The sequence below is a fragment of the Paraburkholderia sp. genome (assembly GCF_028283785.1).
Lineage (GTDB): Bacteria > Pseudomonadota > Gammaproteobacteria > Burkholderiales > Burkholderiaceae > Paraburkholderia.
In genome coordinates, this window is sequence record NZ_JAPWKB010000005.1 from 519044 (window position 1) to 576714 (window position 57671).

General features: G+C 63.8%; 40 protein-coding genes and 1 pseudogene (1 of these 41 cut by a window edge). 15 read left to right on the top strand and 26 right to left on the bottom strand.

The genetic code is table 11. The annotated features are described in order from the left end of the window. The first annotated feature begins 11 nt into the window (after positions 1-11). Positions 12-1238 carry an IS256 family transposase gene (locus PW947_RS06380; RefSeq protein WP_299630214.1) on the top strand — a complete coding sequence of 409 codons (1227 nt, stop codon included), beginning with the start codon at positions 12-14 and terminating at the stop codon, positions 1236-1238. A gap of 488 nt (positions 1239-1726) precedes the next feature. Here the strand turns inward: PW947_RS06380 and PW947_RS06385 are convergent, their stop codons facing one another. The 12 genes from PW947_RS06385 to PW947_RS06440 all read right to left on the bottom strand — a co-directional run bounded on the left by PW947_RS06385 (position 1727) and on the right by PW947_RS06440 (position 18810). Further along, positions 1727-3202 (bottom strand): oligopeptide:H+ symporter, encoded by a 1476-nt coding sequence (locus tag PW947_RS06385; protein ID WP_299630215.1) that lies wholly within the window; start codon positions 3200-3202, stop codon positions 1727-1729. Positions 3203-3515: 313 nt separating this feature from the next. Beyond that, positions 3516-3815: a hypothetical protein gene (locus tag PW947_RS06390; RefSeq protein WP_299630216.1), complete on the bottom strand. Its 300-nt coding sequence runs from the start codon at positions 3813-3815 to the stop codon at positions 3516-3518. 100 nt (positions 3816-3915) lie between these two features. Continuing rightward, entirely contained in the window at positions 3916-4857 is a 942-nt protein-coding gene (panE, locus tag PW947_RS06395) for a 2-dehydropantoate 2-reductase (RefSeq protein ID WP_299630218.1), read from the bottom strand. 196 nt (positions 4858-5053) lie between these two features. Further along, the gene (locus tag PW947_RS06400; protein ID WP_299630219.1) at positions 5054-6238 is read right to left on the bottom strand and encodes a thiolase family protein; all 1185 of its coding nucleotides are present in this window, start codon (positions 6236-6238) and stop codon (positions 5054-5056) included. A gap of 2 nt (positions 6239-6240) precedes the next feature. Beyond that, a complete protein-coding gene (locus PW947_RS06405) occupies positions 6241-7680 on the bottom strand; it encodes an efflux transporter outer membrane subunit (RefSeq protein WP_299630220.1) in 1440 nt (479 codons plus the stop codon). A gap of 70 nt (positions 7681-7750) precedes the next feature. Next, complete coding sequence (locus PW947_RS06410; protein ID WP_299630221.1) at positions 7751-9331, bottom strand: DHA2 family efflux MFS transporter permease subunit; 1581 nt, start codon at positions 9329-9331, stop codon at positions 7751-7753. Positions 9332-9349: 18 nt separating this feature from the next. After that, on the bottom strand, positions 9350-10450 hold the full coding sequence (locus PW947_RS06415) for an HlyD family secretion protein (RefSeq protein WP_299630222.1): 1101 nt from the start codon (positions 10448-10450) through the stop codon (positions 9350-9352). An 83-nt stretch (positions 10451-10533) separates the two neighbouring features. After that, positions 10534-11022: a MarR family winged helix-turn-helix transcriptional regulator gene (locus tag PW947_RS06420; protein WP_366146097.1), complete on the bottom strand. Its 489-nt coding sequence runs from the start codon at positions 11020-11022 to the stop codon at positions 10534-10536. A 59-nt stretch (positions 11023-11081) separates the two neighbouring features. After that, a complete protein-coding gene (locus PW947_RS06425; RefSeq protein WP_299630223.1) occupies positions 11082-11507 on the bottom strand; it encodes a MarR family transcriptional regulator in 426 nt (141 codons plus the stop codon). Positions 11508-11592: 85 nt separating this feature from the next. After that, on the bottom strand, positions 11593-12510 hold the full coding sequence (locus PW947_RS06430) for a transglutaminase family protein (protein ID WP_299630225.1): 918 nt from the start codon (positions 12508-12510) through the stop codon (positions 11593-11595). Then, a complete protein-coding gene (locus PW947_RS06435; RefSeq protein ID WP_299630226.1) occupies positions 12507-15248 on the bottom strand; it encodes a circularly permuted type 2 ATP-grasp protein in 2742 nt (913 codons plus the stop codon). Before PW947_RS06435 ends, PW947_RS06430 begins: the two co-directional genes overlap by 4 nt. Before the next feature lie 28 nt (positions 15249-15276). Next, on the bottom strand, positions 15277-18810 hold the full coding sequence (locus PW947_RS06440; protein WP_299630227.1) for a transglutaminase family protein: 3534 nt from the start codon (positions 18808-18810) through the stop codon (positions 15277-15279). Positions 18811-19357: 547 nt separating this feature from the next. Between PW947_RS06440 and PW947_RS06445 the strand changes: the two are divergent. Then, positions 19358-20419: pseudogene (locus PW947_RS06445) on the top strand (putative zinc-binding metallopeptidase); the annotation flags it as partial. A 374-nt stretch (positions 20420-20793) separates the two neighbouring features. Here PW947_RS06445 and PW947_RS06450 read toward each other — a convergent pair. From PW947_RS06450 to PW947_RS06460, 3 genes are all read right to left on the bottom strand, one after another. Further along, on the bottom strand, positions 20794-22074 hold the full coding sequence (locus PW947_RS06450; protein WP_299630229.1) for a DUF3443 domain-containing protein: 1281 nt from the start codon (positions 22072-22074) through the stop codon (positions 20794-20796). 9 nt (positions 22075-22083) lie between these two features. Beyond that, complete coding sequence (locus tag PW947_RS06455) at positions 22084-22530, bottom strand: DUF2844 domain-containing protein (protein WP_299630609.1); 447 nt, start codon at positions 22528-22530, stop codon at positions 22084-22086. Positions 22531-23153: 623 nt separating this feature from the next. Then, positions 23154-23579 carry a phasin family protein gene (locus PW947_RS06460; protein ID WP_299630231.1) on the bottom strand — a complete coding sequence of 142 codons (426 nt, stop codon included), beginning with the start codon at positions 23577-23579 and terminating at the stop codon, positions 23154-23156. A 390-nt stretch (positions 23580-23969) separates the two neighbouring features. Here PW947_RS06460 and PW947_RS06465 point away from each other — a divergent pair, with 390 nt between their 5' ends. From PW947_RS06465 to PW947_RS06480, 4 genes are all read left to right on the top strand, one after another. Continuing rightward, complete coding sequence (locus PW947_RS06465; RefSeq protein ID WP_299630232.1) at positions 23970-24425, top strand: hypothetical protein; 456 nt, start codon at positions 23970-23972, stop codon at positions 24423-24425. A 164-nt stretch (positions 24426-24589) separates the two neighbouring features. Then, positions 24590-26212 carry an SH3 domain-containing C40 family peptidase gene (locus PW947_RS06470; protein ID WP_299630234.1) on the top strand — a complete coding sequence of 541 codons (1623 nt, stop codon included), beginning with the start codon at positions 24590-24592 and terminating at the stop codon, positions 26210-26212. A 479-nt stretch (positions 26213-26691) separates the two neighbouring features. Further along, a complete protein-coding gene (locus tag PW947_RS06475) occupies positions 26692-28077 on the top strand; it encodes a sigma-54 dependent transcriptional regulator (protein WP_299630235.1) in 1386 nt (461 codons plus the stop codon). 1337 nt (positions 28078-29414) lie between these two features. After that, positions 29415-32813 (top strand): hypothetical protein, encoded by a 3399-nt coding sequence (locus tag PW947_RS06480; RefSeq protein WP_299630236.1) that lies wholly within the window; start codon positions 29415-29417, stop codon positions 32811-32813. 278 nt (positions 32814-33091) lie between these two features. Here PW947_RS06480 and PW947_RS06485 read toward each other — a convergent pair whose 3' ends face one another. The 7 genes from PW947_RS06485 to PW947_RS06515 all read right to left on the bottom strand — a co-directional run bounded on the left by PW947_RS06485 (position 33092) and on the right by PW947_RS06515 (position 43284). Beyond that, on the bottom strand, positions 33092-35209 hold the full coding sequence (locus tag PW947_RS06485) for an AI-2E family transporter (protein WP_299630237.1): 2118 nt from the start codon (positions 35207-35209) through the stop codon (positions 33092-33094). Between the two features lie 238 nt (positions 35210-35447). Further along, the gene (locus PW947_RS06490) at positions 35448-36908 is read right to left on the bottom strand and encodes an amino acid permease (RefSeq protein ID WP_299630611.1); all 1461 of its coding nucleotides are present in this window, start codon (positions 36906-36908) and stop codon (positions 35448-35450) included. Positions 36909-37073: 165 nt separating this feature from the next. After that, a complete protein-coding gene (locus PW947_RS06495; RefSeq protein ID WP_299630613.1) occupies positions 37074-38489 on the bottom strand; it encodes a gamma-aminobutyraldehyde dehydrogenase in 1416 nt (471 codons plus the stop codon). 291 nt (positions 38490-38780) lie between these two features. After that, positions 38781-39698 carry a LysR family transcriptional regulator gene (locus PW947_RS06500; protein ID WP_299630238.1) on the bottom strand — a complete coding sequence of 306 codons (918 nt, stop codon included), beginning with the start codon at positions 39696-39698 and terminating at the stop codon, positions 38781-38783. 51 nt (positions 39699-39749) lie between these two features. Next, a complete protein-coding gene (locus tag PW947_RS06505) occupies positions 39750-40889 on the bottom strand; it encodes an MBL fold metallo-hydrolase (protein WP_299630240.1) in 1140 nt (379 codons plus the stop codon). Between the two features lie 88 nt (positions 40890-40977). Beyond that, positions 40978-41298 (bottom strand): hypothetical protein, encoded by a 321-nt coding sequence (locus PW947_RS06510; RefSeq protein WP_299630241.1) that lies wholly within the window; start codon positions 41296-41298, stop codon positions 40978-40980. Between the two features lie 1038 nt (positions 41299-42336). Then, positions 42337-43284, bottom strand: coding sequence for an IS110 family transposase (locus PW947_RS06515; RefSeq protein WP_299630243.1), 948 nt, complete (start codon positions 43282-43284; stop codon positions 42337-42339). Positions 43285-43622: 338 nt separating this feature from the next. Between PW947_RS06515 and PW947_RS06520 the strand changes: the two genes are divergently transcribed. From PW947_RS06520 to PW947_RS06560, 9 genes are all read left to right on the top strand, one after another. Continuing rightward, a complete protein-coding gene (locus PW947_RS06520; protein ID WP_299630244.1) occupies positions 43623-45095 on the top strand; it encodes a SulP family inorganic anion transporter in 1473 nt (490 codons plus the stop codon). Positions 45096-45343: 248 nt separating this feature from the next. Next, complete coding sequence (locus tag PW947_RS06525; protein WP_299630246.1) at positions 45344-46090, top strand: glucose 1-dehydrogenase; 747 nt, start codon at positions 45344-45346, stop codon at positions 46088-46090. 175 nt (positions 46091-46265) lie between these two features. Further along, positions 46266-47759, top strand: a complete 1494-nt coding sequence (locus PW947_RS06530; protein ID WP_299630247.1) for a dihydrolipoyl dehydrogenase — start codon at positions 46266-46268, stop codon at positions 47757-47759. Between the two features lie 144 nt (positions 47760-47903). Beyond that, entirely contained in the window at positions 47904-48329 is a 426-nt protein-coding gene (locus tag PW947_RS06535; RefSeq protein ID WP_299630248.1) for a CopG family transcriptional regulator, read from the top strand. Between the two features lie 101 nt (positions 48330-48430). Continuing rightward, entirely contained in the window at positions 48431-49567 is a 1137-nt protein-coding gene (locus PW947_RS06540) for a PHB depolymerase family esterase (protein ID WP_299630250.1), read from the top strand. A 151-nt stretch (positions 49568-49718) separates the two neighbouring features. Then, the gene (locus tag PW947_RS06545; protein WP_299630251.1) at positions 49719-50375 is read left to right on the top strand and encodes a TetR/AcrR family transcriptional regulator; all 657 of its coding nucleotides are present in this window, start codon (positions 49719-49721) and stop codon (positions 50373-50375) included. A 132-nt stretch (positions 50376-50507) separates the two neighbouring features. Beyond that, entirely contained in the window at positions 50508-51809 is a 1302-nt protein-coding gene (locus PW947_RS06550; RefSeq protein WP_299630253.1) for a YbfB/YjiJ family MFS transporter, read from the top strand. 111 nt (positions 51810-51920) lie between these two features. Beyond that, entirely contained in the window at positions 51921-52358 is a 438-nt protein-coding gene (locus tag PW947_RS06555; RefSeq protein ID WP_299630254.1) for a carboxymuconolactone decarboxylase family protein, read from the top strand. A gap of 639 nt (positions 52359-52997) precedes the next feature. Further along, positions 52998-53375 carry a hypothetical protein gene (locus PW947_RS06560; protein ID WP_299630256.1) on the top strand — a complete coding sequence of 126 codons (378 nt, stop codon included), beginning with the start codon at positions 52998-53000 and terminating at the stop codon, positions 53373-53375. A 64-nt stretch (positions 53376-53439) separates the two neighbouring features. Here PW947_RS06560 and PW947_RS06565 read toward each other — a convergent pair whose 3' ends face one another. The 4 genes from PW947_RS06565 to PW947_RS06580 all read right to left on the bottom strand — a co-directional run. Then, positions 53440-54141 (bottom strand): 4'-phosphopantetheinyl transferase superfamily protein, encoded by a 702-nt coding sequence (locus PW947_RS06565; RefSeq protein ID WP_299630258.1) that lies wholly within the window; start codon positions 54139-54141, stop codon positions 53440-53442. A gap of 119 nt (positions 54142-54260) precedes the next feature. Next, positions 54261-55622: an MFS transporter gene (locus PW947_RS06570; RefSeq protein ID WP_299630260.1), complete on the bottom strand. Its 1362-nt coding sequence runs from the start codon at positions 55620-55622 to the stop codon at positions 54261-54263. 154 nt (positions 55623-55776) lie between these two features. Beyond that, the gene (locus PW947_RS06575) at positions 55777-56031 is read right to left on the bottom strand and encodes a DUF2783 domain-containing protein (RefSeq protein ID WP_299630261.1); all 255 of its coding nucleotides are present in this window, start codon (positions 56029-56031) and stop codon (positions 55777-55779) included. 46 nt (positions 56032-56077) lie between these two features. Then, positions 56078-57671 carry the 3' portion of an FAD-dependent oxidoreductase gene (locus PW947_RS06580; RefSeq protein WP_299630262.1) on the bottom strand. It continues 113 nt past the right edge of the window, so 1594 of the gene's 1707 nt are visible here — the last part of the coding sequence; its start codon lies off the right edge, out of view — the gene reads right to left on this strand; the stop codon is at positions 56078-56080.

Consider the following 57671-nt stretch of genomic DNA (forward strand, 5'->3'; position numbering starts at 1 on the left):
AGGAGAGTCATATGGCAACGCGCAAGACGAGGAGCCGGTTCGATCCGGCGGTGCTGGACGAACTGCTCAAGGGGCAGGATCCGCAGACGGTCCTGCGTTCGCAGGGCCTGCTCGGCGAACTCAAGAAGGCGCTGGCCGAGCGCATGCTCAACGCCGAGATGGACGTGCATCTGGACCAGCCGCTCGAGCACGACGCGGGCAACCACCGCAACGGATCGAGCGCGAAGACCGTGCTCAGCGAGGACGGCCCGCTGGAGCTGGCGATTCCCCGCGATCGCCACGGCCGCTTTGATCCGGCGCTCATCGGCAAATACCAGCGCCGCTTTCCCGGCTTCGACCAGAAGATCATCGCGCTGTACGCGCGCGGCATGAGTACGCGCGATATCCAGGCCCACGTGGCCGAACTCTACGGCCTGGAGATCTCGCCCGAGCTGGTGTCGGCGGTCACCGACGCGGTGCTCGACGAGGTCCGGGCCTGGCAGGAGCGCCCGCTCGATCCGGTGTATGCGCTGGTCTATTTCGATGCGCTGCGCGTGAAGATCCGCGATGAGGGGCTGGTGCGCAACAAGGCCGTGTATCTGGCCATCGGCGTGAACTGTGAGGGCTACCGCGACGTGCTGGGCATCTGGATCGAGCACACCGAGGGCGCCCGGTTCTGGCTCAGGGTGATGAGCGAGCTGAAGGCGCGCGGCACGCGCGACATCCTGATCGCGGTGGTCGACGGGCTCAAGGGGTTTCCGGAGGCGATCGTGTCGGTGTTCCCGCAGACGGTGGTCCAGACCTGCATCGTGCACCTGCTGCGCAACTCGATGCAGTTCGCCACCTGGAAGGAGCGCGCCGCGCTGGCCGCCGCGCTCAGGCCGGTCTACACCGCAACGGGCGCCGAGGCGGCCGAACAGGAACTGGCGCGCTTCGAGGCCGGCGAGTGGGGCCAGCGCTACCGGGCGATCGTGCCGATGTGGCGACGGCAGTGGGAAGAGGTCGTGCCGTTCTTTGCGTTCACCGCGCCGGTGCGCACGCTGATCTACACGACCAACGCGATCGAGAGCCTGCACAGCCAGGTGCGCAAATCGATCCGCAACAAGGGCCACTTTCCATCCGACGAAGCCGCGCTCAAACTCATCTGGCTGAGCCTGCGCTACATCGTCGGCAAGTGGACCAACCGGCCCCTGTGCTGGAGCGCGGCGCGAACGGAGTTCGCCATCCAGTTTGAAGACCGCTTTACTGTCGGGCCATGAGTACCATGACTCGCACACAAAATTTCTGACAGGCTCGCCGAGAGTTAAAGACGGGGCTGTGCCCAACGGCTGTCGCGGAGCGAACAGCCGGAACGAATGACTGCCTTGTCACTAGCTTAAGCGGTGCGGCAACTCAAATCGTGCGCGGTCCACTACCCGTTCTGGAAGGACGCCACTCGCTACGAAGCGGCGGTGTAAACGCGCTTTCTTTTGCCTACTTTTCTTTGCGCGAGCAAAGAAAAGTAGGTGCGGTCCCGCACAGGGACGATCCAGGCAAACCGACGTGAAAACAGGCCGCGTACGCCAACATAAAACCAGCCAAAACCAGCGTAAAAACAGGCCACGCACGCCAACATAAAACCAACCAACCCAGCGTAAAAACAGGCCACGCACGCCAACACAAAACCAACCAACCCAGCGTAAAAACCGGCCACACACGCTACCAAACGCCCACCAACCCAACACAAAAAAAAACCAAAAAAAGCAAATCACCCCCCTCCATGCCCCCTGGCCAACCGCCTCATCACCGGCAACAACCCCACCGCCACAACCGCCCCGCCGGCAGCCACCCACCCTAACCCACCAAACAACCGCGTATACAACGGCAACGACACCACAGGATCAAGATCCCCCCCCGGCATCTGCGCAAAATTCGCCACCACGCTACCCAGATACTGCGACACCCCCACCGCAACAAAATAAGCACCCATCATAAAACCGCCCATCCGCGCCGGCACGAACCGCGCAATCATCGCCAGACCCAAACCGCTAACCAGTAACTCACCCAACGAATACAACCCATACCCCGCCACCATGAACCACGACGACACCCGGCCGTCGACGGCATAGCGGCCGCTCAATGCATAGATAAAGAACCCCGCCGCGACCACCGCGAAACCGATCGCATACTTCAACGCCACCGACGCATCGCTGCCGCGTCGCGCCAAACGCGTATACAACGTCGCGAGAATCGGACTCAACACCATGATCCAGATCGGATTCAATGCCTGAAACTGTCCCGCACTCCACGAAAACAAGGTCTGCCCAAACACCACGAATCGCGGATCGACATTGCGCAATGCAAACAAGGTCAGCGACGTCGACATCTGCTGATAAAACACGAAAAACAGAATCACCTGCAATGTCAGTATCAACGCGGCGGTCAAACCCGACCGCTCCGAGCGATCGCACTTCACCAGCATGTAAGCAAAGATCGCCAGAATCGTAATCCCCGCGCCATACACGCAAGCCACTGCCAACGCCTTGTGCTGCAAGATGAACATCGTCGCACTGGCCAGCGCGAGTCCGCCCAACGCAATCGCGGCGACTCGACGCCAGCGGATCGGTGCCTCGTCCGGCGCGGATCCGATATGCGACAACGTGCGGAACATCAGAAAATAATTCACCACCGCCACCAGCATCCCCGCGCAACACACGGCAAATGCCGCGTGCCAGCCCCAGTGATCCTTGATCCACGGTGTAGCCAGAATCGACACGGTCGAACCGATATTGACGGCCATGTAGTAGATCGTGAACGCACTGTCGAGCCGTGTCTCGTCACCTTCGTAAATACGTCGTACGAGATTCGCGGCGTTCGCCTTGAACAGACCGTTGCCAACCACGATCGCGCCGAGCGATAGATACAGATAACTCAATCGCTCGTCCGGCAACGCGAGCATCAGATACCCGACGCACAGCACCAGCGCGCCGAAAATCATCGTGCGTCGCGCACCCAGCACGCGGTCGCCGATCCAGCCGCCAATCGACGGCGACGCATACACCATCGCCGAAAACGCGCCCCATGTCAGGTTCGCGTTGCTGTCGGTGAAGCCGAGTTTCTCGATCATAAACAGCACGAGCAGCGACGCCATCCCGTAGTAACCGAAACGCTCCCACATCTCGATCAGGAATACCGTCGAGAACGAACGGCTTTGTGAAGGGCGCGTAATGGCCGGTGAATTCATCGTGACCTCGTATTAATGCAGCGGAACAGCGCACGAATGCGCAGCATGTGCCGCTTGATGCAGTTCGGGAAAGAGCCGCCTGGACGGACGCGTCGTGCGCCCGGTCCGACGCGTGGCGAAAACCTGGGGAATAGCCCTGCGCCGACGCAACGCGAGATATCGCGCGGTGCGCTTCGGCATGTTTTGATCAGATGAGCGGGATCGCGGAATGCACCGCGATTTGCGCGGTATCGCGCGGCGGCTCACATCAAACGGGCGCAATCATAAAGCATTGCGGATTCGCAATGCGGATAGCACGCAATAGGAAGGCGCTTCACGCAATCACGGAGATCGCGACTGCGCACCAGATCGAGGCGACGCCGGCCAGAAACAGCCGGCGTGCAATACGCACATAGCGATCTTCGTGGCGGACTTCGACGGGCGTGGTGACCATCCACGGCACCGCGCCAAGCAATGCGAATCCGGCCAGTGCGAAAGCCGTCACCAGCGTATCGGAAAGCGTCCATGCAGTGGACTGATGCACGCCCCAATATCCGAGGAACACGATACCAATCGAAAACACCGTCGACGACGCCGAACTCAACGCCGCAACCGTTCCCTCGGGACTTGGCATGCTCCACCTCCATCGCACGGAAAAGCATGGACAGCGCGAGTGCGCTGCGGCGATTGTACTGCGATGAAGATGAACGCCCGGACGACGTGTGCAGCGGCGTTCAGGCCGGCTGACTGCGGGCTTCGCGTGCTTCGTAGGCCTTCAGATGGTTGTACGCGAGCTGCAACAGCGACAAGCCATGATCGCGATGCTGCGCCGCGCCACCGCGTGCAATCAGATCGCCGATCACGTGATCCGCTTCGGTGCGGGCGTGATTTTCGACATCGCGAAGCATCGACGCGGTCAGCGTGGAAGGCGTGAACAGATTCTGGTTCGCGCGCGCATCGAAATTCGGCCCCATCGTGAAGCCGTTATGCTGCGCCACCGCACGACACTCGCCGAGCAGTCCTTCGATCGCGCGCTTGCCGTCCGGCGCACGCAGAATATCGCCGACCGAAGCCCGGAACAGGCAGGTGCCGGCCGCGAGCGTCGCGAGAAATACCCACTTCTCCCACATGCGCAACGCGATCTCGTCGCTCGATGCGACGTCGAAACCCACGCCGGACAGCGTCTCCGCAATCGCTTTCGACCGCGCCGATTCGCCGCCCGCCAGTTCGCCAAACGTCATGCTGCATGTGTCGTTCAGATGCACGATGCGTTGCTGCGCGTCGAGCGTCGCGGCGATCACGCACAGGCCGCCGAGCACGCGTTGCGCGCCGAACCGCGCGGTCAGCACGTCGATATGGCGCATGCCGTTGAGCATCGGCAGAATCACCGTGCCGTCGCCGACGAACGGCGCGACCGATTCGATTGCGTCGTCGAGACTGTAAGCCTTGCAGCTCAGCAAAATCAGATCGAAGGGTTCGACGGTGTCGGTCGATTGCACGGTTTTGGGTTCGCGCAGCGTGAGATCGCCCTGCGAACTCTTGATGATCAGGCCGTCGCGTTGCAGCGCCTGGGCGCGCGCGGGCCGCACGAGAAAACTTACGTCGCGCCCGGCGGCAGCCAGTCTGCCACCGAAATATCCGCCCACTGCGCCCGCGCCTACGACCAGAATTCGCATAACCGTCTCCGTAATGATTGCTGCCGCCGCACGCGCCGGCTGTCCGTTCAGGCGTCGATGCATGCGTTATATGAATACGTGGATGCATGCATGCGCCACGCGCATGCATGCGTGCGCAGACTGTAGCAAAGATTCGCCGCGAGCATCGGCGGACGCGGCGCGGCACGGCGCGCCGCGTCTTCCTACGGCTCCCGCATCACACGGTTTCGAGCGCCAGTGCGATGCCTTGGCCGCCGCCGATGCACAGCGTCACGATCCCGCGCTTCAGTCCGTCACGACGCATCGAATGCAGCAGGCGCGTGGTCAGCACGGCGCCGGTCGCGCCGATCGGATGACCGTGCGCGATCGCGCCGCCTTCGACATTGACGACATCTTCCGCAATGCCGAGCTGACGGATCACCGCGAGCGGCACCGCCGCGAACGCCTCGTTGATCTCGAAGCGATCGACGTCCTGCAGCCGCCATCCGGCGCGCACCAGTGCCATCCTGACCGCGGGCACCGGCCCGAGTCCGAACATGCCCGGCTCGACTGCGGCGACGCCGTACGCAACCAGCCGCGCAAACGGTTCGAGACGATGCGTTTCCGCGAAGCCGCGCTCGGCGACGATCATCGCCGCCGCTCCGCTGTTCAGTCCGGGCGCGTTGCCCGCCGTGATCGTGCCGTCGGGACGAAACGCGGGACGCAGTCGCGCGAGCGTTTCGACAGTCGTGTCCGCGCGCGGTGCTTCGTCGCGCGCGAAACGCACGGACTGTTTGCGGCCGGGCACGTCCACCGCGACGATTTCCGCGTCGAATGCGCCGCGCTGCTGCGCGTCGGTGAAGCGTTGTTGCGAGCGCGCGGCCCAGCGATCTTGCGCGTCGCGTGTCAGGTCGAGTTGCGTGACGAGGTCTTCGGTATGCCAGCCGGAATGCTCGCCGGAAAATGCATCGACGAGGCCGTCGCGCAACATGCTGTCGTGGATCTGCGCGGCACCCATCCGGTAGCCCCACCGGCCGTTGTCGAGCAGATACGGCGCGCGGTCCATGTTTTCCATGCCGCCGGCCACCGCTGCGTCGCCGAAGCCGAGCCAGATTTCATGCGCGGCCGACGCAATCGCCTGCGCGCCCGATCCGCACACGCGATTCACCGTCAACGCAGGCACATCGACCGGCACGCCGCCGCCAACCGACGCCTGCCGGGCCGGATTCATCCGGTTGCCCGCCTGAATCACGTTGCCGAGCACGACCGAGCCCAGCAACGACGCATCGAGCCCGCTGCGCTGCAAGGTCTCGCGCACGGCCAGCGCGCCGAGATCGGTGGCGGGCATCTCTTTCAATGCGCCGTTGAATGCGCCGATCGGCGTTCTGACGGGATTGCACAGTACGACTTCTCTCGTGGTCATCTTTATTTCTCCGTGGATGAAAGACTGTCCGACGGTGCATTCCAGCCACCGCCGAGCGACCGGTACAACGCCACCGCTGCCAGCGCATGCGAGCGCTTCGCCTGGTTGAGCGCCTCGTCGTCGCGCAGATACGCCTCCTGCGCGGCGAGCACATCGAGAAAGCTCGACGCGCCGCCCTTGTACAACTCGTCGGAAAGACGCAGCGCATGATTGGACGCATCGAGCGCGCTGCCCAGACGATCCACCTGAACCGCGCCGTGTGTCAGATCGCTGCGACTGTCCTCGATCTCTTTCAGCGCTTGCAGCATGGTCTGTTGCAAACCGAGTTGCGACTCGCGCATCCGGCTTTCGCTCGCGTCGATACCGGCCGTGATGCGTCCCGCGTTGAAGATCGGACTGGCCGCGTTCAACGCGGCGCTAAACAGGTTGTCGGTCAGCGTCGGCAAGCCGAGATACGACGATGCGAGCAGACCGTCCGCGAGATTCAGCCTGAATTGCGGGTAACGCTGCGCTTTCGACGCGCCCACTTCCGCCGCGCGCTGTTCGACCTGTGCGTACGCGGTCCGAACGTCCGGACGACGCAACAACGCTTCAGACGGCAAGGTCTGCGGGACGTGTTGCGACGGCACCGGCAACGGGTCGGGTTGTGCGAGCAGCAGGCCGTCGATGCTTTCAGGCGTGCGGCCGGAATAGACCGCGATCAGACTGAGCTGATGCTGGATCGTCGATTGCACTTGCGGGATTTGCGCGTCGATATCGTCCAGTTGATTCTGCGCACGCGCGACGTCGAGTTGCGTCGACAAGCCGTAATGCAGCCGACGCTGCGTCAGGTTCAGCGCGCGGCTACGAATCTGCCGGTTGTCGTCGAGAATCTGCAACTCCGACTGCGCCCAGCGCAGGTCGATATACGCGGCCGCCGCATTGGCCGCGAGCGCGAGCCGCAATTCGTCGAGCGCGGCTTGCTTTCCCGATACCTGCGCTTGCGCCGCAAGCACCGCGAGGCGCTCGCCGCCGAACACGTCCGGCGTCCAGCTGGCCGCGAGACCGATGCCCGCTTCACGCACATAACCGAGCGGCGGTGGCGTGTTTTGTCGCTGATACGCAGCGGTCGCGGTGGCGTTGAGTTCCGGCAGCAATGCCGAACGCTGCTGCACGGTGACGGCTTGCGCCTGCTTGACGCGCTCGGCGGCAGCCTGCACGTCGAGGTTGCCTTTCAGCACGGATTCGACCAGCCGATGCAGCACCGGATCGCCGAACTGCGACCACCATGCGTCGGCGTCGATGCTGTCTTGCGGTGCATCGACGTGCCACGCGTCGGGCGCGATGGTCTGTACCGTGTGCGGCAGATCGGCGTGCGATTCGGGTTGCACGGCGCACGCGGCGAGCGCCAGCAATGCGCCTGCGGCCATGACTTTGAGTAAGGGCGTGATGGACGGTTTCATGTTGGACCTTTGCTTGCGAATGCGTCGATAGACGTGGCGTCGGTTGGCGTGGCGCGGGAAGCGGCGGCGATCAATGCGCGTCGGGCGGCGGTGCGCCGAATCCGAACGGACGGGAAAACGCGACGCTGATCACCGCGACGACGAAGCACAACGCGACCGCGAGAAATGCATCGGAGAACGTCAGCACGAGCGCTTCGCGCATCAGCACGGAATGCAGCAACCCGAGCCCGGCGCTGGCCGCGTTGATCGCGTCGCCGCCGATTGCCGCGAGATGCGCGCCCTGTTGTTGCAACAGCGACTCGACGACCGGCCGTCCCGTGCTCAGATGTTCGTCGAGACGTTCGTAGTGAAAGTTGAGGCGATCGTTCAGCATCGTGCTGGCGACCGCAATGCCGATCGCGCCGCCCAGGTTACGCATCAGGTTGAAGAGTCCGCTTGCCGAACGAAGCCGCGACGGCGGCAGCGAACCGAGCGCCATCGTGACGATGGGCGCAATGCAAAACTGCTGGCCGATACCGCGCAACGCTTGCGGCAGCAGCAGTTGTTGCCATCCCCACTGACTCGTCAGCGGCACATACAGATAACAGCCGACACCGAAGCAGACCAGGCCGAACACCATCAGCACGCGCAGGTTGATCCAGCGCGCGAGCGTCGAATAGACGACCAGCGCGATCAACTGGAAACACCCGACCGACAGCAACGCCAGACCGATTTGCAGCGAATCGAAACCGCGCACGCGCGCGAGAAAAACCGGCGTCAGAAACACGGTGCAGAAGATGCCGATCCCGGTGATAAACGACAGCAAGCTGCCGATACCGAAGTTGCGAACCGCAAGCGCTTTCAGATCGACGATCGGCTCTTTCGCGGTGAACGCGTGAATCAGGAACAGAAACCCGCACACCGCCGACGCCCACGTGCAGAGCACGATCACGTCGTCGCCGAACCAGTTCTTGCGCGGTCCTTCTTCGAGCACGTATTCGAGGCAACCCAGAAACACCGACATCAGCACGATGCCGAGATAGTCGCCGCGTTTGAGCAGCGACACGTCCGCCTCATCGACGCGCACGAACTTCGGCACCAGCACCGTCACGAAGATGCCGGGAATCAGGTTCAGATAGAACAGCCAATGCCACGACCATTGCGACGTAATCCATCCGCCGATCACCGGACCGACGGTCGGTGCCAGCGAGGCCAGCGCACCGATCGTCGTCGAGGCGATCAGCCGCTGTCTGCCGGGGAACAGCACGAAAGCCGTCGTAAACACGGTCGGAATCATCGCGGCGCCGAGCGCGCCTTGCAGCGCGCGAAACACGATCATCGAATTGATGTCCCACGCGAGGCCGCACAACATGCTGGTGATCGTGAATCCGAGCGACGAGAACGCGAATAGCCAGCGCGTCGAAAACACCCGCGTGAGCCAACCGGACATCGGAATCACGATGATCTCGGCGATCAGATACGAGGTCTGCACCCACGACAATTCGTCCTGACTCGCGGACAATCCGCCGCCGATGTCACGCAACGACGATGCGACGATCTGGATATCGAGTGTCGCCATAAAGAAACCGACGCACATCAGCACGAATGCGAACACCTTCGTACGGGTCGGGAGATCGGCCGGGTTCATCGGCGCGGAAAGGGTCTGTGTCATCGCGATCGCCTTGTCTGACTAGCCGTTCGTGTTGGCGTTGTCGCCTTGGACATGCACTTTCACCGTCGCCGACAAGCCCGGGCGCAACACGCCCTGCATCTCCTGCGGCACGCTCAGATGAATACGCACGGGCACGCGCTGCACGATCTTCGTGAAGTTGCCGGTCGCGTTTTCCGCTGGCAATACGCTGAACGTCGCGCCAGTTGCCGGCGCGAGACTGTCGACCACGCCATGCAAGGTGCGGCTCGACGCATCGAGCGCGACCTCCGCGGTATCGCCCACGCGCATCTTCTTCAACTGGTCTTCCTTGAAGTTCGCGTCGATCCACAAGCCGCTCGACGGCACCACCGTCAGCAACGACACGCCCGTATTCGCGAGCAAGCCGACGCGCGCGGTCCGATTGCCGATATAACCGTCGATCGGCGCGCGGATCGTCGTGTATTCGACGTTCAGTGCGGCGACGCGCACCGCTGCTTGCGCAGTCGCGACATGCGCCTGCGCATCGCCGACCTGCGCGTCGAGTACGTTCAACTGACGCTGCGCGGCGATCAGGCCCGCGCCGCTGCGATCGAGTGCGGCGTGCGCTTTCACGAGATCGGCGTCGGCGCGTTCGACGACCTGATTCGATACCGCGTCGTCTTTGACGAGTTCGCGATAGCGCAGTTGATCGGCGGCGCTGCGCGTGACTTCCGCGTTCGACGACTTCACCTCCGCTGCCTGTTCGTTGATCGTCGCGAGTTGCAGCGACTTGCGCGCCTGCAATTCGATCACCGCCGCCTGCGCGCCCTGCAAATCGGCATTCGCCTGCGCGAGCCGCGCGTCGTAATCGCGCGCGTCGAGTTGCACCAGCACCTGACCCGCGTGCACGAACTGGTTGTCGCGTACCAGCACCTGGGTCACGAAGCCGTTGACCTTCGGCGACATCACCGTCACGTCGCCGCCCACGTACGCGTCGTCGGTCGTCTCGATCGTGCGTCCGATCACGAACCAGTACGTCGACGCCGCCGCAATCGCGATCAGAACCGCCACGGTGCCGAGCAACATCCAGGGAATCCGTCGCGCGGGCCGGGCACTATCAGACGCGCCGGCTGGCGCGAGAGTCGAAGGGGTAGTGGACATGTTTTGTGTGTGCGTATGCACTGTTAGCCGTGAAAAAAAGCGCGAAACATCGGATGGTCGCGCCGGTCGATCTGCTGCGGGTTTTATGCGGATTGCGGTTGGGCGTTGTCTTCGGAATCGTGCGTGTGCGGGGCGGTTGGCGCAGTCTGGTTGCGCACCGGATAGTGCGTCATCGCGAACAGCTCGCGTCGCAACGACGCCGCCCGTTCCGCGCCGAACTGTTGCTCGAAATCACGCTGCGCGGCATGCCAATGGTCGTGCGCGTGATCGAGCTTCGTCAGTCCTGCGTCTGTCAGCTTCAGCGTGCGCGCCTTGCAATCCGGCGCGGCGCGATCATCCATGGCGATGAAGCCGTCGCGCTGCAGTGGCTGGATCGCGCGGACCAGCGTGGTCCGGTCCATCACCATCGCATCGGCAAGCTGCCTCATGGTCATCGACACGCCGCGTTGCAGCTTGTACATGATCGAGAATTGCGTCGTGGTAATACCGACCCGCCCAAGATGCCGGTCGTACAGTTGCGAGACATAGCGCGCCGCCTGGCGAATCGCAAAACAGTCGTCTTCTGCATGCATCGTGTCTGGGTGCATATGCACATTTAGCGATAAAAAATTTTGGAGCGCCGACGCCCGCGTTATTCGGTGCTGACTTCGAACAGTTCGCCACGTAGCGCCTTGGCGCGCGCGGGGCCGAACTTCGCTTCGAACTCATCCTGCGCATTGCGCCACGCGACCGCCGCCTGATCGAACAGCGATTCACCCGCTTCGGTCAGACTAAATACGTAGGTGCGTGCGTCGTGATCTGCGGAATCTGTCGTGACCAGACCGTCGCGTTGCAGCGGTTTGAGTGCGCGCACAAGTGTGGTGCGCTCCATCACCATCGAATCCGCGAGATCGGCCATCGTGAGGTTCGGCTTGCGCGCGAGCTTCGCGAGAATCGTGAATTGCGCCGCCGTCACGCCGACCGCGCCAAGATGGCGTTCATAGATTTGCGTGACGTAACGCGCCGCTTGCCGCAGCGCGAAACAGTTGCATTCGTCGTAAGAGAGGGGTCGAGTCATGGAAACGAGTATAGGTGTGCATAAGCACACATGCAAGTGCCGCGCTGAAAATTTGTGCGACACGCCGATACCGACGATTAGATAACTACAGCGCGAGCACGGTTACGCCGACTTCGACGCGATGCGCGCCGCCGCCGAGGATCATCCCGCGCAGCAGCGACACGTCGCTGTAATCGCGACCGATCGCCAGCGTGATGTGATCGCGATCCGCGAGGACGTCGTTGGTCGGATCGAGGTCGATCCAGCCGCTGCCCGGGCAATACACCGATACCCACGCATGCGACGCGTCGGCGCCGATCAGCCTCGGTTGACCCGGCGGCGGATCGTTGCGCAGATAGCCGCTGACGTAACGCGCGGGCAACCCGAGCGCGCGCAGACAGCCGATCATCACCTGCGCGAAATCCTGGCAGACGCCGCTTTTCAACTCGAACGCGCGTTCGGCGGGCGTATCGAACATCGTCGCGGACGGACGGTACGCGAAGTCGGCGTGAATCCGGTGCATCAGGTCGATTGCGCCGACGGCGACCGGCATCCCGTGCGTAAAACTGTGCAACGCATACGCGCGAAACGCGGGCCGTATCACGATGTTCGGCGACGCAAAGCAGAACTCCGCTTCAGGCCTGAACTCGCCGCCCACACTGTAGCGAAACGCATCGGCGACGGTTTCCCACGCGGGCGTGCCGGCGGCATCGAGGCGGGTCCAGCGCGAAGTCAGAGCAACCGTGGTTTCGCTGACCATCTGCAAGCGCTCGTGCGGCGCGTCGAGCGCGAAATACAGCACGTCGTTGCCGAATGCATCGACCCGGCTATGCACGTACGACGGCTTCGGCTCGATGCGCTCGTCGTGCGACACGACCCGCTGCCACGCGCTGTTGAGCGGCCGGATCGTCGCGAGATGCTGCGCGGTTTCAACGTAAGTCGAGTAGTGATACGTGGTCCGATGCGACACGGACAGCACGGTGGGAGCGGCCGGCGCGCTCGCCGGTGCAGCAGTTTGAGTCATGACGACACCTGCGATGCGAACGTCGTCGCGTGACTGAAATAACGGGCGCTGATTTCATTGGCCGCCAACCCCACCGCCGCGCCGAGCGTGTCGCACAGATCGATCAGCGCGGTGTACTTGCCACCCGGCGAAGTGGCGCACAGCCGTTCGAGCGACGGCAGCGTCTCGACGCGCGGCAACCATTCGGCGAAAGGCCGACGTCGCGCGATACCACCGCCCGCCGCCGCCGCGATTTCGTCGAGTTTGCGGCACAGACGTCCGTACACGCCATACAGACCGCGTGGATTGGTCGGTTCGATTACCAGCAGGTCGATCAGCGCGGGCACTTCGAAGCGCCCCGGATACAACTGCCGGTACGTCAGCGTGCTGTCGAACAGTTGCAGCAGCAGATCGAATCCGGCCGGGCTCGCGAGTTGGCCTTTCTCCGCGACCACGCGAAGAATCGACGTCATCGCCGCGACACGCTCGATGTGCCGTCCGGCGAACAGCAGACGCCACGCTTCGTCGCGCGTCATCCGGTCGCCTTGTGCGCCGCTGATCGCCGACAATTGCGTCGCGAGGTGCTCCAGTGCATTGGTCAGCGCCACCCGGTCGTAGCGGTTCTGCATCGGTTTGCCGGTCGCGCTGCCACGGCTGACGCCGTTGCGCGCCGGTTCCGCGGCGCCGTTCGTGGTGCTGGCGGCGCTCTCCATGCCACCGAACAGCGGACCGCTCGACGCCGCCGACGACGGCGCGAGGCGTCGCAACGCATCGCGGAAATCGTTACGCGCGGCGAGAATCGTGCGCCAGTGATCGTTCGACAGACGGCCGCGAATCTCGCCGTTCGCGCGCGCCTGCCACGCCAGATTCTGGCCGATGCTGGTTGCGCCGGCGGTCTCGTTCAGGTTCGCGACGAGCGTGCGCTCGAATGCCTGAAGCGACTGCTGCGCGGGCAGATCGCCCATCTGCACGAGGCCGCCCTGCACGGCCAGTTCGACCAGCGTTGTGAACATCGGATCGGCGTCGGTGCCGTCGAGCGAGCCGAGAATCAGCCGCATCAGGCGCACGTTGTTTTCGGCGCGCTCACCGTAACGTCCGGACCAAAACAGATTTTCCGCCGCGCGACTCGACACCGTGCGATGTTTGCGCGCGAGGTCGGACGGCTGCATCGGCGAAGGCAGCATCGAGAAATTCGACGTCGGCGCGCTCGACAACACCCACGTGTCGATGCTGCTGCCGCCAAACTGCATCGACACCGTGGCTTGACGCTCGCCCGCGAGCCGCGTGAAGCCGCCCGGCATCACATGCCAGCCGCCGTTCGAATTCGCGATCGCATACACGCGCAGCACCGACGGCCGGTTGCCGAGCACGCCGTCTTCATAGCGCGGCGTGCTTGCAAACGGCAACGGCAATTGAATCGTGAAACCGTCGGGCTGCGCTTCGATCCGCTTACGCCAGGTCGATAGCCGTTGCAGCCCTTCGGACAAACCGGGCGCGACGTCGCGTTGTGCTGCGGGCAGCGCCGGCGAGACCGGCGGATTCGGCCAGGTCGGTTCGATAAACGCGTCGTCGAGATGCGCGAACGCGTGCTCGCGCGCGGCTTCCTCGCCGCACCACCAGGTCGGCACGCCGGGCAGCAGCAACTCTTCTTCGAGCAGCGCATGCGCGATGCCCGGCATGAAACCATGCAACGCCGGCGATTCGACGAAGCCCGAACCCGGCACGTTCGACACGATCACATTGCCCGCGCGCATCACCTGCAACAGGCCCGGCACGCCGATCGACGAATCCGCGCGCAGTTCGACCGGGTCGCAGAACGCGTCGTCGAGACGGCGCAACACCACGTGAACCCGCTCGAGTCCGGCGAGCGTCTTCAGGTACAGCATGTCGCCGCGCACTGTCAGGTCTTTACCTTCGACCAGCGTTACACCCAGATAGCGCGCGAGAAAAACATGTTCGAAATAGGTTTCGGCAAACGGCCCCGGCGTCAGCAACGCGATATGCGGCGAGCCTTGCAATCCGGCGCCGTCCTTGGTGCCCATCGTCGCGCGCGCGGATTGTGCGAGCGTCGCGATCAGTTGCGAATACGTGGGTGCAAGACGATGCACATGCAACGAACGGAACGGATCGGCGAACAGGCTCGACACGATCAACCGGTTTTCGAGCGCGTAACCAAGTCCCGACGGCGCGCCGGTCCGCTGCGACATCACGGTCCAGCCGCCGTTCGGCGCACGCGCGAGATCGAGTGCGACAACTTGTAAATACTGACCGCCCGGCGGCGTGAAACCCCTCACCGAGCGCAGATAGCCAGGATGCCCGAACACCAGCGCAGGCGGCAACAATCCCCGTTGCAGCAGCGTTTGCGGGCCGTAAATATCCGCGACGATCGCGTTCAGAAGATGCGCACGCTGTTCGATGCCACGCGCCAGTTCAGCCCACTCGGCCTCGCCGATCAGCAGCGGCAACAGATCCAGCGACCACGGGCGTGGTTCGCCGTTGTCGGCGTAGACGTTGTAGCTGATGTCGTTGTCGCGGATCTGCTGCGCGACCGCGGCGCTCTTGCGTTCGAGATCGGCGACGCCGTCCTCTCCCAGACGCTCGAAAAACTGCCGCCACGGATCGCGCAGCACACCGGCTGCGTCGCGCAGTTCGTCCCAATGCCCTTCGCGGACCGGCAAGGGCCGCAAGAACCGCAGCATGGCATCCGCGTCCGCGTTGAGTGCGGACGCTTCGAAGGGCAGAGTCGATTGAAATGCCAAGATTAGTATCGGTTATAGGGTTTGGCGGTCACCGGTAGCGCAAGTCCAGCGTGAACGGGAACTCCAGACTGCGCTGCGGCGGTTCGGCCGTCAGCGGTCCGGGCGTGTGGCCGGTCGTGAAGAAACGCGAACGACGCCGGCTTTCGGCCTCGTAAGCGTTGACCGGGAACGTCTGGTAATTGCGCCCGCCCGGATGTGCGACATGATACTGGCATCCGCCGATCGAGCGGCCACTCCACGTATCGACGACGTCGAACGTCAGCGGCGCATCGACGCCGATGGTGGGGTGCAGCGCCGACGGTTGCGCCCATGCCCGGAAGCGCACGGCCGCGACGTATTCGCTGACGCGGCCGGTGGGTTGCAACGGCAACGTGATGCCGTTCACGGTGATCCGGTGACGGTTGTCGTTCAGACCCAGCACCCGCACTTCCAGCCGTTCCACCGACGAATCCACGTAACGCACCGTGCCACCCGGCGACCCTTCCTCGCCCATCACATGCCACGGTTCGAGCGCGGTGCGGACCGTCAGCGCAATCCCGTTCGCGTTCATTTCGCCGACCAGCGGGAACCGGAACTCGAAGTGCGGCGCGAACCATTCGGCGTCGATGGCGTAGCCGGATTCGTTCAGATCGGCCAGCACGTCGTCGAAATCCATCTCGATGAAGGTGCCGAGCAGGAACCGGTCATGCAGTTCCGTGCCCCAGCGCGTCAGGCGTCCGGTGTACGGCGTGTGCCAGAAGCGCGCCACCAGCGCGCGCAGCAGCAGTTGCTGCGCGAGGCTCATGCGCGCGTGCGGCGGCATTTCGAAACCGCGCAGTTCCAGCAGACCGAGACGACCGGTCGGACCATCGGGCGAATAGAGTTTGTCTATACAGAACTCTGAACGGTGCGTATTGCCCGTCACGTCGATCAGGATATTGCGCAGCGACCGGTCGATCAGCCACGCCGGCAATGTCGCGCTATCGCGTCCGCCGAGCCGGTCGATCTGATATTGCAGTTCGCGGAATGCAATTTCCAGCTCGTACACCTGGTCGTTGCGTGCTTCGTCGACGCGCGGCGCCTGACTGGTCGGTCCGAGAAACATCCCCGAGAACAGATACGACAACGACGGATGATTCAGCCAGTATGCGACCAGACTCGCCAGCAGATCCGGACGTCGCAGGAACGGACTGTCGGCGGGCGTCGCGCCGCCGAGCACGAAGTGATTGCCACCGCCGGTGCCCGTATGGCGGCCGTCGGTCATGAACTTCTCGGTGGACAGATAGGTTTCGTGCGACGCCTGATACAGAAACTCGGTGTGATCGACCAGTTGCTTCCAGTTCGACGCCGGATGGATGTTCACTTCGATCACGCCCGGATCGGGCGTCACCTGCAACATCTTCAGACGGGGATCGCGCGGCGGCGGATAGCCTTCGATCACGATCTTCATGTTCAGATCGGCGGCCGTGACTTCGATCGCGGCGAGCAGGTCGAGATAGTCGTCGAGCTCGGTCAACGGCGGCATGAACACGTGCAACAGTTTCAGACCGCTGCCGAACTTGTCCTCTTCGACTTTCGGGCCCGCCGCACGCGCCGGGTCACGCGCCTCGACGCACAACGCAGTGCGCGTCAGCCAGCCCGCCGATTCGCCGTGCTCCGGCACGCGCGCGGCCAGCGACGGGCCGCGTCCGTGCGGACCGTAACCGTTGCCGCTACCCGGGCCGCGACCGTCCGCGGTGCCGAAAGCCGCCGCGCCGTGCGGGCCGTTACCGGTCGCGAACGCGTCGCCGCCCGGCGTGCCCAGCGGCTCGCCATTCGGACCGAGTTCACCGCTCCGGTACGCCGTCGATACGCCTTCGTATTGCGAGCGCAGTTGGGCGGCGCCACGCAGCGGCGCGGCAGGCGCGAACGGATCATGCGCATGCTGATACGGATAGTCGCTCGCCGATACCCACGGCAACGAATCGAGCGGCAAGCGATAACCCATCGGCGAATCGCCCGGAATCAGATACATCCGTTCGTCGCGGAAGAACCACGGTCCGCTGACCCACTTCGACGGATTCAGCGACTTCGCTTCGGAACGCGCGATCGGCAGCACATAGCCGGTCGGCGCGGCGAGCCCCGCGTCGAACACGCGACGCAGACGCATCCGTTCGAGTTCGTCGTCGAGGCGCGTGTCGAACGGATCGACATTGACCGGCAAGCGACGCTCGCGCCACAGGTAGTACCACGCGTCTTCGTAGCCGGGCTGGATAAACGACGGATCGAGCGTCAGCTTGCCCGCCAGATGCGCGAGGAAACGCTGCGCGTCGGCGGCGGTGTACTCGCCCGGCTCGCGGTCGTCGGCGAAACGCGACGGGTCGTTCCAGCACGGCTGGCCGTCCGCGCGCCAGTAAAGCGACAGCGCCCAGCGCGGCAGTTGCTCGCCCGGATACCACTTGCCCTGGCCGATATGCAGGAAACCGTTCGCGCCGTATTCGGCACGCAGCTTGTCCATCAGCGACAGCGCGTAGCCGCGCTTGGTCGGTCCGAGCGCGTCGGTATTCCATTCGGCGGCGTCGCGATCGCGCACCGCGACGAAGGTCGGTTCGCCGCCCATCGTCAGACGCACGTCCATCGCCGCGAGGTCGTGATCGACCTTCTCGCCCATCTTGAGCACGTCGGCCCAGACTTCTTCGGTGTAGGGCTTGGTCACGCGCGGCGTTTCGAGCACCCGCTCGATCGACATCGTGTGTTCGAACTCGACTTCCGATTCATCGACGGCGCCGGAGATCGGCGCGGCGCTGCCCGGTTCCGGCGTGCACGCGACCGGAATATGGCCTTCGCCGGCCAGCAGACCCGACGTCGGATCGAGGCCGATCCAGCCCGCGCCCGGCAGATAGACTTCGCACCACGCGTGCAGGTCGGTGAAGTCGACTTCGGTGCCGCTCGGGCCGTCGAGCGATTTCGTATCGGGCGCGAGTTGCAGCAGATAGCCGGACACGAAGCGCGCGGCGAGACCGAGCTGACGCAGCGTTTCGACCAGCAGCCAGCCGGAATCGCGGCACGAGCCGGACTTGCTGGTCAGCGTTTCCTCGGGCGTCTGCACGCCCGGTTCCATCCGGATCAGATAACCGATATCGCGTTGCAGACGCTGGTTCAGCGCGACCAGGAAGTCGGCGGTCACCATCGGTGTCAGGTCGATGCTGGCGACGAACGCGGCGAACAGCGGCGTCATTTCGCGCTTGATCATGTACGGCGCGAGTTCGTCGGCGAGGCCCGGCGCGTAGTCGAACGGGAATTTTTCCGCGGACGGTTCGAGGAAGAAGTCGAACGGGTTGTAGACCGCCATTTCGGCGACCAGATCGATCGTGATCTTGAACTCGCGGGTCTTCTCCGGAAACACGAGGCGCGCCTGGTAGTTGGCGAACGCGTCCTGCTGCCAGTTGATGAAGTGGTTTTCGGGCTCAACCCGCATTGAATACGACAGGATCGGTGTACGGCAGTGCGGCGCCGGGCGCAAACGGACCACCTGCGGCGACAGCCCGACGAGCCGGTCATACCGGTAGTGGGTGACGTGGTTCAACGCGACGCGGATCGACACATGAACTCCTTCACAAAGAGTGGCAGCCCGCCAAAAAGCAAGCTTTATGCCGTTGACTTCGAAAAATGCGGCTTATCTATCGTGTGGTTGCTGCTGATTCGTTGCCTGCTGTGTTGCGTGCTGTGTTCCCGTTGCTGCCGGATTGCGCTCGGCGCTGCCAGCCCGCCGCAAGCCCGTCCCGACGCGGTCGGACGCGACCTGGGCCCGGGCTGCGCGCGATCCGTGCGCGCCAGCATAGTGCCATCGGCGGTCGTTGCGCGAGTGTTTGTATTTCACCGCGTTTCCGGCGTCGCGCGTGGCCGACAGCGGCCGCACCACGGCGGCGCATCCAGCATGCCCCATCATGCACGTACTATGCGTTAATCCGGTGACCCGCCAAAATTATGCGGCACGAAGTTTGCGTCGACACTCCGGTTGCCATCATCGCGATGGCGCGGCTTCAGGCCGGTTAGCGGCTTGATTCGAATGCGTTTTTAATCCAGGCCGATCGCCGTGTCGAGCCCGCCTGAATTTCCGTGACTCACTTCTTTCTGGCACGTTGAAACCGATGAAAACCTTCCACTGCAATCGCTGCGAGCATCTCGTGTTTTTCGAAAACGTGCAGTGCGAGCGCTGCAACGCGCTGCTGGGCTATGTGCCGGCGCTCGGCGAGATCAGCGCATTCGAAGACGCAGGCGACGGTCGCTGGCGCAGTCTGCATTCCCAGGCGGACGGCGCGCTGTTCCGGCAATGTCATAACTACGCGGTCGAAAACGTCTGCAACTGGATGATTCCCGCCGACTCGACTGACGACCTCTGTGCCTCCTGCCAGTTGACCCGGACCATCCCGAACCTCAGCGAGCCCGCCAACCGGCTGTACTGGTACCGGTTGGAAGCGGCGAAGCGGCGGCTGTTGTACACGCTTGGGTCGCTGGATCTCGAAGTCGTATCGCGCGCGGCCGATCCGGAACACGGCCTGGAGTTCGTCTTCCTCGAAGATACCGGCGAGGGCGGCAAGGTGATGACCGGTCACGATAACGGTCTGATTACGCTGAACATCGCCGAAGCGGACGACGCGCATCGCGAGAAAGTCCGTACCGCGATGGGCGAGCCGTACCGGACGCTGCTCGGCCATTTCCGGCATGAAACCGGGCACTTCTATTTCGATCGTCTGGTGAGCGGCACGCGCTGGAACGAGCCGTTCCGCGCGCTGTTCGGCGACGAGCGCAAGGACTACGGCGAGGCGCTCGACGAGTACTACCGCGACGGCGCGCCGGCCGACTGGGCGAAGTCGTACATCAGTGCGTACGCAACGATGCATCCGTGGGAGGACTGGGCCGAAACCTGGGCGCATTATCTTTTGATCGTGGACGTGCTGGATACGTCGACGTCTTACGGCGTCGCGCTGATCCCGCACGATCCGACCGAGCCGACGCTGACCGACCAGACGCCGGTCGAGGATGCGAGCTTCGATAATCTGATGAAGCGCTGGTTTCCGCTGACTTACGCGTTGAACAGCCTGAACCGCAGTCTGGGGATGGCGGACGGATATCCGTTCACGCTCGCGCCGCCGGTGATCGAGAAGCTGCGCTTCGTGCATCGGGTGATCGCGGATGCGGCGGGCAGACGGACGACAGTGGCGGCGGCTGGGGTGGAGCCGGGGGTTGCGCCAATGGCGCCAGTGGCGCCGGGCGGGACCGCGCCTGCCGTGGTCGATCCTGTGACGACGGCGCCGGTTGGAAGCGCACCGGGGATCGCTCCGTCGGCGGAGCCGCCCATCGCCGCGCCCGCGCCGGTATCGACACCCACCGAACCCGCGCCGGAACAGCCGAATCTGACGCCGCCGCAGGCAGTCTCGAACACGCCGGTCGTCTAGTCACCCTTCGACGCACGAAACGCTCGCGCATAAAAAAAGCCCCCGCAAGCGGGGGCATTCAACGTGACCGATGCGTCGGATCAACCTTCGCACGTCCACTCTCTCGAAGTCAGATCACCTGCAACCGTTCAATACGCGACGTACGGGCCATTGCCGCCCGGCGTGCTTTGCTGCTCGATCGCGGCATACACGCTACGGCCGTAGAAGAACGGCAAACCCCAGTCGAAGATCGAGTTGTCGACGAAGGCCGGACCGGCCAGCAACGGTTGAACCGGGTCGCCGTTGTAGGTCGTCGCCAGCGTCGCCGCATTGCCAACGCTGAAGTTCACCGCGCTCGTCGTGCCGTTCGCGCCAATAATCGTGGCGCTGAACTGCTGCGTCGAGGTCGGGCAGTAATAGGAACTGTTGCCGCCGCTACAGGCCGACATCGCGGTCGTCTTGAAGAACAGGCCGGTCGAGCCGCTGTCGATCAGACTGTTCGAATACGTGACGCCGTTGAACATCGTCGTGAAGCGGCCGTCGTTGGCGTTCACGCCGATCACCTGCGCACTGCCCAGCCCGTTATTGCTCTGCGTGCCGATCCCGAAGATCAGTTGTCCCGTCAACGACGACGCGGCTTCGGTCGCGATCGACGGTAATACCAGCAGCGAGCCGTTGTTATCGGTCGCGAAGTAAGGAACCGGATTCGCCACCTGATATTGCTCGGCCAGCGCAATCGACGTGCAGGTCGATGTGCAGTCGTAATACGTGGCCGGCACTGCGGTCGACACGCACGCCGCGCCGCAATCGTGCTTGAACACGCCGATCCCGAGGATGCCGTTCGCGCCCAGCGCCGACGCAGCGCTACGCGACGAGCCGACGCTCTGGCAATCGGTCGGCACGGACTTGTAGCTCGGATCGATTACCTGGACCGGCAGCGACGACGCTTTCTCGCCGGCAATCTGCATGTCCGCGAGACGCACGGAACCCCACGTGTAGCCGTCGAAAAACTGCATGCATTCGGCCAGCGAATGGCCCGAGCCGTCCTGTTCCTGCGGCAACGCCATCGACGACGGCAATTGCGACGCAAACACCCGCAAGCCCCACGAACCCGTATCGACCAGCACGTGATCGATGGTCGTGCAGTTGGTCGTGCCCGGCGCGCACACGGTGACGCTGACGAACGGCATGTTCGGCACGTTGTTGATGCCGTTGTCGATCGTCACGGCGGCCGCGTTCGCGGACAACACCTTCAGCGAGGTGGTGGTGGATGTGGACGGCGTGCTGACCGAACTGGACGTCGAATTCGACGACGTGCTGGCACTGCTGCCGCTGCTGTCGCCACCGCCGCCACCGCCGCACGCGGACATCAGCAGCGCGGCCAGGCAGGCACTCAGCAGCAGCATCGCGAATGAATGAATCTTGCGCATGCGGGCCTCTTACTGGATCGCGCCGGTATCGACGCCGGACGGCACCGATTTCGGCAGATACGCATGACCGGCAAAGGCACGCAGATGGCCTCCCGACTCGACCACGAGGTCGTCGGTCGAGACACCGGGAATCGCCGTGCGGGTCGCGGTCGCGGCGACATACGGCTCGAACGACGCGCCGAGCAGCGTCTTCAGGTCGGGCAAGGTCGGACCCTGCCACGCGACGCCGAACACCACGCCGCCGGCCGATACGAATTCGCGGACCGTGCCGCCGGTCGGCAGCGTCAGAAGATGGACGGTGTAACCCGATTGCTGCGTGGCGCTATGCGCGGTCGCTTTCAGTTGGGACGCATCGGTATCGATCGATCCGACGGTCTGGCCCAGCGCGGCGAAAGCGGGAAGCGGACAGACAAAAGTCGCCCCCAGCATTGCGCAAGCAATGCCTGTGTAAAGCATCGATTTCAAGTGAATTCCTTCGAGATGAAACGCGGTGACTAACCAGTCCGATCACACGCGACAAACACGGAGCGCACTCCCCTCATCCGGCGAGAGCCGGCACGTCGATCACTCAAGAAGCTGCGTGAGTGCATCTACGGAGTGGCGGGCCGAAACTTTAGCGGTCCGATACGTGTGTTGCAATCGTTTGCGATCCGGCACTTAAGCGGTCAATCGCCTGTGCGCCGGATAGCCGTTTGATCTGAAGAGAAGGATTACCAAGGGTCGCGGCTTGCACGGATTTTTTTGCAATTCGCGATGTTTGAAGCGAACAGATGTGCGTATTTTGTCCGGGCAAATAAATTTTTCGTAAGCGCTGATATTCACCCGGATTTATTAAGGATACGCTTCAAAATGATCGGTATTTTTGTTATTTCATCATACTAATAACACTGCACTGTTACTTTTATCTGATGATTAAATCTCGGGTAATCCCGAGGAAAAACTTCGCATAAACGGTAACTTTCAGCCCAACCTTCAAAACGATGGCGAAAAAAATGCCGGTCGCCAACCTTTCGGTGGACCGGCATTCTGTATCGTCAACTCTCCGCAATTCGCGAATATTTAAAACGCCTGATTAAAACTCAGACCTTTTTCTGCTGAAGCAGCGTTTTCAGTTCCTGGACATTTTCCTCGACGCGCTTCGCGATCACCGCGTACGACTCCGCTTGCGTCTGGTACGCCGCCTGCGCGAGTTGCTGCATGTCGGCGAGCGCCTTGTGCAAGGTCTGCTGCACCAGTTCCGCCGCCTGCGGCGACGGCGTGCCGCCAGACGTGGTCAACTGCCCCGCCAGCGTTTGCAGTTCGGTGAGCGTGGTACGCAGCATGTCCGCCTGTTTCTGCGCAAGCGACTGCATTCCGCTGAAGGCCGCCTGATTGGCCGTGACGAGCGCTTCCACGTCCTTGCGTCGCGCTTCCATGATGGCGGGGACATCGAAGCCCGGCAATTTGAACTGCTCGAGCATTTTGGTGAAATCGCCAAACGGATTGGCGGCGTCAGGTCGTAGCATACCCAGTCTCCCTATCATGATGACAATGGTGCCGGCTGCGTGAACTGCCGGTGCGCGCCGCGCAAAAGCCGCGCAGCGGACCGTGCGGCCGGTCGCGTGTGAGCTGGATTTCCCGCTTTGTCATGCTGCGGGGCATCGCGGCATCCTCAACAATCATGCGCTTTCTTACCGCGTTCCGCCAGCGCACCCACCCTGGGCAAACCCGTCCGCCGACGCCGCGCCTTGCCGGACCGGCGCGTGCCGGGCCACCCGCGCGGCTGTCACGATTTCGCCGCAAACCGATGTAAGGCAGCGTGAGGAAACCGTAACCCGTTGCTGCGTTTTGTCGTCTAACTTCATGGGGTGCTGGCGCAACGTTGCGCCGGCGTTTGATCCGATGAGGCTTCCACCATGAAACTGGCCTTTCCGAACGCGGCAACGGCCGCCGCGCTCGCCGCCGCCGTCCTGTCCGTTGCATCCATGTCGTCCGCCTTTGCTCAGGAAGCGCCTCCGCCGCATCCGCCGATGGGCCCGGGCTTCGCTGTCGTCAACGACCTGGAGCAACTGCGCCGCCTGTATTCGATGACCGGTCATCCCGAGCAGATCGTCGCGGTGTATCACGACGTGCTGAACAAGACCCAGGATCCGTTCCTGCGCCACTACGTCTACGATTCGCTGGCGCGCGAACAATTGAAGCCGACCAATCCGGATCAGGCCATCGCGACGTTGCGCACCAGCCTGGCTGAAGACCTGGTCGCGTCGAACAGGATGCCGAAGGACGGTGGTCCGGGTCATCCGCACGGTCCCGCACCGGAAGCCGGCGCACACGGCACGCCGCCCGCGCCGCCGCCGGGCACGCCGGAATAAAAACGACGGCGCGTCGTTCGACGCATCGTCCGTAGCAGCATCGTGGGGCCAGCCGCGCTTTCGGGCGCGGCTGGCCCTGCGCGTTTCCGCGCGACGCGAACACGTCGCAATCCGGCGACGCGGAAGGCCTTATCATCGTGGCCTGACCTTTCTCGCCGAGCATCATGCCTCTTGCCGTTCGCCGCTTTTTGTACCGCGCCGTCGTTCGTCCGCTGAGCGGCTCCGCTTCAGCCAGCCGTCACCTGCACCATCCGGAGCCTGCCCGGGCGCGCTATCTCGCGCCGCTCGCGGCGCTGTGCATCGCGCTGACGGCATGCAGCACGCCGACACCCATGAGTTCGGTTGCACCTGTCGATCCAGTCGGGTTGTTCCCGATGTCGGCCTACGATCAGAACGTCGATCACTGGCTCGATCCCGCCGATCCCAACTACGACCAGCCGTTTCTCGGCGATGCCGATCAGCACGCGCACTTCGCCGCGTTGCGGGCGCGCTACTTCGGCACGTCGGCGAAAGATCCGTCGCCGTGGAATCCCGCGTATGTCGTCACGCGCGTCTATTCGCATGCTGGCGCGGATATCGCCGCGTTGCAGCGCCGCCGGATCGCGTGGTTCGACAACACCGGCAAAGCGCCGCACGACATCGGTTACGGACAGAATTTCCGGCCGCACACGCAGGCGTGGATCGACGCGATCGCGCGCAATATGGATGTCGGCCAGTTCGAACGCGACGCGCGCTATCTGCCCGCGCGGCGCGCAATCTCGACGGACAACGTGCTGGTTCGCGAACTGCCGACGTTCGATCCGTCGTTCTACAGTCACCGGCTGGCAGGCGAAGGCTATCCGTTCGACAACCTGCAGATTTCCGCGCTGCGGCCGGGCACGCCGCTGTACGTGCTGGGCAGCAGCCTCGACGGCGGCTGGCGCTATGTGCAGACGCCGGAAGTACAAGGTTGGGTTCGTAGCGACGAGATCGCCGCCGTCGACGAAGCGTTCGTCACGCAATGGCGCGACGCCGCGAACCACGGACTCGCTGCCGTGATCGTTGCATCTGCATCGATCCGCGACACGCGCGGCACGTTCCGGTTCGATGCACCCGCGGGCACGCTGCTACCGCTCGCGTCGGCATCGGCAAACGCCGCCCGTGAGTCCGCCACCTCGCAAAACGCGAGGACGGTGCTGATTCCCGCGCGCGACATCGACGGCAACGCAGTGATCCGCCGCGCGCAACCCGACGCTTCGCAACTCGCGACGTTGCCGTGGCGCGCGACGCCGCACCACCTCGCCATGCTGATGACCGGCTTGATCGGGCGGCCTTACGGTTGGGGCAATACGGGTTTCTATAACGACTGCTCGTCGGAATTGCAGAGCATTTTCGCTGCGTTCGGCGTGTGGTTGCCGCGCCATTCGTCCACGCAGATGAGCGCCGGCCAGATGACCGACCTGTCCGCGTCGAGCGTCGGGCAACGGCTCGACTGGCTGGTCGAGCACGGCAAGCCGATGCGCTCGCTGATCTACATCGGCGGTCATGTGATGCTGTATATCGGCACGACGACCCGCGACGGTCGCACCGTGCCGGTCGTCTATCAGGACGTCTGGGGCATGCGCCCGGCGGACAACAGCCGTCGCGCGATCATCGGCGGCTCGGTGATCCTGCCGCTGCTCGCGCAAATGCCGGAAGACCCGGCGCTCGAATCGCTGGCAGGTACGCGGATCTTCCAGGTCAGCATTCTCGGTGCACCCGACGGCACGACACCCGTTCCACCCGACGACGACAATCCCGCCGGTTAATGCGTCGTCCCAGTGCGCTTTTTGCGAACTGGGACGACCGCCGCGAAATTAACGCGGCTGGCGACAGTATGACAATTCAGTATCTACACAGTTACCCAGGATTATTCGGTCAGAATTGCGTATGTTTTGGACGTAAATAATTCTCTAATAAGTAATATATTAGCTTCCGCAAAACATAAACCGGACGACGCGCCCGATTTAAACGCCGGACCGGCCGCAAACGCCCGCCAGGCGGGCGATCAGAACAAATTTCCGTAATTTGTTCGACCTGGCCGAACGAAGTTCTTATTTCCTAAATTTCTTCAATTGGTTTCCTTGTGTCATCGACACAATTCATCCGTCGCCAAACGTTTGCGGTGCTATCGCCTTTTTTCTAAAGCCCTCATACTGCGTTCCAGACTGATTTTCGATTCGTAATAACGCGCGCGCCTAACCTTATGTTTCGGGTTTTCTGATTCGTGCGCTCATTGAGAAGACACATGTACCCGATCAGAAAATTGATCTATGCGGCACACACCGCTTCGCCTACGCTTCGTGCCCGGTTGGAAGCCTGCAACTGGGACGTCGAATACATGCAGCCGACGCTCGCGCGCAAGGGCGCGCTGCAATCGCGGCCGGCTTGCGCAGGCGTGCTCGATTTTTCGACGTTCGTGCTGCCGCAACATCTGCGCACGCTCGAAGAGTTTCTGTCGGGTTCGCAGGTCGGTTGGGTGGCGATCGTCAGCATCGGACAGACTGACGACCCGCATGTGCGACGCCTGATCCGCGACTACTGCTTCGACTACGTGACGCTGCCGGTCTCCGACGATCGCATCGTCGATGCCGTCGGTCATGCGTATGGCATGGTGTCGCTCGGCGAGCCGAACGCGACGCGCGCACCGGCATCGTCCGATGCGCATGGCGAAGGCGAAATCATCGGTTCGTGCGAAGCGATGCTTGCGCTGTTCCGCTCGATCCGCAAGGTTGCGACCACCGACGCGCCGGTCTTCGTCTCGGGCGAATCGGGCACCGGGAAAGAGTTGACGGCGCAGGCCATTCACGCACGTTCGCCGCGACGCAACCAGCCGTTCGTGCCGATCAACTGCGGCGCAATTCCGCCGCACCTGTTGCAATCCGAACTGTTCGGTTATGAACGCGGTGCGTTCACGGGCGCGAATCAACGCAAGATCGGTCGCGTCGAATCGGCCAATGGCGGCACGCTGTTTCTCGATGAAATCGGTGACCTGCCGCTCGAAAGTCAGGCGAGCTTGCTGCGCTTTTTGCAGGAAGGTCAGGTCGAGCGACTCGGCGGTCATACGACGACGCCGGTCGATGTGCGCATCATCTCCGCGACGCACGTCGATATGCATTCGGCGATGCTCGAAGGTCGTTTCCGTGCCGACCTGTATCACCGTTTATGCGTACTGCAACTCGACGAGCCACCTTTGCGCGCACGCGGCAAGGACATCGAACTGCTCGCGCATCACACACTCGAACGCTTCAAGAAAGATGCGGGACGTAGCTTGCGCGGCTTCTCGCCGGATGCGATTGCGGCTCTGCATAACTACAGCTGGCCGGGCAACGTTCGCGAGTTGATCAACCGCGTGCGTCGCGCGATCGTGATGTCGGAAGGACGCGCGATCAGCGCACGCGATCTCGACCTTGCGGGCTATGTCGAGATCGAGCCGGTGTCGCTTGCGCAGGCACGTGGCGCAGCCGAACGTCACGCGATCGAACTCGCGTTGCTACGGCATCGTGGACGCCTCGGCGACACGGCACAGGAACTCGGCATTTCACGCGTCACGTTGTACCGTTTGTTGACCACGCACGGCCTTCGTGCGCCAGCGGAATCCGAAGACTCCGCTGCGGCTGTCGCCCTCGTCTGACCATTCGATCGCGCAGTGTGGCGTAGCCCACATTGCGCGATACCGCGCAGCGATTAAAGTTTCGCCTGCGTTTCGGTACTCCTCCCCTGAAGTCGATTTTCGCTACGCGATTCGCGACGCTCGATTCGCGATGCGCGTGCTTCGCGACGTGTGTGTTTCGCGATCTGCGTTTGATACGCGTTGTTTGATGCGCGTTGTTCGATGCGCGTCTCGCGATGCGTCGTGCGTCGTGCGTGCAATACGCGTGTGTCGTTCGATGTCGATGCATGCGTCGTGGTCACGTCGTTGTTGTCCCTGCTCGTTCCGTCCGTTCCCATTTGCCCTGTTGCGTTCGTTACCGCCGATACGTGGTTGAACCAGCATGTTTCAATCGTCGTACCTGGACGCATCACGATGATGTCCGGCTGCGTGATTCCCGCATGCTTAAGATGCTGATGTTGATTGAAGCGAGTTTTCTTTCACACACATAACGCACCTCACGAAATACGATCTGTACTTCGAAGCATATGAAGAAAGCCTTCGCTATCGAATGAAAAACTTGGGGAAATCCCTCAGGTGCAATGCATGTCGATGCGCTATTGCATCGACTCGACCTGTTGTTTTGAAGTCACCATAAAAATTCAAAAACACGCTAAGAGCCCATAAAAATAGTCATTTTTTTGAATATTTTTTTTGTCACGTTTAATTCGTGATCCGAATTTAATGGACGCAAATTCCGAATCACGTGATCGGCAGGTGATTTTTTACCCGTTTTTACAGGCTCTCTCTGCTGATTAACCCTTGAATCAGCTTGCCAAACTTCTGATGAGTGGGGTAACGAACGGTAATCACTTGCGTCGTTGCATAACCTGCGTTCAAGCAAATACCGTGATGGCCTGTGGACTTCCCCATTCGCCGCAAAACGGAAATTGCCTAGCTATTTCAGCAATTGAAAATAGATAGTTAGGAGAACAATGTGAAACAGAATCGCAAAGATCGGACAAATGGACCGCGTAGGGCAGTGTTGGCAGTTGCCGTAGGTTTGTGCGCAACGGCAGCTTGGGCTCAACCGAACTTGAACACACCCGACGGCGCATTCTCTGCGCAGCCGACCCCCACCACGAGCAGCGCAATGCTGCCGGAGATTCTGGTACTGGCTCAGTCGGCTGTCGGCGACTGTCCTTCGGCCGGTTCACTTGGCTGTCTTGGCGATGCTGGCGGCTCGGGCAGAAACGCAACCGGCGCAGCGAATTCACAAAGCGGCGTATCCACCCCACCCTCGAATGGCTCGTCCGGCGCAGGCGGCGCGATCAGCACGCCTGGCGGCTCGAACGGTGGCACGGGCAGCGGCGCGTCCGGTGGCGACGGAAGCGGCACCGGTGGCGCGGGCGCGGGTGGGAACACTGGCGCTGGTGACAGCGGCGGTGGCGGTAATAGCGGTGGTGGTAATAGCGGTGGTGGTAATAGCGGTGGTGGTAATAGCGGTGGTGGTAATAGCGGCGGCGGTAATAGCGGCGGCGGTGGTAGCAACGGCGGCGGTGGTAGCAACGGCGGTGGTGGTAGCAACGGCGGTGGTGGTAGCAACGGCGGCGGTGGCGACAACGGCGGCGGCGGTAACAACGGCGGCGGCGGTAACAACGGCGGTGGTGGCGACAACGGCGGCGGCGGTAACAACGGCGGTGGTGGCGACAACGGCGGCGGCGGTCATGGCGGTCACGGTGGCGGCTCGGGCGGTCACAGCAGTGGCGGCTCTGGCGGTCACGGTGGTGGCTCGGGCGGTCACAGCGGCGGTGGCGAAGGCGGTCACGGTGGTGGCTCGGGCGGTCACAGCGGCGGCGGCGAAGGTGGTCACGGCGGTGGCTCGGGCGGTCACAGCGGCGGTGGCGAAGGTGGTCACGGCGGTGGCTCGGGCGGTCACAGCGGCGGTGGCGAAGGTGGTCACGGCGGTGGCTCGGGCGGTCACAGCGGCGGTGGCGAAGGTGGTCACGGTGGTGGCTCGGGCGGTCACAGCGGCGGCGGCGAAGGCGGTCACGGCGGTGGCTCGGGCGGTCACAGCGGTGGCGGCGAAGGCGGTCACGGCGGTGGCTCGGGCGGTCACAGCGGTGGCGGCGAAGGCGGTCATAGCGGTGGCGGTGAAGGCGGTCACAGCGGTGGCGGCGAAGGCGGCCACAGCGGTGGCGGCGAAGGTGGTCACAGCGGTGGCGGCGAAGGTGGTCATAGCGGTGGCGGTGAAGGCGGCCATAGCGGTGGCGGTGAAGGCGGTCACAGCGGTGGCGGCGAAGGTGGTCACAGCGGTGGCGGCGAAGGCGGCCACAGCGGTGGCGGCGAAGGCGGCCATAGCGGTGGCGGCCATAGCGGTGGCGGCGAAGGCGGTCACAGCGGTGGCGGTGAAGGCGGTCACAGCGGTGGCGGTGAAGGCGGTCACAGCGGTGGCGGTGAAGGCGGTCATAGCGGCGGTGGCGAAGGCGGTCACGGCGGTGGCTCGGGCGGTCATAGCGGCGGTGGCGAAGGCGGTCACGGTGGTGGCTCGGGCGGTCATAGCGGCGGTGGCGAAGGCGGTCACGGTGGTGGCTCGGGCGGTCACAGCGGCGGCGGCGAAGGCGGCCATAGCGGTGGCGGCGAAGGTGGTCACAGCGGTGGCGGCGAAGGTGGTCATAGCGGTGGCGGTGAAGGCGGCCATAGCGGTGGCGGTGAAGGCGGTCACAGCGGTGGCGGCGAAGGTGGTCACAGCGGTGGCGGCGAAGGCGGCCACAGCGGTGGCGGTGAAGGCGGCCATAGCAGCGGTGGCGAAGGCGGCCACAGCAGCGGGGGTGAAGGCGGTCACAGCAGCGGTGGCGAAGGCGGCCACAGCAGCGGCGGTGAAGGCGGTCACAGCAGCGGTGGCGGCGAAGGCGGCCATAGCAGCGGTGGCGAAGGCGGTCACAGCAGCGGTGGCGAAGGCGGTCACAGCAGCGGTGGCGAAGGCGGCCACAGCAGCGGTGGCGACGGTGGTCACAGCAGCGGTGGCGGTGAAGGCGGCCATAGCAGCGGTGGCGAAGGCGGCCATAGCAGCGGTGGCGAAGGCGGTCACAGCAGCGGTGGCGAAGGCGGTCACAGCAGCGGTGGCGGTGAAGGCGGCCATAGCAGCGGCGGCGAAGGCGGTCACAGCAGCAGTGGCGGTGAAGGCGGCCATAGCAGCGGCGGCGAAGGCGGTCACAGCAGCGGCGGCGAAGGCGGTCACAGCAGCGGCGGTGAAGGCGGTCACAGCAGCAGTGGCGAAGGCGGTCACAGCAGCGGCGGTGAAGGCGGCCATAGCAGTGGCGGCGAAGGTGGTCACAACAGCGGCGGCGAAGGCGGCCATAGCAGCGGCGGTGAAGGCGGTCACAGCAGCGGCGGTGAAGGCGGTCACAGCAGCAGTGGCGGCGAAGGTGGTCACAACAGCGGCGGCGAAGGCGGCCATAGCAGCGGCGGTGAAGGCGGTCACAGCAGCAGTGGCGAAGGCGGCCACAGCAGCGGCGGCTCCAGTGGTGGAACCGGCCACAGCGGCGGCGAAGGCGGCAAGAGCGGTGGCAGCAGCGGCTCCAACGGTGGAACTGGTCACGGTGGCGGTTCCGGAAGTGGAAGCGGCGGTGCTGGCAGTGGTGGCGGCCATGGCGGAGGCAGCGGTTCCGGCGGTAGTGGTGGCGGCTCCGGCGGCGGTAGCGGTGGCGGCTCCGGCGGCGGTAGCGGTGGCGGCTCCGGCGGCGGTAGCGGTGGCGGCTCCGGCGGCGGTAGCGGTGGCGGCTCCGGCGGCGGTAGTGGTGGCGGCTCCGGCGGCGGTAGTGGTGGCGGCTCCGGCGGCGGTAGTGGTGGCGGCTCCGGCGGCGGTAGTGGTGGCGGCTCCGGCGGTGGTAGCGGTGGCGGCTCCGGCGGCGGTAGCGGTGGCGGCTCCGGCGGTAGTGGTGGCGGCCATGGCGGCGGTAGCGGTGGCGGTAGCGGCGGTAGCGGTAGCGGCGGCGGCTCCGGTGGTGGTAGCGGTGGCGGCCATGGCGGTGGTAGCGGCGGCGGCTCCGGCGGCGGTAGCGGCGGCGGCTCCGGTGGTGGTAGCGGCGGCAGTTCCGGCGGTGGTAGCGGCGGCGGTTCCGGCGGCGGTAGCGGTGGCGGCTCCGGCGGTGGTAGCGGCGGCGGCTCCAGCGGTGGCGGCCATGGCAGCGGTGCTGGCTCTGGCGGCGGTGCTGGCTCTGGCAACGGCGCAGGTGCTGGCGGCGGCGCAGGTTCCGGCAACGGCGCAGGTGCAGGCAACGGCGCAGGCTCTGGAAACGGCGCAGGCGCAGGCAACGGCGGCAAGGGCGGCCCCGGCGGTCCTGGTGGCGGCTTCGGTGGCGGCTTCGGTGGTGGTAAGGGCGGCGGCTTCGGTGGTGGTAAGGGCGGCGGCTTCGGCGGCGGTCACGGCGGCGGTTACGGCTCGGGCGGTAACGGCGGCAGTGGCGGCGGTCACGGCGGCGGCAGCCACTAAACCACCCCGCAACGCGGCAAACCGATCGGTGGATGTATCGCCGACCGGGTATCAAATCACGGGATACGCGCCCTCACAAAACGCGTATCCCGTCGAATTGCCCACGCGGCAACCATCCAGCGCGGCGCTGACCAGACATGGCAGCGCCGCGTTGTCTTTTGCGGACGACAAAATGAACACTCAGGTAATAAGAACCGGCAGCGATTGTCGAACACCGCGACGGCGTTCGACGATCCGCATTGCGCGGACCGCTGCGTTCGCATGGAACGCCTCACCGACCTGACCTCAGGCGTAACCGGAAGCGGAACCAAAACCGAAACCGGACAACCCAAGCGAACCCGGAACCCGGAACCCGGAACCCGGAACCCGGAACCCGGAACCCGGAAACCGGAAACCGGAAACCGGAAACCGGAAACCGGAAACCGGAAACCGGAAACCGGAAACCGGAAACCAGGATACTAGAACCCCAAACCCCAACCCCGACAATCCCACGCCCGTCCGCGTGGACATCACCAAAACACCACCCTCACACGACCCGCATCGAAACCGATGCGTCCACCGTCACGCGGCCCGCCGTCCGATCACGGCCGTCCCGCATTCCTCGATCAGCGCGCGGAACGTCGTCGCGGTATGCACGGGATGCACCGTGTTCGCCGTGCCCGTCTCGGCATCGCGTGCGCCGGCGCCGTCCAACGCCTGTCCGCCGATACCCACCACGAGCGTCGCCGGCAACTGCCGGTCGCGAATCCGGCGCAGCAGATTGCGCAGATACGGCGGCGACTCCGATGCATCGAGCGACACCACGCACACCACCGACGCCTTCGCGAAATCCGCTTCGTCGGCGCCGCCGCTGCGCACGCGCTCATACGTCGTCGCGGTTGCGGCGATCGCCTGACGCGCCAGCAACTGCATCACGATCGACGCGGCGACCGCATCGAACGCGCCGCGCCCAGGCACGCACAACACCGCCGATGCAGCCGGCTCACCACTCGCAGCAGCACCCTTCCCGTCATCCACAGACGTAGAACCAGACACAGACACAGACGCCGACAACATCGACGACGACGCCCCAGCCGCGACCGCTTCCGCACGCGCCCTCGCCCGCGCCGCCGACTCTCCGTCCGCGCCCGATCTCGATGCCGCCTTGCTGCCCGCATCCGCAAACGCCGGTTCCGTCTCGGGCCCGACCGGCGGCTCGAACGGTGCGTGATGAACCGGCGCGGGCGGCGCCGTCACGATCTGCGCCGCCCCTGCCTCGGCGAGACGCCGGTCCGCGGCCCCTTCGACCGTTTCGAGGTTCTCGATGATATCGACCAGCGCTTCGTTGATCCGCGCCAGCTGCTCCGGCCCGAGCACGCCGCGCAGCGCATCGTTGCGCGCCAGCCGCAAGCCTTGCAGCACGACCTGATCGTAGTAATCGATCACCGGCATGTCGCTCAGCAGACGGTCCGCCTGCACGATCGCCTCGTGCGTGTCGTCGGCGAGAAGCCGCTGATAGAAATTCTGCGCGGGCGTCAACGCGGGTTGATCGCCGAGCAGCACGGTCAGAAAGTTCAGCCGGTCAGCGTAACGGCCAAGCGTGACGACGCACAGCGTCAGCGGCGTCGACAGCACCAGTCCGACCGGCCCCCAGAGCCAGCTCCAGAAAATCGCCGCGACCACCACCGCGAGCGGCGACAACCCCGAGCGGTGTCCGTACAGCAACGGCTCGACGACCTGCCCGGCAGCCACGTCGACGACCACGAACAGCACCAGCGTCCACACCGCCATCGTCCATTGCGGCTGGATCGCGGCCGCGAGAATCGTCGCGACCAGCGCGGCAATCCAGATGCCGATATACGGCACGAAACGCAGCAACGCCGCGATCACGCCGAACAGCAACGCGCCCGGCACGCCGATCACCGCGAGACCGATCGCGATCACGCCGCCCGTCGCGAGATTCACGCCCAGTTGCGCGACGAAATATCGGCTCAGGCGCACGGCTGCGTCGTTGATCGCGGTGGTCGTGCGATGCAGGTCGTGCGAGCCGAACAGACTGATCAGACGATCGCGCAGATCCTCGCGTTGCAACAGGATAAAGATGGTCACGACCAGCACGATAAAGGTCGTTTCGAGCGGGGCGACTGCGGGAGAGAACGCGCGTTGCGCGAGCTGCAGCGGCGTCGGCGCGGGTTCGTGCACTTCCACCGGCGTCGGTGCGGGGGGTGCGTTGCGCGCGGCGCGACCGGTCGGACGTGGCGCGGGACGCGACGGCGCAACCCGTTGCAAGGTCGCGGCGGCCCGGCTCATCAATATGTCGGCGCGACCGACGGTCTTTTCCTGGACCGTCTCGATCTTCCGTTCGATCGCCACCTGATACTGCGGCAAGTCACCGGCGAGCTGGATCATCTGCGCGCCGATCAGCATGCCCACGCCGAGCAACGCGGTCAGCGCAAAACCCACCGCGATAAAGATGGGCGGCAATTGCCCCATCTTCATCCGGCGCAACAGATTGACGAGCGGCGCGAGCAGAAAGCTCAGCAGCACCGACAGCGTGATCGGCACGAGCACCGCGCGACCGAAGTACAGGCCGCAGACCACCGCGATTCCGGTCACGACCGAAGCAAGTCCATGCAGGCCCGGCGTGCCTGGCGGATACACCCGATTCGGCCGCCCGTGAGGCGGCAACGAGATTTTCATCGTTATATAGATTCCGGTTGGCGGGCCCGTGGCGGCCGCGCTCGAAGAATGAGGACTGGCAATCGAGCGGCACAGCAATCCGCATGCCGCTCCCTGCCCTCGCTCATTGTCGCGCATTTGCCACGGGTCGCTCCACTTCCCCCCTTACAGGGAGACCGCCGGACCAGCCTGTTTCAGAGCATGTCTTACCGCCGGTTTTGCATCGCCGCCGCGTCATTGCGCGCGCCGGCGCGATGCATCAGGCCGGCCGCGACGTGCCGATTTCCACCGCCGCCTTCATCTCTTCCTTCACTTCCGGCGGACCGGCGAAGCGCGTGCGCACGCCGAGGCCGTACCAGAACACCGCCATCACGACGATCAGCGCGAGACTGATGTACAGCACTTTCTGGTTCGGCGGCTGGATGCCGACATACACCAGCACCGCGCCGCCGAGAATCGCCAGCGTCGCGATCGGCTTGGACCAGACACCGAGATTGAACGGTCCCTTGCGGAGCCACGTCTTGCCTTCGGCGTTCAGGCCCGCGGCAATCGGCATCACGTACGACACGTACAGGAACACCGCACATCCGGTCGACAGCACGGCGAACGCGTCGCCGTAAAGCGTCGCCGCGATGCTCAGCACGGCCGATACCCAGATCGCCGCGCCCGGCGTGCGATGCGTTTCGTTGACCTTCTTCAGCCAGTTCGATGCGGGCAAACCGCCGTCGCGCGCAAACGCGTACATCATCCGCGAGCACGACGTCAGGCACGCGAGGCCGCACAGATAGTTCGACAGGAAAATGCCGATACCGAGCGGCACGCGCAGCCATGTCGGCAAGGTGCCGAGCAACGCGCCGAAGAAGCCGCCGCCCGCCTTCACGCTGTCGCCGATGTCCGGCATCGCCAGCAGGAACGTGCAGACCATGATGTAGCCGAACAGCGCCGACCAGCCGACCGCGCGAAGCATGCCCTTCGGCACGTTGCGCGCGGCGTCGTGAGTCTCTTCCGACGTATGCGCCGACGCATCGAAGCCGGTGATCGTGTAGATCGTCAGCAGCAGGCCCGACAGGAACGCCGCGATCATCCCCTGCTTCGGCCACGCGCCGCCATCGACGCCGGTGAAGTTCGTGAATTGCACCAGACGCGAGAAATCGAACGGCGTCTTCGAAAAGCCGAGCAGCGAAATGGTCAGCAGCACCGCGATCGCGAAGATCAGATAACCGGACAGATCGGTCAGACGGGTCGTGACCTTGATGCCGCTATGGTTGAGCCACGCCTGACTCAACGTCACGGCAGCGATGAACGCCGTCTGATGCCAGAAGCCGAGACCGTCCGGATTGATGCCGAACAGCGGCGCGATCAGCGTCTTGAAGAACGGATCGTAGACGCCGAAATTCACCGACGCGACCACGAAGATCAGCCCGAGCAGGTTGAACCAGGCCGTCGCCCAGCCCCAGCCTTTATTGCCGAGAATCGAGCTCCAGTGGTACAGACCGCCCGCAGTCGGATACGACGACGCGATCTGCGCCATCGACGCCGCGACCACGATCGCGAACAGCGCGCCGACCGGCCAGCCCAGACCGATCGATGCGCCGCCCGCCGCGCTCAACGCCTGAGGAAACGCAGTGATGCCGCCGGCCAGAATACAGATGATCGAAAACGAAATCGCGAAGTTGGAGAAGCCGCTCATGCGACGCGCCAGTTCCTGCTTGTAACCCATGCTTTGCAGTAGCTTGGCGTCGTCGTGTTCCGGCACGCCTGGCGTGCCGGTTTTCAGACCTGGTTCCATGATGTTCCTCTCGCTCGGTGGACTGCAAAGGTTGACCAACGGATAAGAACGGCACTAACGAACTGCAGATACGGAGCCGCTTCAGGCCGGCTCGTCTTATTCGAATTTCGCCATCACATGACGCGCGCAGGTGTAGTCCTCGAGCGCGTAGACCGACATGTCCTTGCCGTAACCGGAGCGTTTCATCCCGCCGTGCGGCATTTCGCTAACCAGCATGAAGTGCGAATTGATCCACGTGCAGCCGTATTGCAGTTGCGACGCCACCTTGAATGCGCGGCTCACATCGCGGGTCCAGACCGAACTCGCCAGGCCGAAGTCGGAATCGTTGGCCCATGCGATCGCCTGATCCGTGTCGTCGAAACGCGTGACCGACACCACTGGTCCGAACACTTCGCGACGCACGATTTCATCGGTCTGCCGCGCGCCCGCGATCACCGTCGGTTCGTAGAAAAACCCGCGCGATCCGCTCGCCTTGCCGCCCGCCGTGACTTCGATATGAGACTGGCTCGCCGCGCGTTCGACGAAACTCGCGACGCGATTGCGTTGCCGCTCGGAGATCAGCGGCCCCATCTCGACGCCTTCCATGTGCTGCTCGCCGAAGCGGATCGTGCTGACCGCGCTCGATAGATCCGCGACCAGCTTGTCGTAAATGCGCGGCGCCGCGTACACGCGACATGCCGCCGTGCAATCCTGTCCCGCGTTGTAGTAACCGAACGTCCGCAAGCCTTCGACGACCTGTTCGAGATCCGCATCGTCGAACACGATCACGGGCGCCTTGCCGCCCAGTTCGAGATGCGTGCGCTTCACGCTGCGTGAAGCGGCTTCGAGAATCTTTTGCCCGGTCGATACGTCGCCGGTGATGGAAATCATTCGGACGTCGGGCTGCGAGATCAGCGGTGAGCCGACCGTGTCGCCGCGTCCGGTGACGATATTGATCACGCCTGCCGGGAAGATGCCGGCGATCAGTTCCGCGAGCTTCAACGTCGTCAACGGCGTCTGTTCCGACGGCTTCAATACGACCGTATTGCCTGCCGCGACGGCGGGCGCGAGCTTCCACGCAGCCATCATCAACGGATAGTTCCACGGCGCGATCGATGCCACCACGCCGAGCGGGTCGCGCCGGATCATGCTGGTATAACCCGGCAAATATTCGCCTGCAAGCTGCCCGTGCTGCGTGCGGCACGCGCCCGCAAAAAAGCGGAACACGTCGGCGACGGCGGGGATTTCGTCGTTGAGCGCGGCCAGATACGGCTTGCCGCAATTCAGCGATTCGAGCCGCGCGAATTCCGCCGCGCGCGATTCGATCGCGTCCGCGAGTTTCAGCAGCAGCGTCGCGCGATCTTTCGGGACGGTCTTCGCCCACGACGGAAACGCGCGGCTCGCAGCTTCGACAGCCATCTGCACCTGCTCGACGGATGCTTCGGCGACACGCGCGATCGGTTCGCCCGTGGCGGGATTCAGCACGTCTTCCACATCGCCCTGTCCCGCGATGAATTCGCCGCCAATCAGCAGGCGCGTTTGCACGGTGTGCTCCATCGGTCTCTCCCAGGTTCTGTTGTCTGTCGATGCATCGGCGGATACATGCCGACGTCGTACCGATTCTAGGGTTGTGATTTTTTTGACCGCTAGTGCGGATCGCAGATACGAGCTATCGGCAAAGCAGAACGCTCCGCGTGCCACCGGTTCCGTTACGCATGCATGCGCCGGTTGCCAGTCGACAAACGCCTTTCAGCCCGCGTCGCACGCGACTCCACAGCGTCTGTTTTCGGAAAAACAGAACGCATCGAGAGAACTATCGTGAAACTAGATTGAAGATTTTGCGTGACCGCGCGTGTGTTCGCGCGCGACGACGAGGAAGTTCTGCGCGGTCTCCGATTGCGTCAGTCCGCGCCGCCACGCGATGCCGATATCGACCTTCGGCATGTCTTCCATGATGTGGCGGACTTCGAGCCGGTCGCCGTCGAGCGACCACGGGCGGTAGAGCACGTCGGGCAGGATCGCGAGTCCCGCGCCGGTGGCGACCAGGCTGCGCACCGCTTCGACCGACGCGGTGCGCATCGCGACGTTCGGCCGGAGCCCGGCCGCGCGCCAGTAAGCGGTGGTGGCGTCTTCGAGTTCGTCGGCCTTCAGCATGATCATCGATTCGTCGGCGATCTCGCGCAGCGAGATGCTGCCCAGTCCGCGCAATGCGTGATTCGCGGGCAGCCACAAACGCCACGCGGCCGTCACCAGCGATTCGACTTCGAGCGCCTGGGTGTTTTCGACATTCGACACGATCAACACCGCGACATCGAGTTCGCCGTTGACGAGCAGATGCTCGATATACGCGCGCTGGTCTTCGATCACGTTGACCTGGACTTTGGGAAACACGCGACGGTAGTGATCGAGCAGATACGGCAGGAAGTAGCCCGTCATCATCGTCGTCACGCCGATGTTCAGGCGTCCGCTGACGGTATCGGGCCGCGACGACATCGCCTGCTGTGCGTTGCGCACGGCGGCGAGAATCTGATGGGCGTGACGCAGGAACTGGTGTCCCGCGTGGGTCAGCACCATGCCGCGTGCGTGGCGCACGAACAGTTGCGCGCCGACTTCGGTTTCGAGTCCCTTGATTGCGTCGGTGATCACCGATTGCGAAATGTTCAGCGATTGGGTCGCGCCGGTAATCGACTCGGCTTCGGCGACGGCCAGAAAATAGCGGACGCTACGGAGGGACAGGGACATGGACGTCGATGGGATCGGCGGAGCTATCCACTATAGCGGAGTGGCCGCGCGTCAAAATTGGCCGTCGGCGTCGGCGCGGATCATCTGGCCGTGACGCAGCACGGTGAACGCGTCGTCCGGCATACCGGCCGCGCGTGTCGCGTCGAGCAGCAGTCGCGGCGGTTCGTCGAGCGGTTCATCGGCCAGTTCGAACGTTCCCCAGTGAATCCCGATGGCTTTTCTCGCGTGGACGTCCTTGTAGATCTGCACCGCTTCGGCGGGATCGACGTGTTGCGCATGCATGAACCAGCGCGGCGCGTACGCGCCGATCGGGATCAGCGCGAGATCGAAACTGCCGAAGCGCGCGCCGATCTGTGCGAAGTCTTTCGAGTAGCCGGTATCGCCCGCGAAGTAGAACGAAAACGGATGCGGCGCTTGCGCGGCCGTCTTGACGACCCAGCCGCCCCACAGCGTTTCCGCGCGATCGGTGAGGCTGCGTGCGGACCAGTGCTGGCTCGGCACGAACCAGATATCGAGGCCGTTGGCGTGGGTTTCGTCCCACCAGTCGAGTTCCTGCACATTGACGATGCCTTTGCGTTCCATCCAGAGCTTCACGCCGAGCGGCACGAGGAACAGCGGCGGGCCGCCTTGCTGCCGGTTCAGGGCTTCGACGCTGGCGGTATCCAGGTGATCGTAGTGATTGTGCGAGATCAGCACGACATCGATATGCGGCAATTCGGGAATCGTCAAACCCGGCGGCACCTTGCGTTGCGGGCCGATAAACGAAAACGGCGACGCGCGTTTCGAGAACACCGGATCGGTAAGGATATTGACGCCGTTGACCTGAAGCAGCGCGCTTGCGTGGCCGATCCACGTCAACGTATCGACGCTGCGGTTGGTCTTGAGGAACGCGATATCCGGATGATCGATGGGGAAGCGATAGCCGTTTTCAGGCGGCTTCGGCAGACCGTGGATCAGGCGTTCCCAGCGCCATTTGAGCAGCGATTCGTGGGGCAGTTGCGCGTAGTTGTTCTCGAAGCCATCGGGCGTGTGACGCGCGTGATGATATGGCTCGACCGACGCCGCCGGCTCTTGCGCCGCCGATGTTACGGCGCCGGACGCGCCCGCCAGCACGAGCGCGGCACAGGATGCGCGGATCGCGCTGAGCGTGGAACGGCGGACGGGACCACGAGGCGGACGGAGCACGGGCATCGGCGGGTTGTCAGTGAGGGCAACCCGGCAAGCGTAGCGGAATATTGGGGACGGCGTGGTGGGGGTGGGGTTGCCGGTGCCGGCGGCTTCAGGCTTTTGCCATCGAGAACGCCAGCAAGCGGTCGATCAGTGCTTCTTCCATCGCCATTTGCTGCGCTTCGGACGCCTGTCGATAGCGGGTGCGCGGGCTTTTGACCGCCGCCGTGTACGGCGCGCCGATCGGGCGGAGGACGTCGTCGGAGACGTATTCGAGCGCATGCATCAGTTCCGCTTCGGACATGCGAAGCAGGTCGTCGAGACGGTCGCGGGCGGTTGGCTCCGGCGACGGGCCTAGCTCTTCGCGGAGCGCCTGGGCCAGGCGGTCGGCGAGGCGGGATGTGTCGCTGGGTAGCGCGGTTTGGGTGGACATCTTGGGGTTTCCATTTCAATTACGTGGGGGGAGTTTGCTGTTTTTTTTGAGTGAGGTATCTGGGGAATAGGCGGGGGGAATGGGGGTAATTCTTTTTGGTTTCTGGTTTTTCTTTTTGGGGGATTTTTGGGGGACAGGGTATGGGGGGGTGGCCTGGCGGCGGCCGGGCGTAGGCCTGGCGTAGGCCGGGTGCGGGCCGGCCGGAGGTCGGGCGCTGCGGGCCGAGGTGCTGTAAAATTCTGGTTTTCCCTGGGTGGGAGTGGGGTTCGGTTTGGTTCGGTTGTCGGGGTTGGTCGGTTTTGCAGTGGCTTGGGTTGCGTTGGTTGTCCCGGTTTCGCGCCGGTTTGCCTGGATCGTCCCTGTGCGGGACCGCACCTACTTTTCTTTGCTCGCGCAAAGAAAAGTAGGCAAAAGAAAGCGCGTTTACCTCGCGCTTCGTAGCGAGTGGCGTCTAGTATTTTTCGTGTAGTGGACCGCGCACGTTTTGAGTTGCCGGTCCGTTTTTCTCGGTGGTCCGCGCCCGCACATCCCGCCCGCTTCGCGGCGGTAGCCTGCTTCAAAAACCCATTTTCGCCACGTCATTCGCCCGCTTTTTCGACGGTTCCGGCGTTGGCTAAAAGCCCGGTTTGCACAGCATCCGCCTGTCCTTAGGACGGTTCCGGCGTCGGCTCACAGCCCGGTTTGCGCCACACCATTCGCCCACCTTCCCGATGGTTTCGTCGTTTCGCGTAGCTGGGAATTTTGCGCGCGAGAACCACCCTACGCATGCCAGGAAAATGGGTTTTGTGACGGACGAAGTGGAGCGCACGAAGAGCGCCAAGAGAAAAAGACGGGGCTGTGCCCAACGGCTGTCGCGGAGCGAACAGCCGGAACGAATGACTGCCTTGTCACCAGGTTAAGCGGTGCGACAACTCAAATCGTGCGCGGTCCACTACCCGTTAGTCAGTAGACGCCACTCGCTACGGAGTGTCGGTGTAAACGCGCTTTCTTTTGCCTACTTTTCTTTGCGCGAGCAAAGAAAAGCAACTGTATTGAACGTCAAGCGGCAATGGGATTCCAGGGTGCGGAATCGCGCACCATGGCATTGAGCATGACGAGCAGACGGCGCATGCAGGCGGTGATGGCGACCTTGAAGGGTTTGCCGGCGGCGAGCAGGCGCGTGTTCAGCGCCTTGATGGTGGCGTTCCACCGCTGGCCGCTGATGCAGGCCATGTAGAGGACGCGTCGCACGGCGATGCGCCCGCCCGCGATACGGCGTTTGCCCTTGCGTGCGCCGCTGTCGCAATTGAACGGCGCGAGTCCGGCGAGCGAAGCGATTTCGCGGTTATCGAGCGAGCCCAGTTCGGGCAGAAATGCGAGCAGCGTGGCGGAGATGGTCGGGCCGACACCGGGCACGGAGCGCAGCAGGGCCTCCTTGTCCTGCCAGGCGGGACAGGCGCGCACGAAGGCGCCGATATCGAGGTCAGCGATATGGACCTGCTGGCTGAGCCACTTGATGTTCTCGCGCAGACTGGGGCGCGTGGCGGGATGGGCGCGTCGCAGGCGCGCTACCTCGGCATTGAGCATCTCGAGCAGTTGCAGGCGTCGCAGCAGCAAGGCCTGCAACTGCTGGGTGTGCCCGTCGGTGAGGGGGCGCACAGGCGGCTTGACGGCCTGGGCGTAGCGGGCGATGAGCAGCGAGTCGATCCGGTCGGTCTTGGCGCGCTGGCCGGTGGCGTGGGCAAAGGCGCGAACGTTGCGGGGATTGACTGCGACGGCGGGCAGGCCGGCCATCAGCATGGCGGACAGGACGGCGAGTTCGAGCTTGCCGGTGGCTTCCATGACGATCAGGGCGGGGTCGAGCGTGAGCATGCGCGCGACGAGTTCGTCGATGGCGTGGGGCTGGTTATCGACGCGGAAGGTTTCAGCGGTTTCGAGGACGGCGATATCGAGGAACTTGCCACTGACATCGATACCGACGTGGAAGGTAGAAGACGTGTTTTGCATAGTCATCGCGGCACCCATACTTGCGTGAATTCGAGCTTTGAGCTCAGTCAACTGTTCGGGTTCAGGGGATGAAAGAGGCAGCCGTTCCAGGCTTTTCTACGGGTTCGAAGACCCTGTAGGCGAAACGAACTGACTGCCTCTGTGACGAAGACTGATCAGGTCAGCGCCACGTCCTCAATATACAAGTAGGTGCGGTCCCGCACAGGGACGATCCAGGCAAACCAGCGTGAAAACGGGACCAAAACGGGACCAAAACGGAACCAACGCAACGAAGACAAACCAGGCAAACCACAGCAAAACCCCAACACCACCCACAAAACCAAAGCGCCGCAGGCCCCATGATGCCCAACCTCTCCTCACTCCGTTCCAACACCCTCGCGGGGCTCACCTCGTCGTTCGCACTCGTCCCCGAATGCATCGCGTTCGCGCTCGTCGCGCACGTCAACCCGCTGATGGGCCTCTACGGCGCGTTCATCATCTGCACGATCACCGCGCTATTCGGCGGTCGTCCGGCGATGATCTCGGGTGCGGCGGGCTCGATGGCGGTCGTCATCGTCGCGCTGGTGGTTCAGCATGGTCCGCAATATCTGCTCGCGACGGTCGCGCTGAGCGGCCTCATCATGGTCCTGTTCGGCGCACTCAAACTCGGCAAGCTGATTCGCATGGTCCCGCATCCGGTCATGCTCGGCTTCGTCAACGGCCTCGCGATCATCATCGCCATGGCGCAGCTCGAACACTTCAAGCAAACCACCGCAACCGGCACCGAATGGCTGCACGGCACGCCGCTGCTCGTCATGTCCGCACTCGCTGCACTGACGATGCTGATCGTCTACGTGCTACCGCGCTTCACGCGCGCCGTGCCGCCGGCACTGGTGGCGATTCTCGGCGTCGGCGTACTCGCGCAATGCCTGCATCTGCCCACGCGCACGCTCGGCGATATGGCGCATATCGCGGGCGGTCTGCCCACCTTCGCGTTTCCGGCTGTGCCGTTCACGCTCGAAACGCTTCACATCGTCTTTCCGTACGCCGTATTGATGGCGATCGTCGGCTTGCTCGAAACGCTGCTGACCTTCAACCTGACCGACGACATCACCGAAACCCAAGGTCAGCCGAATCGCGAATGCGTCGCGCTCGGCGTCGCGAACGTCGTGTCGAGCCTGTTCGGCGGCATGGGCGGCTGCGCGATGATCGGCCAGACCATGATCAACCTCAGCTCGGGCGGACGCTCGCGCGTGTCCGGCGTCGTCAGCGGCGTGATGATCCTGCTGTTCATCCTGTTCCTGTCGCCGCTGATCGAACGCATTCCGCTCGCGGCGCTGGTCGGCGTGATGTTCGTCGTCGCGCAACAAACCTTCGCATGGGGTTCGTTGCGCGTGCTCGGCAAGGTGCCGCGCAACGATGCGCTCGTGATCGTCGCGGTAACGGTCATCACCGTGTTCTCGGATCTCGCGATCGCCGTGTTGTGCGGCATCGTGATCGCCGCATTGAACTTCGCGTGGCAGCACGCGCATGAAATCCACGCGGATGTCGATTCGGATCACGCCGACGATAAAACCTACGCGCCGCGCGGCACGCTGTTCTTTGCATCCACGACGCGCTTTCATGGCCTGTTCGATCCGTCGCAAGACCCGGCGCGCGTCACCCTCGATTGCCGCCATCTGCATCTCGCCGATCACTCGGCGATCGCCGCGATCGAAGGTCTCTATCAACGCTATGCAAAAGCCGGCAAACAGTTGCATTTCAAGAACCTGTCGGACCGTAACGCCCGTTTACTGAAACGCGTCGGCTTCGATACCGCTGGCGCGCAATAGTCATCTGTCGGATCGCGCAACGCGCGATCCGATGCTGTCTGAAACACTCGCAGAAAACCGCCCCGCCTCCAACATTCCGATTGTTCGTTCGATCCGGCGAATCAATTCGCGCTGAGCCGCTTTATCCCATCGTCGTAGCCGCATACTCTGACCGTCATTCGCAGCGCACAAGACACACCGCGCTGATTGACCGGGCGACACGACCGTGTGGCCGTCAATGCGATAGATCACATCTCAAAGGAACTGAAATGAGCAAGCTCACAGGAAAAGTTGCGGTCGTGACGGGCGCATCGAAGGGCATTGGCGCGGCAATCGCACGTTCGCTGGCGGCCGAAGGCGCGTCGGTGGTGGTGAACTACGCATCGAGCCAGGCAGGCGCGGACGCGGTCGTCGCGGACATCACCAAAGCGGGCGGCAAGGCGATCGCCGTACGCGGCGACGTGTCGAAGGCCGCCGATGCGCAAGGCATCATCGCCAGCGCGGTCGAGAGCTTCGGAAGCTTGGATATTCTCGTGAACAACTCGGGCATCTACGAATTCGGCGCGATCGAAGACATCACGGAAGAACATTTCCATAAGCAGTTCAACGTGAACGTGCTCGGTGTTCTGCTGACGACTCAGGCTGCGGTCAAACACATGAGCGCGGGCGCGAGCATCGTCAACGTCAGCTCGGTGGTAAGCCGTATCACGCCGCCTGCGAGCGCCGTCTATAGCGGCACCAAGGGCGCTGTCGATGCAGTGACGAGCGCGTTGGCCAAAGAGCTCGGCTCGCGTCAGATTCGTGTCAACGCGGTGAATCCGGGCATGATCGAAACCGAAGGTACGCACACGGCGGGCATCATCGGTTCCGACCTCGCCGCAGGCGTCCTCGCTCAAACGCCGCTGGGTCGCCTCGGCCAACCGGACGATATCGCAGCCGTCGTGACCTTCCTCGCTTCCGACGATTCGCGCTGGCTAACGGGTGAACATCTGATCGCGAGCGGCGGCGTCCGCTAAGACTCACGCAAGATCCGCAATACCCGCAACACCTGCAACACGCTCGACAGAAGCCCGTCGCGATCGCTCGCGACGGGCTTTTTCCATGCACGGTGTCACCCACACCAAAGTCATACCGCACGAGCGACGCGCCAGCCATTTCCCGCGACAGGCGCGCAAATTGCTCCGGCAAGGCATGACCTCACATTCCACTTCGCTAGACGTCGATGTCGCGATCATCGGCGCAGGTACATCCGGCATGGCCGCCTATCGGGCGGCACGCGCGCAAGGCGCTCACGCGATTCTTCTCGACCCCGGACCGCTCGGCACGACCTGCGCGCGCGTCGGTTGTATGCCGTCCAAGCTGCTGCTCGCCGCCGCTCACACGCTTCACGATGCGCGTCAGTTAAAAGAACGCGGAGTCGAAGGGACATCGCAGCTCGCAGCGAACTGGCATCACGTGCTCGAATATGTTCGCAAAGAGCGTGACCATTTCGTTTCCGGCGTGCTGAAAGCGCTTTCCGCATTCCCTAAAGACGCGTTGATCGAAGCCCGCGCGACGTTCGCGGAATTCTCGGCCCACGCGCAACCCGCGTCGCAGACGACCCGCCACACACTGCTCACCGACGACAACCGCCAGATCCATGCGCGCAGCGTCGTCATCGCCACCGGCGCGACACCCGCGATGCCGGAGCAATTCCGCGTCTTCGGCGACTGCGCATTCACCAGCGACGCGTTATTCGAACTCGACACGCTGCCCGCGCGTCTTGCCGTATTCGGCGCGGGCCCGATCGCGCTGGAGTTGGGCCAGGGACTCGCGCGCCTCGGCGTACAGGTGTTCATGTTCGGCAAGGACAACGATGTCGGCGGCCTTGACGACGTCACGGTGCGCGACACGCTCGCGGACTGTCTGTCGAAGGAGTTTTACTTCGATCCCGATGCGACGATCGACGGCATGTCGCTCGACAACGGCGTCCCGACCATTGCATTCCGGACACCCGACGGCACGCCACGTCGCGAATCGTTCGATGCCGTCCTCGTCGCGACGGGCCGCAAGCCGGATCTCAAGCCGCTCGCCCTCGAACACGCAAAGATCGAACTCGACGACACCGGCACGCCGCGCTTCGATCCGTCGTCGATGCAATGCGGCGACAGCGGGATTTTCATCGCAGGCGATTGCGACGGCTCGCGTCCGTGGCTGTCCGACGCCAACGACGAAGGCAAGATCGCCGGCGACAACGCCGCACGTTTCGCCGCAGGCGACGAGATCGTCCACGTCGAACGCAAAGTGCCGTTCGCCGTGGTGTTCTGCGAACCGCAGGTCGCGATGATCGGCGCGCGCTACAGCGAACTCGGTTCGCAAACCATCGTCACCGGCACCGTGTCGTTCGCGGATCAGGGACGCAGTCGCGTCAAGGGACAGCCGCACGGTCTGTTGCACGTTTACGTCGACGCATCCGATGGCCGTCTGCTCGGCGCGGAGTTATGCAGCCCCGACGCCGAACACCTCGGCCACCTGCTCGCGTGGAGCGTGCAACTCGGACTGACCGTGGACGTGATGCTCGGCTTGCCGTTCTATCACCCGGTCGTCGAGGAAGGCTTGCGCACCGCGCTGAGAGACGCAAACCGGAAACGCCACGCGATGCGCGGCGAATCGTCGGACACGTTGTCCGACGCGGCCGGTTGCTGAATCGAGGTCCGTGGTTTCCACACATTCGGCCCTCAATTTTCGTGTTGCAATGCGTCATCCAGACGCCTATAACCATCTCATGGGATGGTTATAGGATGGTTTCCGGAGGCCGCCGGGCTTTCCGGATTTGCAAGGACGCATAGCATGAGCACATTGAAACTGGTGGACCCGTCGCGGCCGAAAGGCGGCGAGACCGAAAAAATCACGATCAATCTCGGCCCGATCGATCTGGGCCAGATCGATCTGCTGGTCGAGGAAGGGTTTTATTCGAACCGCACCGATCTGATCCGCACCGCGATCCGCAATCAGCTCGCGGTCCACGCGCAGGTCGTCACGGAGACGGTGACGCGGCGCGAGATGGTGCTTGGACTGCAACACTTTTCGCGGCACGATCTGGAAGCCGTCGCTGCGGCCCACGAGCAACTCGATATTCACGTGCTCGGCCTCGCCAGCATCGCGCCGGACGTGCCGCCCGAACTGGCGGCGGCGACCATCGCGTCGGTGTCGGTGCTGGGCGCCTTTCACGCGCCGGCCGCCGTCAAGGCCGCGCTGGCGGGCCGTATCCGCTGAGCCATCGCCGATACCGTCTGCCGAACGATCCGCTGCACGACTGTCGGGCGCACGACGCGCCGCGACGCCTCGCCTCCACTTCTGAACAGGCAGCACACACCATGAACGAAGACTTTTTGCGCTCGATGAAGCACGCGTTCGACCTGTTGCGCACGCAAGGTCCGCGCGAAGCGACCGCCGAAGTGCAACGCGCGCTGCACGGCGCATCGCCGAAACCCGTTGAGCCCGACGCCGCGCACGACTCGGCGTCGCCGCATGTGGCCGGGCATCATCTCGGCGCGAAGCTGCGCGAGTGGCTCGATCACGCGTCCGCCCGCACCGGCTCGTCGCCCGGAGCAGGCACCGCACACGCCCGCACCGCCGACGCGACCGCCCCCGGAGGCACCTTCAGCACGCATGCGTTTTCGAACGCGGCGGGACAGCGCGGCTACAAGCTCTATGTGCCCACGTCGTACGACGAAACCGGCGCGCCGCTGCCGCTCGTGGTGATGCTGCACGGCTGCACCCAGAACGCCGACGATTTCGCCGCAGGCACGCGGATGAACGCGCTGGCGGAACAGCATCGGTTGATCGTCGTCTATCCGAACCAGGCGCAATCGGCGAATCCGTCGAAATGCTGGAACTGGTTCAAACCGGGCGACCAGCATCGCGACGGCGGCGAGCCCGCCGTGATCGCCGGAATCACGCGCGAAGTGATGGGCCTGTACCGGATCGATCCCGCCCGCGTGTATGTGGCGGGCTTGTCGGCGGGTGGAGCGATGGCCGCGGTCATGCTCGATACCTGGCCCGATCTCTACGCAGCGGCGGGCGTCCATTCGGGCTTGCCGGTGGGCAGCGCATCCGATCTACCGTCGGCACTGGCTGCGATGAAGGGCGGCAAACGCGCGCGACCGGCGACGCACCACCGCGCGTCGCGACCGGTCATCGTGTTTCACGGCGACGCCGACGCGACCGTCCATCCATCGAACGGCAGCGCGCTGGTGCAAGCTTTCGACGCCGCGCCGCACCCAGCCACCGAAGCGCCGCAAGTCGACGCGCCCGGCGGCGGCACCGTCCGGCGCGGCAGCACGGTCAAACGGCTACGCACCGCCGACGGCGTCGATGCCGAATACTGGCTGATCCACGGCGCGGGCCACGCGTGGGCAGGCGGCAGCCCGTCAGGTTCGTACACCGATCCCGACGGCCCCGACGCCAGCGAGGCGATGCTGCACTTCTTCCTGTCGCATCCGAAACGCTGAGCAAAGCCCGAACCGTATGGCTGTCCGTCGTTGTCGCCAGCGGAACAGTCCGTCAACCCATCCCGCTTGCATTCTGTATCACTTGCCATATAATCCGTTCTGTATCACTTGATACAGAACCTCTGGGCATGGGCCCGGAACGGAGCGGATCATGGCAAGACCCCGTGCATTCGACGAGCAGGACGTGCTCGAAGCCGCTGGCCAGGCATTCTGGTCGCGCGGTTACGAGGGCACGTCCACGCGCGATCTGGTGAAGGCAACCGGCCTGTCGCAGCCAAGCCTGTACAACGCGTTCGGCGACAAGCGCGGTCTGTTCCACGCGGCGCTCGAACGCTATCTCGACCAGACGGCGCGCGAGCGCATCACGCGCATCGAAACCGCATTGCCGCCTGCGCAGGCGTTGTCGTCGTATCTCGGCGAGATCGTCGAACTGTCGCTTGCCGATCCGCAAAAGCGCGGCTGCCTGCTCGTCAACGCGACGCTCGAAATCACGCCCGACCACGCCGAATTCCGCGAAACGGTCGCCGGTTCGTTCACGATGATCCGAGACTTTTTCGTGCGATGCCTGAGCGCCGCGCAGCAAGCCGGCGACATCGCACCGACGATTCCCGTCGAAGACGCCGCCACGCATCTGCTGGCCACAATGCTCGGCACGCGCGTGCTCGCGCGTCTCGATCCGGGCCGCGCAGTGTTGACGGCGGCGCTCGGTTCCGCGCTCGCGCTGCTCGGTCTGCCGCCGCTATCCGCGCAATCCACACTATCCGCGCCGCCCGACACCGCCGCGCCAGCGGTTGCCGATTCCGGCTAGCGCGCCGCCGCACGTCATCGCTCCAATGCATTCCAAACCGGTACACGTTACGTACCGGGCTCGAACACGTCTGATAGACCCGAAGTCCACTCTGCGCCGCGATGCGGCGCGCTTCGCCCCGAGGAACGCATCATGTCATCCGATTCAACCGCCCTTCCGACTCATCGCGCGCCGTCGCTCGATGCCCGCCTTCTTTACGCAACGCTCGCCGGCATGTGCGGCAGCCTTGTCGCGATCGGTCTGGCGCGCTTCGCGTACACGCCACTGATTCCGTCGCTGATTCAGGCGCACTGGTTCACGTCGTCGCAAGCGGTCACGCTCGGCGCGGCCAACTTCGCCGGCTATCTGATCGGCGCGCTGCTCGGCCGTCCGCTCGCGGCCAGACTGACGAACCGCACCGCGTTGCGACTGCTGATGGTGGTCGTCACCGCCGCGTTTTTCGCGTGTTCGGTGCCGGTCTCGGTCGCGTGGTTCTTCGGCTGGCGGCTGCTGTCCGGCATTTCCGGCGGCGCGATCATGGTGCTGGTCGCCACGTCGATCCTGCCGCACATTCCCGTCGCGCGACGCGGCTTCGTCAGCGGCATGATCTTTCTGGGTCTCGGACTGGGCATTGCCGCATCCGGCACGCTGATTCCGGAGTTGCTGCAATTCGGTCTGCATGACACGTGGATCGGACTCGGCGTGGTTGCGCTCGTCCTGACCGCGCTCACGTGGTTCGGCTGGCCCGCGAACAATCCGCCGGTGCCGACGACTGCGCCCGCCGCCGATCCGCAATCTGCCGCGCAATCGACGACGCATACCGCCGCGCATCACGCTCACGTCGCGCATCTCGCGAAGCAGCAACGGCTGACGATGCGCGTGCTCTACGCGCAATACGCGGCGAATGCGCTCGGACTCGTTCCCGCGATGGTGTTGCTGGTCGATTACGTGGCGCGCGGTCTGGATCGCGGCGCGGTGACGGGCGCGCATTACTGGGTGCTGTACGGCGCCGCGGCGATTATCGGACCGGTGCTGTGCGGCAATATCGCGGACCGGACCGGTTATGCGACAGCCTACCGGATCGGTCTGGCCTTGCAGGCGCTGGCGGTCGCCACGCTCGCGCTGTCGGGCAATGCGGTGCTGATCGGCGTCGCGACCGTGGTGCTGGGGATCTTCACGCCGGGCATCGTCACGCTGGTGCTTGGCCGGATCCAGGAACTGGTGCCGCACGATCATCACGAGCAACGTGCATCGTGGAGTCGCGCCACCACCGCATTCGCGCTGTTTCAGGCGCTCGGCGGCTACGGATACTCGTACCTGTTCTCGCATTCGCACAACGACTACGCGTTGATCTTCCTGTGCGGCGCGACTGCGCTGACGATCGCGTTCGTCGCCGATCTGATCGTGCGACGGGTCGGCAAGCCGCAGACGGCGCGCGCCGAACTGGCTACCTGATAAATCAGAAAACTGGTCATTTCAGAACGCCACTCGGAGGCCTAATCTGTGTGTTGTCGCGCGCTGTTGCGCACACCACCCGACATCACACAGATAGCCAAGGAGTACACCATGCAAGCCCGTCTCGACTTCTACAAAGCCAATCCGCACGCAATCAAGGCGATGCTTTCGCTCGAAGAACGCATCGCGCATAGCGACATCGAAAAGTCGCTGGCGGAACTGGTACGGTTGCGCGCATCGCAGATCAACGGCTGCGCCTTCTGCGTCGACATGCACACCACCGACGCGCGCAAGGGCGGCGAAACCGAGCGGCGTCTGGCCACCGTGGTGGTCTGGCGCGAAACGCCCTTCTTCACCGACCGCGAACGCGCCGCGCTCGAATGGACGGAAGCGGTCACGCTGGTTTCCGAAGCGCACGTGCCTGACGCGGTGTGGGAAGCCGTCAAGCCGCACTTCAGCGAAGCGGAACTGGTCGATCTGACCTTGCTGGTTTCGGCGATCAACGCATGGAACCGCCTCGCAATCGCGTTCCGCAAGATGCCGGCTTGATCGAACCCAATACCTGCGTCAGGCATGCGGGATGCTCTGTTGACTGGGACACAAACCAAACAACAGAAGGAGAATCACCATGCCTTATCTACTCGGTTGGCTTCTCGGCGTCCCGGTCATCGTGCTCGTGATCCTGTATCTGATCTTCCACTGACACGCTCGCGATGCACACGTTACCGGCACGCCAGTACGTGACCGCTTAGCCGGTGCACCCGGCCTACGCTGCGCTGAAACATGGCGCGCCGCGCTTCCGATAGCCCGGCGCGCACGAAGGACGCCGTTCGCACGGCGTCCTTTTTTACGTCCGGCACGCGAGCGGGCTGCGATAGACATCGCTACTTCGCATCACGCGTCATACGCGCGTTGCAAACGCGGCCCATGCGTGTGAACCACGGCGTGTAAATCTGACGCAAGCCCGCTTCAAACGCGCACCACGTCCCCCGTGTTTCAACAAATCGCCCATTCGACACGCTTCACTCGCGGCAGTGTGCGCGGTCGCACTTTGATGCGATTTGCCGCCTTCTACAATGGCACCAGTATGACGAAGCCCGATGCACGCAGCGGCTTGCGATTCATCAGACCTTCGCCCGATTTCGCAGCATCCAAACCACACACGACACTGAATAAAAGGCGGTACCGATGGCAAACGGCGAACTGATGTTGTCGCACATCGACATCGTAAAAGCGGTCATCACGCATCAGGATATTCACGAAGGATGCTGGTGTCTCAACATCAACTTCAACGTGTCGGCGACGCACGGCGGGCAGGTGCCCGATCCATGCGTGGCGTTGTCGATTACGGGTATCGGCATCATGCGCGCGGACCGGAATAATCCGATGGCAGTGGATGCGTCGGTGTTCAATCCCGCGCCGCCGCCGAAGGCCGTGCCGATTCAGGCGACCAACGGCACCCGCGTGCCGCTGAACGGCTCGCTCGGTTCGACGAAGATCCACTTTGGTCCAGCCGCGTATCGCAGTGTTGCCGTGCAAAGTGCAGCGGCCGATCGGGATAAATGACGACGCGCGGTTGAACGCATGGCGTCAAGCGCCAGGCGAGCAGCGGCCGCCGGCATCTACCGCGTCAAGCCGTCGACCACGCGACACACGCGGCATACGCTGCGGGCGCGTCGAGCCAGGCGGCTTCGAGTGTCGGCGGATGATCGAGCGTCCAGTGGCGCGCGACGACGTGCATCCCGTCGCGCGGCAACACGGCGAGCCGCGGTAACCCGCCCGCGATACCCACGCCGATCGCTTTCAGCAACGCCTCTTTCGCCGACCACGCATCGTAAAAGGCACGCAACTGCGCATCCGCGTCCAGGCTGTCGATCCACGCGATCTCGCTGCCGGTCAGCGTTGCGCGCGACAGCGAGCGCCACTCGACGCGCTCGCTATGCTGCTCGATATCCACGCCCACGCGCCGCTGATCCGACAACGCGATCAATCCGTAAGCGCCCGAATGCGAGACGTTGAAATCGGGCGCACACACGGCGCCATGCGCAGACTGCGTCACGCAAGGCCGGCCGTTTTCGCCCGACGCGAAGCGCACATCGCGTGCTGCGATGCCGAGTCGCGCGGACAGCAGATCGCGTAACGCCGCACGCACCGACGCAAATCGCAGCGTGTCTTCGTGACGATAGAAACGTTGGGCGCGCGCACGTTCGTCGGTGGAGAGCGCGGCGAATGCCGCGTCGTCGAGCGTAGCGTCGAAGTCGATCTCGACGCGCACGACGTCGAGATCGGACGGGCCGCCGTGCGGCAAGGAAACAGTTCTTACGCGGTTCATGGACAAAGCAATCGGCGCCAGGCGGTCACGGGAAGATTCGCGAAAGCATACGTGAATCCGTGCCGCGATGACGCGATGTCCCAGCCGGCTCCGCATGCTTCGCCGGCCGCGAGCAATCGTCAGCGTGCCCTTGCGTGTGCCGCCGCGCCTTTCGGCACGCCCATCAGCAATGCCACAGCACTCACCACCAGCAACGCAGTCAGCACGTATAGCGCGTTATCCATGCTGCCCGTATGCGTCTTGATCTGACCGATCACCCACGGACTGACGATGCCGCTCGTGATGCCGATACTGCTGATCAACGCGATCCCGGCCGCCGCCGTCGAACTGGGCAGGAACGCGGACGGCACGGTCCAGAAGATCGGCAATGCAGCAAAAATCAACACAGCGGCGATCGACAGCAACGCGAGCACGACGGCGAAACTGCCCGGATGCAAGGTCAGCAACGACAACGCGACACCGCCGCCGATCGTGCACACCGCGAAGTGCTTGCGACGCTCGGCGCGCCGGTCGGAATGCCGCGCGATCAGAATCAGCCCGACTGCACCGACGGCATTCGGAATCGCCGAATACAGGCTGATCGACAGCACATCGCGAATGCCGAAGTCGCGGATCATCAGCGGCATCCAGAAACTCAGCGTCAACGACGCGCACGTCAGCGAAAAATAGATGAACGCGAACAGATAAACACGCGGATCGCGCAGCGCAGCCGACAGTGCCCGCGACGAATGCGCGTGCTCGTGATGACCGCGCTGGCTGTCCGCGTTGGCGCGGTCCGCGGCGCGTTGCGCGTCCAGATAGTCTTTTTCGTCGCGGCTCAGCCACTTCGCATCCTGCGGCCCATCGACCAGCCACACGCCCGCCAGCACGCCCAGCACAATGGCAGGCGCGCCTTCGATCACGAACATCCATTGCCAGCCGTACATGCCGAGCACGCCTTGCATGTCGCGCATGATCCAGCCCGACACCAGACCGCCGAGCACACCCGCTACCGCGACGCCCGCGAAGAACAGCGACAGCACCGCCGCACGCCGACGCGCCGGGAACCAGTACGTCAGATACAGCACGATGCCGGGGAAAAAGCCCGCCTCGAACACGCCGAGCATGAAGCGCAGCGCATAGAAATGCGCGGGTTTCGACACCAGCATCATGCCGACCGATGCGATGCCCCACAGCAGCATGATCCGCATGAACGTGCGACGCGCGCCGAAACGCGCGAGCAGCATATTGCTCGGCACTTCGCACAACACGTAGCCGATATAGAACACCGCCGCGCCGAGCCCGTACATCGCATCGCTGAAACCGAGATCGTGCTTCATCTGCAATTGCGCAAAGCCGATATTGATCCGGTCGAGAAACGACACGACATAACAGACGAACAGAAACGGCACGATGCGCAAGGCGACCTTGCGATAAATCCGATCGTCGTAGCTGGACGCGTGCGCATCCGACCCGGCGGCTGGCGCGAGTGTGGAATTCATCTGAGTCTCCAAACAGGAAGGGGCCGACGAACCCGTTCGCGTGAACGGGCTCGCGTGCTGTCTACGGCGTCTGACGCGCCTCGATATGTCGGACCGAAGGTCCGCCTGATGCGTGATTGCGCTTGTCGGCTGATCGCTGCCCGACGCGCGTGCTTTACGCCGCGAGCGGCGCCGACGCGTTCGCGTGCGTGCAACCGTGGCGCATCGTTTTCATCCGCGCTGCGCCGTCGCGGGCGTGTTGCATCGCTTCGAGCAACACCGCGTGGTCGCCGATGTGATTGGCCAGCAGCAAAATCAACTGCGCGTTGGCCGACTGACTCTGCGCATCGTCGAAATCACGATGCATATCGATCAGCGCTTCGTAGAAATCATCGGGACGTGTCAGGTTGGGTTGCGTGTTCAGTGTCATGGCTGTCTCCGTGCTCTTTATCTGTTCCATCCGGTCCGATGCGGCGTCACGCGCTGCCTGCCACACCGAGCGCGCGCTGCAACGCGGCTTCGACGTCGCCGTTCCGTGGGTTGCGCCAGCGCGCGCAGACATGCTGATCCGGGCGAATCAGGTAGCACGTACCGGGCGTCGCGTCGTAACGTTTCGCGACGAGGCCGTCGGTATCGGTCAGTACGGTTACGCCGTCGATGTGCATCGCATCGCCTGGCGCGACCACGACGGTCAGCGCGAGCGGAATCGCCGAGCCGCGCAGGCCGGCGAGCAAGTTTCGCGTGACGTCGTCGAGACCGTTCGCGTCGCAGAACACCACGCCGGTAAAGCGCTGGCCGATCTGTCCGAGCAACCACGCCGCCTGGCCGTTCAGTTCCACGGGCGCATCGGCGCACGACGCGCCCGGCACCATCTGTCCGTCGAACGCATCGCGGTCCGGCGTATTCAGCGTCGAGTCATGCAGCACCGCAGGCACCGACAGACGGCCGCTGTTGGTCAGTTGACGCGCAAAAGCGTGCTCGCGTGCGAGCATCAGCACGGCGTCGCGGAACACGCGACTGGCCGCGCTTTTCGGCGTGATGAAATCGGTGGAACGGGTGGAGTTGCGGATGTTTTCGTCGGCGGCGAATTCGCGTTCGCTCGCATACGTGTCGAGCAAACTGTCGGGCGCATGGCCGTCGAGCACCATCGCGAGCTTCCACGCCAGGTTTTCCGCGTCCTGCACGCCGCTGTTCGCGCCGCGCGCGCCGAACGGCGAGACGCCATGGGCGGAATCGCCCGCGAACAGCACATTGCCATGGCGGAACTGGTCCATGCGCATGCACGAAAACGTGTAGACGCTGACCCATTCCAGTTCGAATTTGGCGTCGGCGCCGAGCAATGCGCGCACACGCGGAATCACGCGCTCCGGTGTTTTTTCGAGCACGGGATCGGCATCCCAGCCCAGCTGAAAATCGATCCGCCACACGTTGTCCGGCTGACGATGCAGCAACACCGACTGATTCGGATGAAACGGCGGATCGAACCAGAACCAGCGCTCGGTCGGGAAATCGGCTTCCATCTTCACGTCCGCGATCAGGAAACGATCCTTGAACGTGCGGCCGCGCGAGTCGAGGCCCATCAACTGACGGATCGGGCTGCGCGAACCGTCGGCGGCGATCACGTAGCGGCCTTGCAGCGCGTACGGTCCATCCGGCGTTTCGACGGTCAGCGTGACCGACGCATCGGCACGACCCGGCGTGCCTTGCTGGCAAATGCCCGTGACCTTGTTCTTCCAGCGAATCTCCAGGTTCGGCAATTCGCGCGCGCGGTCGAACAGAAAGCCTTCGACGTAATACTGTTGAAGATTGATGAACGCCGGCCGATGATGCCCGGCTTCCGGTTGCAGATTGAACGTGTAGACCAGTTCGTCTTGCAGGAATACCTTGCCGACGTTCCAGCTGATGCCTTTGTCCACCATTCGCTGACCGCATCCGAGGCGATCGAAGATATCCAGCGAGCGCTTCGAAAAGCAGATTGCGCGCGAGCCCGTCGACAGCGAGCAATCGTCGTCGAGCAGCACGACCGGCACGTTCTGTTGCGCGAGATCGATCGCAGTCGCGAGGCCGACC

What these genes read in the sequence shown, in the direction of transcription:
- PW947_RS06380 (WP_299630214.1), top strand. Translation starts at nt 12, where the DNA reads ATGGCAACGCGCAAGACGAGGAGCCGGTTCGATCCGGCGGTGCTGGAC.
- PW947_RS06385 (WP_299630215.1), bottom strand. Translation starts at nt 3,202, where the DNA reads ATGAATTCACCGGCCATTACGCGCCCTTCACAAAGCCGTTCGTTCTCG.
- PW947_RS06390 (WP_299630216.1), bottom strand. Translation starts at nt 3,815, where the DNA reads ATGCCAAGTCCCGAGGGAACGGTTGCGGCGTTGAGTTCGGCGTCGTCG.
- panE (WP_299630218.1), bottom strand. Translation starts at nt 4,857, where the DNA reads ATGCGAATTCTGGTCGTAGGCGCGGGCGCAGTGGGCGGATATTTCGGT.
- PW947_RS06400 (WP_299630219.1), bottom strand. Translation starts at nt 6,238, where the DNA reads ATGACCACGAGAGAAGTCGTACTGTGCAATCCCGTCAGAACGCCGATC.
- PW947_RS06405 (WP_299630220.1), bottom strand. Translation starts at nt 7,680, where the DNA reads ATGAAACCGTCCATCACGCCCTTACTCAAAGTCATGGCCGCAGGCGCA.
- PW947_RS06410 (WP_299630221.1), bottom strand. Translation starts at nt 9,331, where the DNA reads ATGACACAGACCCTTTCCGCGCCGATGAACCCGGCCGATCTCCCGACC.
- PW947_RS06415 (WP_299630222.1), bottom strand. Translation starts at nt 10,450, where the DNA reads ATGTCCACTACCCCTTCGACTCTCGCGCCAGCCGGCGCGTCTGATAGT.
- PW947_RS06420 (WP_366146097.1), bottom strand. Translation starts at nt 11,022, where the DNA reads ATGCATGCAGAAGACGACTGTTTTGCGATTCGCCAGGCGGCGCGCTAT.
- PW947_RS06425 (WP_299630223.1), bottom strand. Translation starts at nt 11,507, where the DNA reads ATGACTCGACCCCTCTCTTACGACGAATGCAACTGTTTCGCGCTGCGG.
- PW947_RS06430 (WP_299630225.1), bottom strand. Translation starts at nt 12,510, where the DNA reads ATGACTCAAACTGCTGCACCGGCGAGCGCGCCGGCCGCTCCCACCGTG.
- PW947_RS06450 (WP_299630229.1), bottom strand. Translation starts at nt 22,074, where the DNA reads ATGCGCAAGATTCATTCATTCGCGATGCTGCTGCTGAGTGCCTGCCTG.
- PW947_RS06455 (WP_299630609.1), bottom strand. Translation starts at nt 22,530, where the DNA reads ATGCTTTACACAGGCATTGCTTGCGCAATGCTGGGGGCGACTTTTGTC.
- PW947_RS06460 (WP_299630231.1), bottom strand. Translation starts at nt 23,579, where the DNA reads ATGCTACGACCTGACGCCGCCAATCCGTTTGGCGATTTCACCAAAATG.
- PW947_RS06465 (WP_299630232.1), top strand. Translation starts at nt 23,970, where the DNA reads ATGAAACTGGCCTTTCCGAACGCGGCAACGGCCGCCGCGCTCGCCGCC.
- PW947_RS06470 (WP_299630234.1), top strand. Translation starts at nt 24,590, where the DNA reads ATGCCTCTTGCCGTTCGCCGCTTTTTGTACCGCGCCGTCGTTCGTCCG.
- PW947_RS06475 (WP_299630235.1), top strand. Translation starts at nt 26,692, where the DNA reads ATGTACCCGATCAGAAAATTGATCTATGCGGCACACACCGCTTCGCCT.
- PW947_RS06485 (WP_299630237.1), bottom strand. Translation starts at nt 35,209, where the DNA reads ATGAAAATCTCGTTGCCGCCTCACGGGCGGCCGAATCGGGTGTATCCG.
- PW947_RS06490 (WP_299630611.1), bottom strand. Translation starts at nt 36,908, where the DNA reads ATGGGTTACAAGCAGGAACTGGCGCGTCGCATGAGCGGCTTCTCCAAC.
- PW947_RS06500 (WP_299630238.1), bottom strand. Translation starts at nt 39,698, where the DNA reads ATGTCCCTGTCCCTCCGTAGCGTCCGCTATTTTCTGGCCGTCGCCGAA.
- PW947_RS06505 (WP_299630240.1), bottom strand. Translation starts at nt 40,889, where the DNA reads ATGCCCGTGCTCCGTCCGCCTCGTGGTCCCGTCCGCCGTTCCACGCTC.
- PW947_RS06510 (WP_299630241.1), bottom strand. Translation starts at nt 41,298, where the DNA reads ATGTCCACCCAAACCGCGCTACCCAGCGACACATCCCGCCTCGCCGAC.
- PW947_RS06515 (WP_299630243.1), bottom strand. Translation starts at nt 43,284, where the DNA reads ATGCAAAACACGTCTTCTACCTTCCACGTCGGTATCGATGTCAGTGGC.
- PW947_RS06520 (WP_299630244.1), top strand. Translation starts at nt 43,623, where the DNA reads ATGATGCCCAACCTCTCCTCACTCCGTTCCAACACCCTCGCGGGGCTC.
- PW947_RS06525 (WP_299630246.1), top strand. Translation starts at nt 45,344, where the DNA reads ATGAGCAAGCTCACAGGAAAAGTTGCGGTCGTGACGGGCGCATCGAAG.
- PW947_RS06530 (WP_299630247.1), top strand. Translation starts at nt 46,266, where the DNA reads ATGACCTCACATTCCACTTCGCTAGACGTCGATGTCGCGATCATCGGC.
- PW947_RS06535 (WP_299630248.1), top strand. Translation starts at nt 47,904, where the DNA reads ATGAGCACATTGAAACTGGTGGACCCGTCGCGGCCGAAAGGCGGCGAG.
- PW947_RS06540 (WP_299630250.1), top strand. Translation starts at nt 48,431, where the DNA reads ATGAACGAAGACTTTTTGCGCTCGATGAAGCACGCGTTCGACCTGTTG.
- PW947_RS06545 (WP_299630251.1), top strand. Translation starts at nt 49,719, where the DNA reads ATGGCAAGACCCCGTGCATTCGACGAGCAGGACGTGCTCGAAGCCGCT.
- PW947_RS06550 (WP_299630253.1), top strand. Translation starts at nt 50,508, where the DNA reads ATGTCATCCGATTCAACCGCCCTTCCGACTCATCGCGCGCCGTCGCTC.
- PW947_RS06555 (WP_299630254.1), top strand. Translation starts at nt 51,921, where the DNA reads ATGCAAGCCCGTCTCGACTTCTACAAAGCCAATCCGCACGCAATCAAG.
- PW947_RS06560 (WP_299630256.1), top strand. Translation starts at nt 52,998, where the DNA reads ATGGCAAACGGCGAACTGATGTTGTCGCACATCGACATCGTAAAAGCG.
- PW947_RS06565 (WP_299630258.1), bottom strand. Translation starts at nt 54,141, where the DNA reads ATGAACCGCGTAAGAACTGTTTCCTTGCCGCACGGCGGCCCGTCCGAT.
- PW947_RS06570 (WP_299630260.1), bottom strand. Translation starts at nt 55,622, where the DNA reads ATGAATTCCACACTCGCGCCAGCCGCCGGGTCGGATGCGCACGCGTCC.
- PW947_RS06575 (WP_299630261.1), bottom strand. Translation starts at nt 56,031, where the DNA reads ATGACACTGAACACGCAACCCAACCTGACACGTCCCGATGATTTCTAC.